Genomic DNA, 57,671 nt, shown 5'->3' with positions numbered 1-57,671 from the left:
ACCCCGAAACCAAGCGCAAGGCTATTGGCCGCGAGTTTATTCGCTCCTTTGAGATTGCCCAGCGCAAGCTCATTGAAGAGGCTGCTGACGACGGTGAGGATATCAAGTTCCTGGTGCAGGGTACTCTCTACCCCGACGTCGTCGAATCCGGTGGCGGCGAGGGAGCGGCTAATATTAAGTCCCACCACAACGTGGGTGGTCTGCCCGACGACATGACCTTTGAGCTGGTGGAGCCCCTGCGCACCCTCTTCAAGGATGAGGTGCGCGCTATTGGCCGTGAGCTGGGCGTGCCCGAGAAGATTGTGGCTCGCCAGCCCTTCCCCGGCCCCGGTCTGGGTATCCGCATTATTGGTGAGGTGACCCGGGAGCGTCTGGAGATTCTGCGGGCGGCTGATGCTATTGCCCGTGAGGAGCTGACCAAGGCTGGACTGGACGAGGAAATTTGGCAGTGCCCGGTGGTTCTGCTAGCCGATGTTCACTCGGTGGGTGTGCAGGGTGATGGCCGTACCTATGGCCACCCGATTGTGTTGCGCCCGGTTTCGTCTGAGGATGCGATGACCGCTGACTGGACTCGTATGCCCTACAATGTGCTGGCGAAGATTTCGAACCGGATTACCAATGAGGTGTCGGAAGTGAACCGAGTGGTGCTGGACGTGACCTCGAAGCCTCCGGGAACGATTGAATGGGAATAATCTGATTTTTCCGAGTGAGCGAGGAAATAAAAAATCAGATTATTAAACCTCTGCCGAGCGGTGGATTTTAAGCTTAAAATCGACAGATTTAAGCCTAAAATCCACCGCTCGCTTTTAAGAAGATGCTCGAAGATTTAGGGCTATAGGCAGAAAAGCGCGTCTTCTAAAATGCTGGGCGTTTATCGAGAATGGGCCAGTGTACTGAGTCGCCGCTTCGGTAACATATCGCCGTTTCAGCGACATTTCGCCGTTTCGTTACCGGCGATTTGTCGTTGAAGCGGCGACTCAATGAAACAGAGTCAACCGCACGGGCTGCCATGATCGCGAGTGGCCATTTTTAGACTGTTTTTGGCTGGTTTGCGGTATAAAAGTGGCCTCTCGGGAAAACTCGGTGGGGGCAAGGTACAAGTTTCTTCTTGTCTGGCTGGCGTCAGTACACCTGTATTCCCTGGGTACACATCTAGATGTGTACCCAGGGAATACAGGTGTACTTTGGCCTCTTAACGGGAACTTGCTTGTACCTGAGGTCTACCTACAGGAATCTTTGTGTACCGGGAGCTTGTTTCCGCGGATAATCCATGACTGGCCCATATCGCTGGTGCTGGAATTTTAGGCGATAAAAGGTTGAGTTTAGCTTCTGGGCCTAACCTGTGGGGCTGGTTGCTTTATTGATAAATTTTAAGGAAGCTTTCTAAAATACACCGCTCGGCTTTTTATTGCGCAGAATCCGCTCGTGCATAAGAACCATGAGTACCAGCAAGACCGCCATAAAAGCGGGGAAGATCGCCACAGTCAGGTGGTTGGCAAGGAGGCCGAAGAGTGGCGGCATGGTCAGAGGACCCAGGTAGGCGCTTGCCATTTGGACTCCGGTAACGGCCTGAGACTTCTCGGCTCCAAAGAGGGCCGGAATTGCATGAATAATGCTGGGGTAGATGGGGGCGCAGCCCAGCCCCATTAAAAGAAGCCCGCCCAGGGTAACCGCCTGACCGAAGGGGAGCACAAGCGCAAGCAGACCCAGGGCAATGAAGGCCTGTCCCAGCCGAATCATGGCGTGGTCATGAATTTTCAGAGCAAGAAACCCGGAGAGGGCTCGGCCTACCGTGATGCCGAGCAGGAAGATACTGGCAAAGGTTGCCGCTGCCTCGGTAGAGAATCCTTGCGCGAGCGAGAGGTAGGAGCTGCCCCAGAGGATAGCGGTCTGCTCAAGAGCGCAGTAGCAGAAGAAGCAGAGGCCCAGAGGTTTGGCGCCCGGCAGAGAAAGTACCTGGCGGAGCGAGAGCACCTGGGTTTCGGCGAGCCCCGCAGCGGCATCGTCCTGCATTTTCTTTCTCGACCACAGCGGCAGACTCGCGAAGAGAATAGCGGTGAGGGCCACCTGCAAGGCACCTACCAGCTGATAACCGGTGGTCCAGCTGTGGCCGTTGGCCAGGGCGGTGCCCATCAGGTAGGGGCCCAGTGCTGCGCCCACGCCCCACATGCAGTGCAGCCAGCTCATGTGCTGGCTTTTAAAGTTGACCGCCACATAGTTGTTAATAGCTGCATCGACGCTACCGGCACCCAGGCCGTAGGGGATCGCCCAGAGGCAGAGTAGCCAGAGGGAATCTGAAAATGAGAAGCCAAAGAGGGCTATAGCCGTGAGCCCTACGGAAAAAGCGGTGACTCTGCCCGTTCCCAGCGCCTTGGTCAGCCGGTCAGTGTTCAGGCTAGAGATGATAGTGCCCGCCGAAATAATAATCGCGAGAACCCCCGCGAAGGAGAAAGGAGCGTCGAGGTCGCGGTAGATAGCCGGCCAGGCGGCGCCCAGTAAGGAATCGGGCAGGCCCAGGCCGATAAAGGCCAGGTAGATGACAGCGAGAAGAAGGGTAATCATAGGAGAACCTGCACGAGAGGCCAATTTTTTACCGTTTTTGAGAGAAAAACGGTAAAAAATTGGCCTCTCGCGGGGGAGGATTTAGCCCCCGAAGTTAAACATCCATGCGATGCCGAACTTATCGGTGAGGGAGCCAAAGTGGGCACCCCAGGGAGCCTGGTTCAGCGGCATGACCTGGGTGGCGCCGTCCTGCAGCTTATCGAACCATTCGCGGGCCAGCTCAACCTCATCGGCAGCACCGATAACAGCGCATTCCATGTTGGTGGTGGCGTTGTTCTCGGGGCGGGAGATCGCCGCACCGTCTGATGCCTGAATAATGAAGTGGCTGGTGTACAGTTCGCCGTGCATCACCATCTCGGAGAATTCGGGGTCTACGGGAGCCTGGAAGTCCTTGAAAGAGGCAACCTTGAGCTCGCCGCCAAAGACTGACTCGTAGAATTCCAGCGCTTCGCGGGCCTGGCCGGTGAAGGTGAAATAGGGGTTGAGACGAATAGACATGGGTTTCCTCAAAGGTAAGGGATTTTACACGACAAGCTTAGCCTACTTTGTAGACCTTGGACTCATAGGGGCGCAGAGTCGCTCCCGCGTCGTCGGCGTAGTTAGAGATGACCAGCTGGACGGCGCTGCCCTCCGCCTGCTCAAGCAACGGGTAGGTGCGCTCCAGGGTCTCGGCGGTGAAGTTGTTGATCACCAGCAGCTTCTCTCCCTTCTCACCGTGGCGCTCGTAGGCGTAGACTTCAGCGTCTTCAGGGTCCAGAGGCACAAAGTCGGCGTAGACCATGAGGTCGGTGAGTTCTTCACGGCGGAGTTGAATGAGCTTCTGATAGTGGTAGAAGAGGGAATCCTCCCGCGCCAGGGCATCCTCAGCATTGATTTCGGTGAAGTTGGGGTTGAAGCCAATCCAAGGGGTGCCGCTGGTGAAGCCGGCACCGGTCTCAGCAGACCACTGCACGGGGGTGCGGGCGTTGTCGCGGCCCACCTTGTAGACCAGGTCCATTCCCTCCTCCTGGGTGAGAATACCGCGCTCGGTTACCATGTCCTCATAGAAGTTCAGCGAGTCCAGGTCGCGGTAGTCGTCAATCGAGCCGAACTCAACGTTGGTCATGCCGAACTCTTCACCCTGGAAGATATAGGGGGTGCCCTGCATGAAGTGCAGGGTGGTGGCCAGCATCTTGCCCGACAGCTCGCGGTACTCGGGGGAGTCGTTGCCAAAACGGGAGACCACGCGAGGCTGGTCGTGGTTGTTCCAGTAGAGGGAGCCCCAGGCCTTACCCGCCAGCTTGGTCTGCCAGTCGTTGAGAATCTGCTTGAGCTCCACCAGATCGTACTTGGTGAAAGACCACTTGCCCATGCCGGTGGCGGGGTCTGAGTCTACGCCCATGTGCTCGAAGTGGAAGAGCATGTTTAGCTCCTCAGACTCAAAGCCGGCAAATTGGATTGCTTCCTCCGGGGGAGTGGCGCTCATTTCGCCCACGGTCATGACGTCGCGGCCCGCCAGGGTGCGCTGGTTCAGCTCGTGCATCCACTCGTGCACGCGGGTGCCGTTGTGAATCACAAAGGGAATCGAAGAGCTGTGCTTATCGGGATCCACCGAGGGGTCATCGGGCAGGCCCTCCGGCTTAGAAATAATGTTGATGGCGTCCAGGCGGAAACCGTCTACCCCCTTATCCAGCCACCAGTTAATCATGGAGTAGATTTCCTCGCGAACAGCGGGGTTCTCCCAGTTAAGATCGGGCTGCTTCTTGGAGAAGATGTGCATGTACCACTGGTTGGTGGTTTCATCGTAAACCCAGGCAGGGCCACCGAACTCTGAATACCAGTTGTTGGGAGGGAGAGGATTGCCCTCTTCATCGACCCCCGAGGAGTCCCGCCAAATGTAGTAGTCGCGGAAAGGGTTCTCGCGGGACGATCGGGACTGCTTGAACCACTCGTGCTCATCAGAGGTGTGGTTGACCACGATGTCCAGCAGAATCTTAATGCCCAGCGAATGCGCGGTTTCCAGCATCTGATCGAAGTCAGCCATAGTGCCAAACTCGGTCATAATCTCCCGGTAATCACTGATGTCATAGCCCATATCATCATTGGGAGAGGCGAACATGGGAGACAGCCAAATCACGTTGACACCCAGCTTCGCCAGGTAGGGCAGGCGGGAGGTCAGCCCCGGCAGGTCGCCCACGCCGTCACCGTCAGAATCCTGGAAGGAACGCGGCCACACCTGGTAGACCACGGCCTCTTTCCACCACTGTTTTCCTGCAGTTGAAGTCATGAATGATCCTTACTTTCTAAACTTATAGACCTTGGCCTCATAGGGGCGCAGGGTTTCTTCGGTGTCGTCGGAATAGTTGGAAATAAGTAGGCTGCGCTCGCTGCCGTAGGTTTCAAAAGACCGCTGCAGGGGCTGGTCGGTAAAGTTTGCCATCACCAGCAGGGTCTGGCCCTCTTGCTCGCCCACGCCGTGGCGCAGGTAGGCGAAGACCTCGGAGTCGCTCGGCGCGGCAACGTCGTCCAGCAGCTCAAAGGTGCCGGTAATCATCACCGGCTCTTGGCGGCGCAGCTGAAGCAGACGCTGGTAGAAGTAGAAAACAGAGTTTTTATCAGCCAGGGCCTCTTCAGCGTTAATCTCGGCGTAGCGGGGGTTGAGTTCCAGCCAGGGGGAACCGGTGGTAAAGCCCGCGTTTTCCTCGGCAGACCACTGCATGGGGGTACGGGCATTATCGCGGCCGGAGGCAGAGATAAAGCTGAGCATCTGCTCGGGCTCAATGATTCCAGACTCCACATACTTGGCCCAGGTATCGTGAATTTCAAGATCCTGGTAGCGGTCTACTGAGTCGAAATAGACGTTGGTCATGCCCAGCTCTTCGCCCTGATAAACGTAAGGAGTGCCCTGCATGAAGTGCAGGGTGGTAGCTAGCATCTTGGCAGAGAGCACCCGCCATTGCGGCGAGTCGTTGCCAAAACGGGAGACCGCGCGGGGCTGGTCGTGATTGTTCCAGTAGAGGGAGTTCCAGGCCCGGCCACCGAGGTCATTTTGCCACTTAGCCAGCACGCGCTTGAGGTCTTTGAGATCAAAGCGAGTATCACTCCACTTACCGAAACCGTCGGGGCTGGCATCGACGTCCATGTGCTCAAACTGGAAGATCATCTGTAGCTCGCCCCGGTCAAAGCCAGCGTAGAGCAGGCCGTCTTCGGCGGTCACGCAGGGGGTCTCGCCCACGGTGAGCACCTCGTAGTGGGAGAGCACCTTCTGGTTCATCTCGGCGAGGAATTCGTGGACGCGCGGGCCGTTAGCGGCCATGACCAGCGAGTTCTCTTTGGAGCCAGCGGCTACCGCCGGGTCGTCGGGGAAGGTTTGGTCTTTGGAAATCAGGTTAATCACGTCCATGCGGAAGCCTGCTACGCCCTTATCGAGCCAGAAGCGCATGAGGTCGTAGACCTCCTCGCGCACGGTGGGGTTCTCCCAGTTGAGGTCGGGCTGCTTGGTGGAGAAGAGGTGCAGATAGAACTGCTCGGTGGCAGGCTCCCACTCCCAGGCAGAGGGGGAGAAAGCGGAAATCCAGTTGTTGGGTGGAATCGGGGTGCCGTCGTCCTTAAAACCGGCGGGGTCCTTCCAAACGTAGTAGTCGCGATACTGAGAATCGCGGGAGGACTTAGCCTCGATAAACCACTCGTGCTCGTCGGAGGTGTGGTTGACCACCAGGTCCATGACTATACGGATACCGCGCTTCTTTGCCTGCTCCAGGAGCTCGTCGAAGTCTTCCATGGTGCCGAACTCGGGCATAATCTTGCGGTAGTTGCTGATGTCATAGCCGTTGTCATCATTGGGCGACTCGTAGATGGGGGAGAGCCAGATAACCTCTACTCCCAGCTTGTGCAGGTAGTCCAGACGAGAGGTAATACCGGGAAGGTCACCTATGCCGTCCCCATTGGAGTCTTGAAAAGACCGGGGATAAATCTGGTATACCACCGGGGCCTGAAAGGGACGAATCGTTGAATCAGACATAGCTTGGGCTCCTCACTCAAAGTCGTACTCGGCCACAACGCCGGAATGATCGGAAATAGCGTCTTCGGTTGAATCATCAAAGACCACCCGGTGGCTGAGGCAGGGGATGGGCTGGGAGGTCAGAATATAGTCCAGGCGCATGGCTTTGGTCGCTCCCTCCCAGCCGGCGATGTTCTTGTGCACGGTGAACTCGCCCTGCCTCTGCTGAGCCTGGGCAAACGAATCGTGCCAGTTCAGACGCATCATCTGCGCATAGCCCTCATCGGGGATTGAAGCGCAATTGTTGAAGTCGCCCATGAGAAAGACCGGCTTCTCCCCGGCCAGGGAACGTAACTGCTGGTTCAGCGAGGCAAAGTCATGCTCAAAAAGGTACTCGCCCTCCATCAGCCACCAGTTCATGTGGGCCGAGGCAAACCAGGCGGAGCCGGAGGCCGTCTCTACCTCAAAGGCTAGCGCGCAGCGGCGGAAGACGTCGTCATAGGTGTAGATATTCTTGCTGGTCTCAATACACTGAACCTGCTGAACGGGCAGGCGGGAGAGCAGGCTGATTCCCTCATCGTAGATACCCCAGCCAACGTGCGAGTCAGCCCAGCTCCACTGGTAGGCAGCCCCGGCCTTCTCTAACATCGCGCTCAACAGCAGGGCGAAGTTTGATTTCTTGAGCGGCTGCGAGCGCACCGGCAGAAAAGAACTTGGGGCATCGGCCTCATCGCTCACCACATTCTGGTTGACCTCCTGCAGAGCTACCACATCAATCTCTTCGGCAAGAATAAAATCTGCCAGTCGTTTGATTTTGTGCAGCTGGTGGATTTCAAGCCAGCTGTGGGTATTGAGCGTTAGAAGTTTCAAGGGTCCAAAACTTTCTCGCAGGTAGGAATGAGTCAGCTCAATCCTATAAACGCACCTCTTCGCGGCGGGCCCATTTCTTGAGGCCTGCGGGTGGGAACTTTTGCCACAGTCTGACACTCTTATTCAGCTCGTGAAACTTCTGCCAGAGTTTGACACTTGGGCGGGTTTGGGGTGCTAAAAGTGTGGTTTGTCACCTATATTGAAAAAGATTTTTCTAAACACTCACATCCGTTTTTGATGAAAGAGGTTTTCTCATGATGGAGAAGATCCAGCGGTTCGGCTCCGCTATGCTGGCGCCGGTCCTCATCTTTGCTTTCGCGGGCCTCGCCGTAGGTATCGCAATTATCTTTAAGAACGAACAGCTCCTTGGTCCCATCGCTGCTGAGGGTACCGGCTGGTTCAACTTCTGGTCTGTTTGGGAAGCCGGTGCATGGACCGTCTTTAACCAGATGGAGCTCCTCTTCGTTCTGGGCCTGCCCATCGCCCTGGCTAAGCACGCACAGGCTCGTGCTGTGCTAGAGGCAGGCATGGTCTACCTGACCTTCAACTACTTCGTTGGTGCAATCTTGACTGCCTGGGGCCCCAGCTTCGGCGTGGACTTCAACCAGGATATTTCCGAATCTGCTGCCGGTACCGGTCTGAAAATGATCGCCGGCATCAAGACCCTGGATACCGGTATCTTCGGTGCCATCATCATCTCGGCAATCGTGGTGTGGCTGCACAACCGCTACTTCAACACCAAGCTGCCTGACTTCCTCGGTATCTTCCAGGGCACCCAGTTCGTCTACGGTCTGGGCTTCTTCGTGATGATGCCCGTGGCCCTTCTCTTCTGCCTGGTATGGCCCACCCTCCAGACCGGCATCGCCTCTATGCAGGGATTCTTCATGTCATCCGGCGTCTTCGGCGTGTGGCTCTACACCTTCCTCGAGCGCATCCTGATTCCCACCGGCCTGCACCACTTCATCTACACCCCCTTCGTCTTCGGCCCCGCCGTCACTCCCAACGGCATCACCAAAGACTGGGTGGCAGCCCTGCCCGATATGGCCCGCTCTACGGCTCCTCTCTCCGAGCTCTTCCCCGGCGGCGGCTTTGCCCTGCACGGTAACTCCAAGGTCTTCGCACCCCTGGGCATCGCAGCGGCCTTCTACACCACCGCCCGCCCTGAGAAGAAGAAAGAAACCCTCGCTCTGCTGATTCCGGTCTGCCTCACCGCAATCCTGATCGGTATTACCGAGCCCCTGGAATTCACCTTCCTCTTCCTGGCACCCCCGCTCTTCGCGGTACACGCCTTCCTGGCAGCGTCCATGGCAGCAACCATGTACTGGTTCGGAGTTCGCGGCAACATGGGTGGCGGTCTCATCGACTTCCTCTTCCAGAACTGGATTCCCCTCTGGGGCAACCACGGTGGCACCTACGTTACCCAAATCATCATCGGTCTGATCTTCACCGTGATCTACTTCGTGGTCTTCCGCTTCCTGATTCTCAAGTTCGACTTCAAGACCCCCGGTCGCGAGGCTGAAGGCGATAAGACCAAGCTCTACACCAAGGCTGAGTACAAGGAAGCCAAGAAGAACGGCACCCTCAAGGCAGGTGCGGCAGCTCCCGCCGAAGAAACCAGCGTAGCTACCGCAACCAAGACCTACGACGACCCCTACTCCCAGCGCGCAAGCGACTTCCTGGCCCTGCTGGGTGGCCCCGAGAACATCACCTCGGTGAACAACTGCGCAACCCGCCTGCGCGTCTCCGTGGACGATCCCTCCCTGGTAGCTGGCGAGGGCGACTTCAAGTCCTCCGGAGCCCTGGGCCTGGTCAACAAGGGCAAGGCACTACAGGTGATCGTGGGCATGGACGTGCCGCAGGTGCGCGACCGCTTCGAGGCGATGGTGAACGAGAAGTAGCCGTTAGGACGCCGCTCGCTCGGCGGGTACGCTCCGGTAGAAGGACGGCGTGCGTTCGGCGGGGTATCGGTCAGCCGAGTCTGCGACTGCGAGGACGCCGCCCCGTCAACCTCCCTTAAACGCACGCTTCGCGATTCCGCTCACTCTTGAGTGCTCGCTAGCTCGCACTCGTTTCGCTTCATCCCGATGCCAGTTGACGGAGGCGGCGTCCTCTCCGTCAGCGTCGCTCACGCGGAGGCGGAGTACCGTGCAGCCGACTGGCTCGGGGCTGGCGTTAAGGGATGTCGGCTGCACGGTACTCCGCCGAACGAGCAACGGCGCCTTCGCAGCTGCCTTCCAGCAAAGGCTCCTAGCCGCAAAACATGTAGTATCTATGGTGTACGTACAGACTTTGCGCTAGGAGCCTTCGTGGATTTACAGTCTCTGGTCAATGCCCATCAGCATCGATTCAGCGAAACCGAGCGTGAAATTTTGGCCTTCATGCTGGAAAACGAAGAATTCGTTGCCGAGTCCACCATTTCTTCCCTGGCGCACAAAACCTTTACCTCGACTTCCAGCATTATTCGCCTGACTAAGAAACTGGATTTCTCTGGTTTTGCCGAGCTGAAGTATTTTGTGAAGAATTCTCTGGCGAATGCGCAGCCCAAAAACCCCGACTTTGTCAGCTCGGGTAAAGACGACATTCTCAAGACCCTACAGAATCTTGAGCATACCGATCTCACTCCTATTTTGGAGAAGATTCACCAGGCTAAGACCGTCTATCTTTTTGGTACCGGCTATGCCCAGCGCAACGCCATTCAGGAGTTCGCTAAGTCGCTGCTGGCCTGCGGTAAGTTCACCCACGTGATTCCCGCCAAGTCGGAGTTTGCGGGTTCTACCTCGGTGATGACGGCCCAGGACGTCGTGGTGATAGTTTCGCTCTCGGGCAATACCGAGTCTGTGATTGAGACGGTGCGGGCCCTGTCTCTGCGGAAGATTCCCATGGTGGCGGTTACCGCCCAGTCGGTGAATTTTATGGCATCGACTGCGGATTATGCCCTGCACTATGAGTCCACGCCCACCCGGTTACCCGCCAGTAAGTCGGCCTACCACTCTTTTGTGGCGCTGAATGTGCTGCTGGATTATGTGGTGCGCCAGTATATAGATTTTGTAGAAAAAGAGGATTAGTTGTGAATGCTGTGTGGGCATTTCTGAATAACTCTGACAAGCTGCGCAAGTGGCTCTTTATTTATTGGCTGGTGAGCCCCTTTCTATTTATGGGCTATGCCCTGATGATGTCGCAGACCGCCTCGGTTGACTTGCGCGAGGTGCTGAATGAACCCACCATGGCGATTGCCTTTTTGACCTCCTGCATGACCCTGATTATGGCGGGTATGCTCAAGGGTGCCAGCAGCGAGAACGAGAAGACCGAGAAGGTTTTTGGAATCTACGCTGTGGTTCAGCAGCTGCTAGTGGGCAACCTCATCGGTGCCCTGCTCTCGTATTTCTTTGCCCGTTCCCTGTGGCTAGCTCCCACCGCCCCCTTTGCCCCGCGCCTGAAGTGGGTTCTTCTGCCCGGTATGGTTCTGATTGGCTTTCTGTCTCTGATGGTTATTCTGATTGCGGTTAACCGGGTGCTGTAATTATGACTGCGCCCGGCGTCTGCGCGGTGTCTTGCACCTGAAGTTTTCCGTATGATGTAGAAAGAACTTTTGACCGCCGGCGTATCTGAAAGAGTAGCTAGCACGTGGACATTCACCCTGACCGTACTGATTCCTTAACCTCGTCTGCTTCCGGGCAGCAGGATACTTCTGAGAATCTTCAGGCTGGTCTTGATGCCTGGAGTCAGCAGATGGATTTCTACACGGGTCCCGATGCTCTGCTGGATTTCAACCAGGTTGACTACGTTCACATCGACATCACCGAGTCGAACCCCTCGGGTTTGGCGCAGCTGATGATGGGCCGCAAGACCCGCCTGTCTACTATTCTCAACGACAGGGCGAAGTTTGACGCCGGTATGGTGGCGGCCCACGCCCTGCGCAGCAAGATTTTTGAGTTGGAGACTCACCACGGGCTCTCTGCCGGCTACTTTGCCGCAGGTACTGCCTCCTGGCTTTCCCGCGATATTCACGGCCGGGCAGGTGCGAGCGAGAAGCGTTTTATTGCCCCGATTTTGCTGGCTCCGGTGACCATCACACCCCACCCCAACAGCAAGGATTTTGAAATTCGCCTGGCGGGCGACGCTAAGCTCAACCCGGCGATGGTGCGCCAGCTGAAAAAAGAGTTTGGTGTTGACCTCTCGACTCTGGACGTCGCCCAGCTGGCGAACTCGATGTCTAAGCTAGACCCCGAGCCGGTGATTGACCGGATGCGCACCTCGGTGGGGCACCTGCCGGGCATGATGATTCAGGCGAAGTACCTGATTTCTACCTTTGCCGACCTCAAGGAAAATACCGCCGCCCTGCCCGAGGAGTCTTTTACCCCGCTCGTCCGCAATCTGGCGCGTCTGGCAGACCCCTCTTCCGAACCGGTCTTTCCCGAGGCCTACATTAAGAATTCGGCGCTCCCGCTGGATGACCGCCAGCCCGAGCACGAAACCCTGATTTTTGATGCGGATTCTTCTGCCCAGGAAATTATCGACCTGGCCACCACCGGCCACTCGCTGGTGGTCACCGCCGCTACCGGAACCGACCCGTTGCGCACGGCAACCAATATTGCCTCCTCCCTGATTTCTCGGGGAAAGTCGGTGATGGTGGTGGGGGAGAAGTCCTCCACCCTCAAGGAGTTCAGCCAGCTCTTGGAGAGCAAGAAGCTAGAGGATTTGAGCTTCAGCCTGCTGGAAGACCACACCTCTGAAGAGCTACGCCGGCTGATGATCTCGGCCATTGTTCGCAACGAGCAGGTGGCTGAGCCCAACATGCGCCCTGTCTGGGAGCAGCTGGTTGAGGTGCGTTCCAAGCTGGCTAACCACACCTCCTCCCTGATGTTTACCGAGTCCCGCTGGGGCTGTTCGGTCTATGAGTCTCTACAGACCCTAGCGGCGCTGACCGCGCAGGACGACGCTCCCAACACCTCGGTGCGGTTGAGCCGGGACGTCATGGATGCACTGGTAGAGCGCGGTGAGACTGCCGAGCAACTCAAGCGCCTGGCACATCTGGCGGGCTTTAAGTCCTCGACCAGGTTCTCTCCCTGGCGCGGTGCCAAGCTGGTCAACGATGAAGAGACAGCGGCCGCCCACGCCCTGGTGCTCTCTCTTCTTGAGAACCTTGACCGCATGGTCTCTGCCCTACAGCAGATGTGCCAGCTAACCGGCATGAGGCTGGGCCGCACCCTGGAAGACTGGGAGCAGCAGCTGGACTTGCTGACCCGCATGCATTCCACCCTCACCCGCTTCCGCCCCGATGTTTACGACCGCCCGGTCACCGATCTCATCGCCGCCACCGCCAGTGGCTCCTGGCGCCGCGAGCACGGTATCGAGATGAGTTCGATTCAGCGCTCCCGCCTGCGCAAAGCCGCCAAAGAATACATCCTGCCCGGCGTACACATTAGCGATTTGCACGAGTACCTGCTGGTGATCCAGGGCGAGCGCGAAGAGTGGATTGACTGGGCGGAATCTCCCCGGGAGCCACAGATTCCCGAGAACCTGCAAGAGCTGCGCGACCAGCTGGCCGAGCTGGTTCAGGAGTTTAGCGGTTTGCAGCTGGTGCTTGAAGACAGCCCCGAGGGCGCAGATTTTCTACAGACTGACTTCTCTGCAATTAAGCGGCGCCTTCAGGCTCTGCGCGATGACCGCTACCTGCTCACGACCCTGCCCGAGCGGGTGGAGCTAGAGCGCAGCCTGGTCACCGCCGGTCTGGGGGAGCTGATGAGCGATCTGCGGGCTCGCCAGGTGAGCGAAGAGAAGGTGGGAGCCGAGCTAGAGCTTGCCTGGTGGCAGACCGCGCTGGAGATGATGCTCTCTGCCGATGAGATTGAGATTTTGGACGGCGACACCCTGCGCGATCTCGAGTCCTCCTTCCGCAGGCTGGATACCGCCCACATGGAGTCCGCCCCCGCGCGTCTGCACGCTGCGGTGGGGCGCACCTGGCGCACCCGCATTGACCGGGATTCGGAATCGGCTAACTATTTGAAATCCCAGCTGCGCGGGCACAACTTTGACTTCACCGCCGTCCTCAACCGGGCGCCGTCCATGGCCACGGCCCTTTACCCGCTGTGGGTGGCCAGCCCCTTCTCCCTCACCCGGCACTTAGGCGCCTCAACCCTGCGCTTTGACGCCGTGATTCTGCTGGACTCTGAGACCACCCCGCTGGCTGCAAACCTGCCCGCTATCACCCGGGCAGACCAGGTAGTGGCCATGGGCGACCCCCACAGCGGCTTCCCCGCCCCCTTCGTGGTCTCGGCCCTGAAGAAGTCAGTAACCCTCGACGAGGAACCCATTGAGAGCACCTACAGCGCGCTGGCAAAGATTCTGCCCTCCCGCTCGCTCTCCCTGCTGGTTGACCACGCGGTCGACCCGGCGGTCTTCAACTACCTCAACCGCAACTTCTACGGTGGCGCCCTGCGCTCCTTCCCCTGGGCTGAGGAAATCTCAGACGACGTTTCCTCCTTCATCGCCGAGTACATCGACACCACCGGCAAGGTCAGCGACAACTCCAACCTGGATTCCCCGGGAGTGGAAGTCTCTCGGGTGGCCCAGCGGGTGCTCGAGCACGCCTACAAGAACCCCAACCAGTCTCTTGCCGTGGTCACCGCCAGCGTGCGCCATGCCCGCCGCATCGCCGAGGAAGTCCGTAATCTGCTACCCCAGTACCCGCAGATTGCCCCCTTCTTCAGCGGCTCCGCCCGCGAACCCTTCCGCGTGGTAGACCTCTCGCGCGCCTCGGGGCTGGAACGCGACGTCATTATCTTCTCGCTGGGCACCGGCAAGGGCAGGCAGGGCATGGTCAACCACTCCATGGGCCAGCTCTCCGAAGAACACGGCCGCGAATACTTTGTGCTGGGCATGACCCGCGCCCGCCACCTCACCCGCTTTATGGCCTGCGTGCAGCCCGATGACCTCGACCCCAACCTGCTGGAGAACGGCGCCCTGGACATCTACCGCCTGCTGCGCGAGCATGAATCCTATCAGCAGCGCAAGTATGCCGAACAGTCCTCGGTACTGAACGAGACCATGCCCGCCAACGAGTTCCTCGAAAACACCGAGGTGGCCGCCGTCGACATGGGAGACTGGCTCCTCAATGACATGGTGGCACGACTCAACGAGCGCGGAATCCACCTGCGCGCCCACGACAACGAGGAAATCTCTCTGATAGCCTCCTCGGAAAACCAGTCGCTCATGGCAGGCTCAACCCCCAGCCCGCGCCTGCGCAAGATGGGAACCGGTGGCAGCACGGAACTGAACTTCCCCCTGGCGGCAACCTCAGACGGCTCGCCCGCCTTCACCGGGCTCAGCGTGCGCGAGCGAACCCGCCTTATTCCCGACTATCTGGCGCGAACCGGCTGGAACTACATGACCCTGTGGACCATCGAGGTCTTCTCAAACCCCGAAGCAGTGGCAGATCGCATGGCCCTGTTCCTGGGCATGGAAAAGCAGGCAGAATCGCATGAGTAACACCGAGCGATCCAGTAGCTACTCACCCCAGCCCAAAAAAAGAAGAGGCCACCGCAGGGTGACCTCGGGCTCGGCCTTCGCCGGGGAAGAACCGCACCTTCCCGAATGGGAGAGAAGGCAGGACGCCGCTGGCGAAGAGGGCGCGGTGAGCAGGGACCAGTGGCTCAAAGAGCAGAGGCCGCCGCACCACGAGCTGAAGTAGCGGCTGAGGCATAGATCTTGCTGAGGAACTAGGCGGGGCGGAGACGGGTGCAGCCGACACCCTTAACGCCAGCCCCGAGCCAGTCGGCTGCACCCGCCTCCGCTCCTCCCCGGTCTCGCGAACCCGCTATGCAGGGCTCAGCTGGCGACTGCCTGCCTGTTGCGCGGGGATACCCACGGCATACGAAGTTCCTTAGCCCTTATCGTTGCTGTAGAAGCCCGAGCCCTTAAAGACCACGCCCACATTGCCAAACTTCTTCCGCAGCTGGTCCTGGCCACAGTTGGGGCAGGTCTTTAGCGGCTCGTCCGTGAAAGACTGGTGCTCTTCAAGAATGTGGCCGCAGTTCTTGCACTGGTAAACATAAACAGGCACAGGTGTGCTCCTTCAAGTCAACGTCGGTGTGAATCGGTCTTCTATTCTACTCGCGATTTTCGGCGGTCACTGACCGGATTCCCTTTTCGGTCAGGATGTGACCCAACCGGGCATCCCAGCCCTCAGCGGGTAGCCCATCCAGAATTTCTCTCTCGAAGACCAGGCCGACATAGGTGGCCTGGTACGGTGGAAGCTCTCTTTCTTTTTCCAGAGCCTCAGCGGGCAGCAGGCGGTCGTAGTAGCCGCCTCCCTGGCCCAAGCGGCGTCCTAAAACATCGTAGGCGAGGGCCGGCACCAGCTTGAGGTCGGCAGAAAGAAAAGCCTCCGGCCCCAGGCGCTCGCCCAGGGGTTCCTCTATGCCCAGGGCGTTGGATGCAAAATCTGTCTGTGGAGTCCATGCCACCCAGGAGAGCCGCCTTTCCGGCTCCACCACCGGAACCAGAACACGGTGGCCCAGGTTCGCAAGCTCAACCAGGGCCGGGCGAATGGGCGGCTCAGTCGGCAGGGGGAGAAAGGCGGCTATCGTGAGCTTCTTCTGCCCCCGGTCGACTAGCAGCTTCTTAATCTGACAGCTAAAAGCGGCAGCCAAATCTTGGTTTTGGTTTTGTTTGCGCTGGCGGTTTTTACGAATGGAGTAGCGAAGTAAATCTTTGGACCAAGATACGGGTAAACCGGTGTGATTGACCATTTCTAAAATCCCTATTTGTAGGCAGATATGTAGTGCGTTTTCCCCGCGGTAATTGATCTAATTTTATAAAAATTCCGGTAGCCTTAGGTCTATGACTGACCAGAATAAAAAGCCTGTAACCAAAGCCGTAATCCCGGCAGCGGGTTTGGGCACCCGTTTTCTTCCCGCTACCAAGGCTACTCCCAAAGAGATGCTACCCGTAGTTGATCGCCCCGCAATCCAGTACGTTGTTGAAGAAGCTGTTAAGGCCGGCCTCAACGATGTTCTGATGATTACCGGCCGCAACAAGCGAGCCCTCGAAGATCATTTTGACCGCGTGCCCACCCTGGAAGACTCGCTGGAGGAACAGGGCAAGAACAAGCTTCTGCAGTCTGTTCTTGACACCAACGAGATGGGTGAAATCCACTACGTTCGCCAGGGCGACCCCAAGGGCCTGGGCCACGCTGTTCTGCGCGGTAAGATTCACGTGGGTAATGAGCCTTTCGCGGTTCTGCTCGGTGACGACCTCATTGACGAGAAAGAAGACCTGCTCTCAGAGATGGTTGCCGTTCAGCAGAAGACCGGCGGTTCCGTGATTGCTCTGATGGAAGTTCCCAACGACCAGATTTCTGCCTACGGCTGTGCAGCGATTGAAACCGTTGAGGGCGAAGACTTCTTCAAGGTCTCCGAACTGGTTGAGAAGCCCGCACCCGAGGAAGCCCCCTCTAACTATGCGGTGATTGGTCGCTACGTTCTGGCTCCCAAGGTCTTTGAGGTTCTGGAAAACACCCCTCCCGGCCGCGGTGATGAAATCCAGCTCACCGACGCTCTACAGACTCTTGCTTCTGGTAACGGCGAGGGCGACGGCGTCTACGGCGTGGTCTTCAAGGGCCGCCGTTTCGACACCGGCGACAAGCTCTCTTACCTGAAGGCCAACGTTATTCTGGCCTCCGAGCGTGAGGAGCTGGGCGAAGACCTCAAGGCATGGCTCAAGGAGTTCGTAGCTAATAACTAAAACTCAGTGAAGCGGAATCGCCCCGAACCGGGCGGTTCCGCTTCATTTCTGCTTTATAAATCTCAACACTCGAAACTATGTCTGTCTTGATTTCTGTTTTCAGATAAACTAATGACCTAATTGGCATTGGTTGAAAAGATTTAATAGAGCATACCGGGGGAACAATGAACCTAACCTGGCTTGGGGCATCAAGCGTTTTGCTGCTGTTGGCTCTGACCATGTTCATAGCCGTGCCCCGGATTGTGCGCAGCCGCTCACCCCTGGCCAGTATCTGCGCTGAGAAAGAAGCCACAGACATCCTGGCAGAAGAAGCCGAAAGCACCCCCGCTCCTTTGACCTTCCCCGGTCACCAGACCGATTTCGCGGGAGAAGCCGCACAGGCGCCGTCCTCCCAGTACCAGCCGCAGGTGCTCATCAAGCGGGGCCGCGTAGCCCTCTTCGGTGGTGCGGTTATCTCGTTGGCAGCTGCGGCGGTTCTTGCCCTGCTGGCCCTGATTTCGCAACTGAGCTGGTGGCTACCGCTTGCCCTGCTTTTGGTTTCTGCTTTCTCCCTTGCCATCCTGCGCATTCTTGCGGTGCGCGATTCAAAGAAGCGCGGTAGGCGCAGGCGCAGCCGGGAGCAGGAGTCTCCTCTGGTTTTGACCAAGGCCGCCCCCGCTCCGGCAGAAGCCGAGCAAATCGAAACCGTCTCTGAGGCACCGCTTCAGCCGGTACGGTCGAAGGTCAAGCCCCTGGCGCAGCCCCCGGTAGAGTTGAGCGTTGCTCCCGCCCAGGTTCCGACCCGCCAGGCTGGGCAGGCCCCGCTGAGCTTCGCTGCCAAATCCCTGCGCTACGCCCGCACCCACCGGCTGGAGCACCGCCCCAACCTTCAAGGCACTGCCGGTAGTCGGGAGATGACCCTGCGCGAGGAAACCGGCGAGAAGTTTATTCCCGCCACCAGCGGCTGGCAGCCGACTGAGGTTCCCCAGCCCACCTACCTGGATGTTGAAGAGGTGCAGCGGGAACTTCCGGCACCGATTGATACAGACCACTACGAGAAATCCCGCTCCAAGTCCCTGGCCGAAGCCCAGCGGCTGGGCGAAGAAGAGGCAGGCTTTCAGCTCGACGACATTCTGGCCCGCCGCCGAGCCTAAGGCCTGAAACGTGAGATTTGAGGCAGCAGCGCCCGTTTTCCTGCTAGGGAAAGCGGGCGCTGTGCGCTATCTTGAGAATGACCGCAGGCGTTGGCAACTCTGAAAGGCATGGCACAGTACATGGCTACCCACCATCTTGAAGTGGAACGTAAATATGAGCTGGCAGATCTGACCAGCCCAGCCGTTGAAATCGACTGGAACCAGCTAGAGAACCTGACCGTGGTAGAGACCGTTCAGGAGCATCTCGAGGCAACCTACTTCGACACTCCCTGCAACCAGCTAGGTAAGAATATGATTGCCCTGCGACGGCGCCTGGGCGGCTACGACCAGGGCTGGCACATCAAGTTTGACGACCGCGCCGGTGCCCGACACGAGATGCACTTTGACCTTTTGGCCGATGAGTCGAAAATGCCCGCGGCGGTGAACCGTTTTCTTCAGTCGGCGGTGGGTTTTGAAGAGCTGGGGGAGAAGGTTTCGCTGATTACCGACCGCACCCGCACCGTGCTTGCTGATTCCTCGGGTGTGCGGGTGGCCGAAATCTGCCGGGACTCTGTGGCAGCTCGCGACTTTTCCACCGATATTGAGCGCACCTGGAATGAGTGGGAGGTCGAGCTGCTCGAAGCTGGAGAAGTCACCGGCGAAGAAATTTTTGAAGCCTGCGAGAAAATCTTTTCCGCCAACGGAATTGTTCCCTCTCAGTCCAGCGCTAAAATTGCCCGGGCCCTGGGCCAGGATGCCGAGTTTGAAGCCCGCCGCACCGGCGCCGACAAGAAGTACGCGGTAAGCCGTGTGAGCGCTGGCGAGAAGAAAAAGAAGAGCAAGAAGCGGGCCTCGCAGCGGCGGCAGGCCGCGGCGGCGTCGTCCATCGACCTACTGAACACCGCGCTCGATGCCCTGCTCAGCGACCTTCTCAGCTGGGAGCTCAAGTTCCGCGCGGGAGTGCCCGACTCGGTGCACGGGCTGCGGCAGACTATTCGCAAGGTAGAGTCACTGCTGCGGTTCGCAGCGCGGCCCTTTCCGCGCACCGAGCAGGCGGCCCAGCAGATGGACGCCGCCCTGGAAGGTCTGCGGGGTATCTACAGGAGTCTGGCACCGGCTCGTGACGTTGATATCGTGAGGGCTTTTCTGGCTGAAGTTGGGACGGAGCCCGGGGCGGTGACCGCTACTGCCCGGCAGGAGCTCGAAGAGATGCTGGCCGACGATGCAGAGAAAAACAGTCGGGAGGTCTTGAAGGTTCTGGACTCCGATGGCTTTGCCATGATGCGCTCTGACGTGGCAGCACTGCAGGATAACCTGGCCCACGAGGTGGAGCTACCCCTGAACTGCGAGAACTTTGTGAACAAGGTGGCCAAGCGAATTCGCAAGTCACTGGTGGCCTTTAATAAAGATGAGCTCAAGCAGCTGTGGAAGTCAGACCCCACCGAATTCGCCTACGACATGCTTAATAACGACCCGCTCTTTCGGGTGCGCCGCGCAGCCCAGATTGGTCGCTACTGCATGGAAGCGCTGACCGCCACCGGCATAGAGCTCACCGACGACCAGCAGCAGCTGGCACACCTGTGTACCGACCTACACCGGGAACTTTCGGTGCTCTCTGACGAGCAGGTGACCCTGACCTGGCTTCAGTCTGCTGCGCGCAGAGCGGTGCGACGGGGACAAGACCGCTTGGCGATTGGCTACCTGATGGGGCGGAGCAGCTACTACGCGGTGGGTCTGCGGCTGACCGATCACAGCTATGTGCCCTCGCAGCTCAAGGCGCTGAAGAAGCTGGACCTAAAGTAGTAGCCTCGAGCCACCAGGCGGTTTCTATCGGGGTTATAGGGCAAATCTGTGTCCCCAACACCCCACCCAAAATTTCAGCAACTGCGGTATAGAGCATTCCTGGATTTTGCGCTGAAATAGGCTCTCGGTACACATAGATTCCCGCTGAGAGAGCAACAGTACAAGCAGGGTCCCTGAGTACAAGTATTGTCTTGTACTCAGGGACCCTGCTTGTACTTTAGACGGCTTGGCAAAAAGAAACTTGTACCTTGTCACCACCGAGCTTCTCCGAGTGGCCATTTTTATACTGTTTTTCTCCGATTTTCGGGATAAAAATGGCCACTCGGCGATCATGGCAGCCCGTGCGGTTGACTCTGTTTCATTGAGTCGCCGCTTCAGTGACATTTTACTGGTGGCCCGACACCGTTGAAACAGAAGAAACCCCTAGTCAGAGGAGACTGACTAGGGGTTTCCGCATCACACACAGGAAGAAAAGTCTTCGATACCGCTTGATGAGGAGCTTCCCACAAGCCCCAAACCATTTGGTAATAAAAATATAACCTAATTGCGGGTTGCTTGACCAGGCCCTGCGGCAAATAATTTAGAAAAACCTAAAAAATTTTTTAGGCTCACCTAAGTTTTTAATGAAAATCCCCGAGATTTCGCGGATTTTAGCGGCTGAGGGTGGCGCGTAACTCGCCGAAAGGCGGTGGCTGGCACCGGTGGGAACCGATACACTGAGGGTGTGTTTGAATGGATAGAGAGTTTGCACTGGGCCTGGGCGATCCTGTTTTTCTGGATGGTCGGTATCGTGCGAACCTCTATCGTTTTTATGCTGGGTTGGTTGGCGGCATCGGGCTCCCGCCACGTGGCCAAGATTGAGGCGGTGATGAAGACCCCGCTCTACCTCAAGGCCCAGGCTTTTGTGAACCGTTGGGGAGCTCTGGCTGTTCCCATGTGTTTTGTGACCGTGGGCTTTCAAACCGCCGTTATTATCACCACCGGCTTTACCCACATGCCCCTGATCCGTTGGATTCCCGCCATGCTAGTGGGCACCCTGATTTGGGGAACTATCTACGGAACCATCGGTATGACCGTGCTGTGGGCCTGGTTACGCCAGCCTTGGGTGGTGGCACCGCTGCTTGTACTTGCCCTGCTGGTGGCAACCGTGTTCTATCTCCGCAAGCGGGTTCGTATCTCTAAGCCCTAGCGCGTGCTAGGTTTGAGGCTATGACTAGCCAGCACCCCGAATCCCTAGACTCCCGGGAACTCATGCTCTTCCCCGAGAAAACCGAGTTCCTCGAAAAGTATGCTGACCGTGAGAATTTACGGGTTGGCTATGTTCCCGGTGTGATGCCCGGTAAATGGTTTGGCCGCTGGCACGAACGTTACGACTCGATGTGCCCGCTGGTTGAGGTGCCCCTGGTAGAAGACGCGGGCCTTGCTTCTTTGACCTCGGAGAACCCCCTGACCCACATGGTGCTTCTGAGGCCCGAGCGCGAACCTGCCAGCCTTGACCGCGACCGTTTTCATGCCATTAGCCTCTACCGCGAAAAGCAGGTGGTGATTCTTCCCAAAGATCACCTGCTGACCCTTCACGAAGAGGCAGTGCCCCTGGCAGATTTGGCCGAAGAATTTATGCTCCAGGAGCCGCAGACTGTTCCCGCCTGGGCAGAAATTTCTGCTGATTTTCGCGCTGCCCACCCCCAGAAGCTACCCGAGATGCGCCACACCAAAGATGCCATTGAACTGGTGGCCGCTGGCCTTGGCCTGCTACTGGTGCCCATGTCGGTGGCGCGTTTCTACCACCGTAAAGACCTCACCTACCGGGTGGTGGAGGAGCTTCCCGAAACTGAGGTTGCGCTGGTGTGGGAGCGGAAGGTTCAGGACGAAGCGCGTGAGCAGGTTCTGCAGGATTTCGTGGGTATCTGCCGAGGCAGGCGCAGCGGGTCAGAGCGCGGTAGCGAGTCGAAACAGGCGGCTCGCGAACGTGCCGAGCGAGAGAAAGCCGCTGATAAGCGCAAGCGGCAAGCTGCTAACGCCCGCCGCGAGGCCCGGGATAGAAAAAGCCGGAACGCCCGCAAGAACGGGGGAGCGCGCCAACACGCTGCACAGACGAAGCGGAACGCCTCCGCCCGCAAGAAGAAGCGCTAGCCTACTGCTAATCTGACTCCTTGATAATGGGGAAAGACTGGGTCTTGGGATTGCTCCAGCCCCGGATAATCGACTGGTTGGCGAGCGGAATCCGCGCCCCGGCGTCGTCCAGCGCTTTCTTCAGCGCTACCCGCAACACGCGGGCAATACCCCACTGCTCGCTGGGAGCGGTTTTGACGGAGACGCGAATGGTCAGCGATTCGCCGGTGACCGATTCCACGCCCAGAACCTCGGGTTCACCGTAGACGTGCTTTTTCAGTTGGGGCTGGGCCAGGGTCTTCTTGGCGGCCTTGAGCAGGATAGCGCTGATGTGCTCAACGTCGGAATCATAGGGGATTGGCAGGTCAATATTGGTACGAGACCAGCCCTGCGAGAAGTTACCCACCCGCAGAATTTCGCCGTTGCGCACGTGCCAGAGGGTTCCGTTGGCATCGCGCACCTGGGTGGTACGCAGACCCACCGATTCGACCGTGCCCTGGGCTTCACCCAAGTCAACGTAGTCGCCGATGCCCAGTTGGTCTTCGGCCACAATAAAAATACCCGAGAGGTAGTCTTTGACCAGGGACTGCGCACCAAAGGAGAGCGCCACACCGGCAATACCCGCCGAGGCAATGACCGGGGCGATGTTGAAGCCCAGCTCAGAGATAATCATCAAAATGGCAACGGCCCAGACCACAATTGAGGCGACGTTGCGCAACACCGAACCGACGGTTTGTGCCCGCTGAGCTTGGCGGGAATTAGACACCGTATTGTCGGTGGTCCAAGCGGCGTCGATGGTGGCGGTGCTGGGCTCGGGCTCCATCTGCACCTCGGGTTGTGCCTGCTGGTCGGAGGAATGGTTTCTGCCCTTGGCAGGCACCACTCGCACGGAGGTGCCGCGGGCCACCGAGTTGGTAATCTTCCGAATGACGACGGAAAGCACCGCCCGCACCACACTGGCCACCAGGAGAATCAGAAGTATGCGCAGGGGCGCGCCCAGCCAGAAATCCAAGCTGGCGACCCGCTCCCAGGCAGTGAGAGAGTCCTGGAGACCAGCTGCTAGAGAGACCGTGGTGTTGGTGTTCGCTAAAAGACCCATGCAACAAGACTAGCGATAAAACCGTTGCCGATTCCACGCGGGGATTGTTGGGCTGCCTGCGGTTTCTGCCACTAAAATAAAGCCTATGCCCCTCGTGATGGAAACCCGCCCCGCCGCCTACTCGGTCATAATCGAGGACGGAAATATCTTGCTAGCCCACTACTCAACCCTGACCGTTGAAGGTCACAAGATTGAGGGCTGGACCTTGCCCGGCGGGGGCATGGATCCGGGGGAACAACCGGCTGAGACCGCCGTGCGGGAAGCCTTCGAGGAGACCGGTTTTCGGGTAGAAACCGAGAATCTGCTGGGCGTTCACGCCGGGTATTTTTCGCGGGACGACGGCTCCGTCTTTTGCGCCCACCGCACCATTTTCCGCTCCCACATAGTAGATGGAACCCTGCGATGCGAGGAAGACGGAACCACCAACGAGGTGCGCTGGGTCAATATGGCGCAGCTGGATACCCTGGTAGGCCCCACCACCCACTTTTTCGACGCGGTGGCTCGGATGATGGGTTTTGAGAACCTCTCTGGCTGGGCAGGTCACTACCGCAGCCTGGTAGAGGAAACAGCGGGGGAGATAGCATGAGAAAAACCTTTCTAGCGGGGCTTTCAGCTGGCATTTTGGCTCTGACCGGCTGCGCTGAAACCAATCAGATTACAACCGATCCAGAGGCTAAGGATTTTGAGACCATCCGTATCTCGCGAGGGGTCTCCGACGAAACCGATGTGGTAGCCAATATCTATGCCCGGGCACTCACCGAGGCCGGCTACTCGGTAGAGCTGGTGGATACCGGCGATACGCGGGGGGACTATCTCAAGGCTATGCTCAGCGACGAGCAGAAAGCCGGCACCAGCCCCAGTCCCAGCGAGCCCGCTGAGACAATTAGCAACAACCCCGCCACCGTTGATGTAACCCCCGACTACAGTGGCAACCTGATGCTCTATCTGACCCACGACGGTCAGCTCAGCCCCACCTTCATCGAGCAGCAACGCCAGCTGATAGAGCAAACAAGCTCTGAACCCGCCTATGACTTTGGGTGGGGCGACGGCGGCGAGCCTGTAGAAACCCTGACCCCTTCCGAGACACCGTCTGCCGAGCTGAGCCCCACAGACGGTGGCGCAACTGAGTCAGCCACCCCCGCGGCGTCCTCATCTCCCTCGCCCGAGTTCAACGCGCAGGCGATGAGCGACTCAGACATTATTTCCACCCTGGACAGGGTGCTGCCCGAGCCCCTCTCCTTACTCGATGCCTCCTCGGCAGAAGACCGCGACTCACTGGTGGTCACCCGGGCTACCGCCGCCAAATATGGGATCACCTCCATCAGCGATTTGGCAGAGCACTGCGAAGACCTCGCCCTGGGAGCCCCGCCCGAGTTTGACGAGCGCTCCTACGGGCTCAAGGCCCTCGAAGAGGTCTACGGTTGCAAGCCCAAGAATTTTGTTCCGGTAGAAAGCCAGGAAGAACTGGAACAAAAACTTGCTGCTGACGAGGTGCAGGTTGCCGATATTTTCTCGGCCCAGGCCAGCATCAATGATGACGCCTTGGTGCGGCTCACCGACCCCAGCTCCATCTTTATTTCCCAGCAGATCGTGCCGGTCATCGCCACTGATGAGCTGCCCGACTCTGCCCGTGCGGCTATCAACAACGTCAATTCTCGGCTGAGCACCGAAGATTTACGTAACTTTGACCGGCTGACCAGCGGAAGCGGAGCAATAAGTAAAGAAGACGTTGCGAAGTTCTGGTTAGAGCAGTCAACAGAGTAACCTTGCTCTCATGGCAGCTTTTAAACAATCCGCAAAACTCAAAAACGTACTCTACGATATTCGGGGGCCGGTACTTGACGAGGCCAAGCGCATGGAAGCGATGGGCCATCGAATTCTCAAGCTCAACATCGGTAACCCGGCGCCCTTTGGCTTTGAGGCGCCCGATGCGATCATGATGGATATCATTCAGCATCTGCCCGAAACCCAGGGCTACTCTGACTCCCGCGGCTTGTACTCTGCCCGTACCGCTATCATGCAGTACTACCAGAACAGGGGCATTCTTGACCTTGAGCCCGACGATATTTACCTGGGCAACGGGGTTTCTGAGCTGATTCCCATGACCCTGCAGGCGCTCTGCGACCCCGGGGACGAGATTCTGATTCCCTCACCCGACTACCCGCTCTGGACTGCCTCTACCGCTTTGGCCGGCGGAACCCCGGTGCACTATGTCTGCGAGGAAGAAAACGACTGGCAGCCCAACATTGAGGATATTCGCTCCAAGATTACGCCCAACACCAAGGGCATTGTGGTGATTAACCCCAATAACCCCACCGGCGCCGTCTACTCCCGCGAGGTGCTACAACAGATCGTGGATATAGCCCACGAGTTTGGCCTGATTATCTTCACCGACGAAATCTACGAGAAGATCACCTACGACGGTGTTGAGCCCATCAACATGGCAACCCTGACCAAGGACGACGTGCTGTGCCTGACTTTCTCGGGCCTGTCTAAGGCCTACCGGGTCTGCGGCTACCGCGCAGGTTGGGTGGCTATTACCGGCCCCAAGTACGCTGCCCGCGACTACATTCAGGGTATTAACCTGCTGGCTTCTATGCGCTTGTGCGCAAACGTTCCCGCCCAGCACGCTATTCAGACCGCGCTCGGTGGCTACCAGTCCATCAACGATTTGATTTTGCCTGGCGGCCGCCTCAAGGAGCAGCGCGATCTCTCCTACAAGATGCTCAACGAGATTGACGGCGTGACCTGTAAGCCGGCAGACGGCGCGCTCTATCTCTTCCCCAAGCTGGACGTGGAGAAGTTCAATATCACCAATGACGAGCAGTTTGCCTTTGACCTGCTCCAGGAATCCAAGATTCTGGTCAGCCACGGCTCCGCCTTCAACTGGAAGCAGCCCGACCACTTCCGCCTGGTCTTCCTGCCCGATACCCAGACCCTCAAGGCTGCCCTGGAGCGCCTGGGTAACTTCTTGGATGACTACCGGCAGAACTAGCTAGTTCTGGTTTTCGCTCTGGACGGCGCTGAGGCGGGTGCGCGCGCCGTCCAGCCAGGCCTCGCAGCGGGCAGCCAGCGCTTCACCGCGCTCCCAGAGGGCAATGGTTTCTTCTAGGTTGGAGGAACCCGATTCCATGCGCTGCACCACCTGCATGAGTTCCTCGCGGGCTGCCTCATAGGAAAGTTCCTCAACGGGAGCACCCTGGGTAGCTGACTTGAATTCGATGTTCTGGGTAGCTGAGTTTTCTGCCATGCTTCTCTCTTTTCGGGTGGTAGTTAGACGTTAGATTCTTTGGTGTCGGTCACTGAAGCGTCAAAGGAGCCTCGGGCAACTCTGACCTTCACCTCGGTCCCGGGGGCTAGGGCTGTGGCATCGTGAACCAGGGTTCCATCGGCGGTCTGCGCCAGAGCATAGCCGCGTTCCAGGGTTTGCTGGGGCGAGAGCGCTCGCACGCGCGCACGGAGCTGCGCGACGACGTCCGCGCCTCGTACCAGCTGGCTCCGGGCAGCGGCAAGAGCCCGGTTACGTAGACGGTCGATATCTTCTTCGCGTTGCAGGAGCGTGGACTCGGGCGCTGCCAGCGCCGGGCGGGAGCGAACCTGGGCAAGACCCTGGGCTTCGCGGTCGATCTTCATCTCCACCGCCCGTTTGAGAAAAGCCCGTGCCTGGGCAATCCGCAGTTTTTCTTCGCCGAGCTCCGGAACAATGCGCTTACCGGCATCGGTGGGCGTGGAAGCCCGCAGGTCTGCTACGTGGTCGAGCAGAGGTGAATCAGCCTCGTGGCCAATGGCGGAGACCACCGGGGTCTGCGCCGCATAGACGGCTCTCACCAGGGCCTCTTCGGAGAAGGGGAGCAGATCTTCCAGGGAACCGCCACCGCGGGCAATCACAATCACGTCAACCTGCGGGTGGGTATCGAGCTCACGCAGAGCCTCGGTTACCTGCCGCAGAGCATGAACGCCCTGCACCGCTACCTCCCGCACCTCAAACTCCACCGAGGGCCAGCGCAGCCGGGCGTTGCGAATAACATCTTTTTCGGCATCGGAATCTCGACCGGTAATGAGGCCCACCCGGTGGGGGAGCACCGGCAGGGGCTTCTTGTGGTACTCGGCGAAAAGCCCCTCGCTGGCCAGCTGCTTGCGCAATTTTTCGATTCGCTCCAGCATGGTGCCCAAGCCCACCGGGCGAATACCGTGGCCCAGCATCGAGAGCTTGCCCGCCTTAACCCAGAAATCCGGTTTGAGCTGAACCACCACCCGCTGGCCGCGCTCTAGCTCTTCGGTGAGCCGGGCGGTCTCCTGGGCAAAGAGGGTTACAGGAACCGAGACCTCTTCATTGACATCTCGCAGGGTGAGGTAGGTGACCCGGGCGCGCTTATTGAGCTCGATAATCTGCCCCTCTACCCAGGTGTGCGGGCACTTATCGATGTAGGTCTTAATGTTCTGCGAGAGGTGGTGCAGGGGCCAGGGATTTTCGGGCGTGGTCTGCGAGGCCCGCTCGGCTATAAAACGCTCTTGTTCCGGCTGCGGTTCAGCGGGAACTAGCTCCGGTTCCAAAGATTCGCTCATGTGTTTATGGTGGCATGGCACACTGACAAAATAGGGCGATTTTTGCGGCAGGCGAGAAAAATTTTTATTGCGCTTCTGAGGCTCACTTTACAGCGGGTTCCCAAAGAGAGCCTGTACGGTTAGAGCCATGGCGATTGATGACCCTGCTACCCAGAAACTTCCCGAGAACGGCTCCTGGAGGAACCCCGCTGTTCGCTATGACGCCGCCCAGAGCCCGCTTTCCCGCCCGGCGGCTGCTGGCTATCCGGAGTCAGCTTCCCCTCGGCCCTACCCCCGGCAGAGGCGTGCACCTCGTTTTGCCGGTTTCCGTGTGTTTCTCTCGCTGATACTTGCCCTGCTGAGTCTTCTATCGGGAGCAGCCGGTGGGTTTGCCTACTGGGCACAGAAGAACCTGGTGGAAGCGGAGGGGTTCTCAGCAATCAGTAATTCTATGGCCGAGGACTCTGAATTTCAGGGTGAACTTGCCACCGCCGTGACCGACGACCTCATGCAGCAGGATTCCGTTACCTCCTACCTTGGCGATGGTAACGCCGGTGGCTTCTTCGGCGGCCTACAAAACTGGGCCTATGAACAGGTCAAAACCGGAGTCGACTCTGCCGCTCACAGCGTCGTGCAGTCAGAGACCTATCCCGATACCTGGAACCAGGTTCTGGCGGATACACACGCCTATAACTTCGACTCATCGAACCAGGAACCTGCTGCTCTCAACCTCTCAGCCCTCTACTCAGAGGTTGATCGGCAGGCGGGCTCTGTGCTGGGATTCGACCCGAACATTAGCGGCAACGGCCAGCACCTCATCTCTCTGGAAAGCGAAAATTCCACCGCCATACACAGCGGACTTCTTGGCCTTGCCCAGTTCGCCGCTGGTTGGCAGACTTACCTCATCATTAGCCTGCTCGCCCTCGTGCTTGCCTTTCTTCTCTGGCCTCGAGGCCGTTTCTACTTCGCGGCCGTCACGGTAGGAATCGCTGCCCTGCTGACCCTGGCAGCACCTGCCCTTGCAGATGCACTCGCCGCGGCGGCGTCCCCGGCGAATATCTCAACCCGGGTGGGGCAGGTCTTTCTCAATGAGCTCTCAGCAAAGTTGGCGGAGTCCCTGGTCTCTTTTGCAAGCTCCCTGACCCTTCCGCTGGGCATTGCAGCCGCAGTGCTTTGTGTGATTGGTCTGGCGGTGCAGATCTCTCGACTGAGTGCGAGAGCCACCACAGCCTCTGCATAGAAAGGCCTAAAACACGTAGGATAGAGACATGCTCACAACTCAGGATTCTTCCGTATCTCTCGGACTCCCGCAGGTTCCGCGCACCCGCCGCAGCCGCGAAGAAGTCGAGTCGGCCGCCCCCGTTACCGGCGAAAAGAAAGTTTTGCTGGCAGCTCCCCGCGGCTACTGCGCCGGTGTTGATCGCGCGGTGATTGCCGTTGAAAAAGCCCTGGACCACTACGGCGCTCCCGTCTACGTGCGCAAGCAGATCGTGCATAACCGCCACGTAGTTGAAACCCTCGAAGCTCAGGGCGCAATCTTTGTTGATGAGGTAGACGAGGTGCCCGAGGGCTCCGTGGCAGTATTCTCCGCCCACGGTGTTTCCCCGGCGGTTATTCAGTCAGCTGAAGACCGCTCCCTCAATACCATTGACGCCACTTGCCCGCTGGTGAACAAGGTGCACCGCGAGGCGGTACGCTTTGCCAAGCAGGACTACGACATTCTGCTCATCGGCCACACCGGCCATGAAGAGGTAGAGGGCACCGCCGGCGAGGCTCCCGAGCATATTCAGATTGTGAACTCTCCCGAGGAAGTCGACCAGGTAACGGTTCGCGACGAGAACAAGGTGGTTTGGCTCTCGCAGACCACCCTGTCAGTGGACGAAACCCTGGAAACCGTGGCCAAGCTACGCGAGCGTTTTCCCTCTCTGCAGGATCCGCCCTCAGACGATATTTGCTACGCAACCTCCAACCGCCAGGGCGCCATCAAGGAAATTGCCCCGCAGGCAGATTTGGTGATTGTGGTGGGCTCCACCAATTCGTCGAACTCTGTGCGACTGAAAGAAGTTGCCCTGGAATACGGTGCCAAGGCTGCCCACCTGGTGGACTACGCCAACGAAGTAGATGAGGCATGGTTCGAGGGAGTTGCCACCGTAGGCGTAACCTCCGGTGCCTCGGTGCCCGAGGTACTGGTGCAGGACGTTCTGCGCCTGCTCGCCGATTACGGCTACGGCCTGGTTGAAGAGGTTGAAACCGCCAAGGAAGATATTCTTTTCTCCCTGCCCAAGGAGCTGCGTGCGGCCCTGAAGAATGACGGCGACGAGAAGCACCTGGGTGGGCGAGGCGCGAAGCCGACCCGCTGAGAAGAGCGAGCGAACGGACACCCCTTCTCAGGCTGGAGTGTCTACTAACTATTCCAAGAGTCGTAGTCGAAGGGCTGCTCACCGTTGGTTGAGCGGCCCTTCGCTGTGTGCTCGCTGGGGTAGTCGTGCTCGGTAATGATGGCGGGTCCGTCGTAGTCGTCGTCTATATCGTCTGAGAATCCTTCCGGGTATTGATCCCAGAGGGGGACGTCTTCAAAGGTGGGCTCGTAGGCTGATTTTTCAGGGTCTAGCAGGTGGTCTTCCTCATCTTCGGCCTCTGGCAGGTTCCCCTGTTCGAAAGCCTGCTGGTAGGCGGCGAAGGCTGTTTGGGCGGTGTCTGACGCGGCGTCGTCGTTCTGCTCCGGCTCCTCCGACCTCTCTAAAAATTCGGGGGAGGTGAGTGGCTTCGGTGCAGATTCGAGGGGCTGGGGTGAAAGGTCGTCTACCAGCTGGGCTGAATCGAGGTCTGCAATTTTTCGGGCGGTGACAAAGACCCTGGTTTCAAGCGAGCCCACCAGGGAGTTATAGGAGTCAACGGTGCGCCCGAGCATTCTGCCCATGCTGCTTAGATGAGCTCCGGCGGTTCCCAGGCGTTCGTAGAGCTGCTTGGAGAGCACAAAGAGTTCGCGGGCGTTATCGGTCAGGGCGTCCTGGCGCCAGGAGAAGGAAATGGCCTTCAAAGCTGAGAGCAAGGAGACCGGAGAGACCAGAGCCACGTTCTTTGACGCCGCGTAGTCCAGGAGGGTGGGGTCGGCGTCCAGCGCTGCTGACAGGGCAGATTCGACCGGAATAAAGCAGAGAACCAGCTCGGGAGATGCGTCAAAACCTGCCCAGTACTTTTTCTTGGTGAGGGTATCAACGTGGGCCTTTACCGCGCGGGCGTGCCGGGCGAGCTCTGCCTTCTGTGCGGCGTCGTCCTCAGCGTCTTGTGCCGTCAGGTAGGCGTTCAGCGGCGCCTTAGCGTCGAGCACAATCGTTTTGCGGCCCGGAAGATTAATGACCATATCGGGGCGAACCGCTCGGTCTTGATCGGCAGAGTTAGCGCTGCTGGAGCTGACCTGCTCCGAGTAGACCACGTGGTTGGTCATTCCCGCAGCCTCAACCACGCGCTTGAGCTGGGCCTCACCCCAGGTTCCGCGGGCAGAACTCGACTTCAGCGCCGTCGAGAGGGTAGAGGTTACACTGCGCAACTGCTCCTGGCTCTGCGCGTTGGCCTTTAGCGCCTCAGACACTGAGCCGAACTGCTCGGCGCGCTGGGTCTCCATAGCGCGCACCGACTTCTCCATGGTGGTCAGCTGCTCCTTGACCGGGGCGAGAACCTGCAGGACATCGGCGCTGCGCTGCTCGCGCTCCTGCAGGTCTGCCACGCGCTCGCTCAACAGCTGCCGAGCCTGCTGGGCACCGGAGAGATCGGCACGAAGTTGGGCGTTCTCCCGGTGCAGGGCAGCCGAAGACCCCTGGCCGGCCCGGCCCAAGAACCAACCGACCACAAGACCAACAACCAGTGCTAGCACAAGAGCGAGAATGACAGTCAAAGAACCCATAGATACAACTGTGCCAGAGGGGACTGACAAAATAAGGGGATTTTGTGGTGAGCGAAGAAAGAGTGGCCAAAGCGGAAGGAGCGCCCTGCCGTCGACCTCCCTTAAACGCCAGCCCCGATACCAGTCGACGGCAGGGCGTTCCTTCTGCGTTTACGCTTCTTTTGACAGCGGCCTAGAAGAGGTCAAAGAGCTTGTAGACAATCGCGCTGAAGGCGGCGATACCGGCAACGACCACAAAGACGTTCATAATCTTGCCGCGGTAGGGTGCCAGCACCGGTACCTTATGAATGGCGTACATGGGCATGAGGAAGAGTACCAGCGCCATGATGGGGCCCACCAGAGTCTCAATCAGACCCAGAATACTGGGGTTGGCGATAGCCGCCAGCCATACGCAGATAAAGAGCACCACAGAAACGCCCAGGCTGACCTTCTGCTTGGAAATACCCTTTTCTTCGGTCTTGAAGTTGGAACGAATAATTCCTACGGCGCCCTCGTGGGCACCGAGCCAGTGGCCAAAATAGGAGGAAGAAATTGCGGTGATAGCCACGATGGGGCCCAGAATCTCAATGAAAGGAGCGTGTAGCTCGTTCGCCAGGAAAGAGAGAATGGGCAGGTTAGATTCGCGAGCTTCCCGCAGGCCGTCGGTGCCGAGGGCCAGCACACAAGACCACACGAAGATCATGGTGAAAACTACCAGAATGGTGGAGGTTGCGCGCAGAATCTGAGACGCCTTAGCAGCTGACTGTAGACCGTAGCGCTCGCGCATAGATACGGAGAACTGCGAGATAGCCGGAGCGTGGTAGAAGCTGAATACCAGAACAGGCAGCATCAGCCAGAAAGTGAGGACGAAATCGCCGAAGCTGGGAACCTGGGTGAAGCTGTCAAAAGACCACTGGGGAATCAGGTAGATAGAGACCGCCAGAAGAATGAGAATCAGGGGATAGACCAGCGCGTTAGTAATCGCCAGCATAATCTTTCGGCTGGCCAGCATGACGCCGGTCAGAAGGGCCACCAGTACACCGGAAAGTAGCCAGCGGGGCCAGGGAGCCATGCCCAGCTGATTGACCATGAGCGAATCGACGGTATTGGTGATACCCACGCCGTAAATCAAAAGCACTGGAAAGATAGAGCAGAAGTAGAGGACAGTGAAGATTCTGCCTACGCCCACCCCGAAGTACTGCTCGGTGAGGTTGGTGATGTCGCTATCGGGCTTCTGCGAGGCACACACCATGCGGGAGAGTGCACGGTGGGAGAAATAAATCATCGGCCAGATAACCAGGGCCGCAAGAAGCAGGGGCCATACGCCACCGGAACCAGCATTGATAGGAAGAAAGAGAATACCCGCGCCAATAGCTGTGCCGAAAAGGCTGATAGTCCAGGTGGTATCTCCGGCGTTCCATTTGGGTGGTTTGGGGGAATTAGGGTCCATCTCAATGGCGGCGGTGGAAGTATCAGTGAACTCTTTGGCGGTGCTGGCCATGAGTACTCCTTTGTACCTTGTTGTCTATACATGGATGCCCCATCAAGGCTACCGGAGAATTGTTCAACAGGTGAGATTGCCACCACAGGTTGAGGATACTTTTTCGGGTTTTCTGCCCTTATTTTCTTCGGGTTTTTGAAAATCTACACAAGTGTTGATTGTGTCTCTAAACGAGCTGCTACTCTCCAGGATTTGGTAGGCGGTTGATAGAATATGTGCGCTCTATTTCTTCTTGCTCATTTTTCTCAGGTGTTCCAGAAAGAACCACATGCCCTACCTATTTTTAACCCTGGCTATCGGTGCCGAACTGGTGGCAACCTCGCTGTTGAAATCTACCGAGGGCTTCACCAGGTTGTTCCCTACCCTGTTCTGCCTAGCTCTTTACGCTGTCTCTTTCTTCGGCCTCTCTCAGGCGGTCAAAACCATTCCGGTGGGTATTGCCTACGCCCTGTGGAGCGGCCTGGGCACCGTAGCCATTGTGGCAATCGGCGCTATGTTCCTGGGGGAAAGCCTATCCCTGCTCAAGCTGGTGGGGGTTGGCCTTATTGTTGCCGGAGTAGTGATTCTCAACCTGGGTGGTGGCGCCCAGCATGCTGTTGGCCCCATGACCGGGATTATCCAGGTGGTTGAGGCGCCCGATCATAAGATTTAGGCGGGTTTGGGCTTTGCTGCCAGGCCGGTTTTGGGTGGGTTCCGGTGATGAGAGCGTGGGTTTGTACAGGCTTGCCTCGGGTGTACAGAGATACCGCTGTACATGCGAGACAAACCTGTACAAAACCCGGGCCGTCACGTTGAAGAGCCAAGATAACCCTGTACCAACCGGGGAGTTGACAGGGGAAGATCCCAGACATCCTGTATTCGGCCTGCTTCACCCGAGCCAACAGCCCCGCACCCCGGCCGAAAGTACAAGCAAACTCACCCGCGGTGTCGTCCTGCAAAACCTGCGCTCGCCACAAGCGGCGAGTAAACTAGGCTCCAGATCAAATCCCTAAGGTAAAAGGTGAAAACTCAGTGGCTCTAACAATCGGTATTGTGGGTCTACCCAACGTGGGCAAGTCCACCCTCTTCAATGCACTGACCAAGAACAACATCCTGGCAGCGAACTACCCCTTCGCCACCATTGAACCGAATGTGGGTGTGGTGAACCTGCCGGATTCCCGCCTGGATCGCCTGGCTGAGATTTTTGGGTCGCAGAGGATTCTGCCCGCGACCGTCTCTTTCGTAGATATTGCCGGTATTGTGCGTGGTGCCTCCGAGGGCGAGGGGCTGGGTAACCAGTTCCTGGCAAACATTCGTGAGGCTCACGCGATTGCCCAGGTGGTGCGCGCCTTTGACGATCCCGATGTGGTGCATGTGGACGGCAAGGTTGACCCGGCCTCGGACATGGAGACCATCAACACCGAGCTGGTACTGGCAGATTTGCAGACCCTGGAAAATGCTATTCCCCGCCTGGAAAAGGCTGTGAAGATCAAGAAGGGCGACGCCGCTCAGCTCGAGGAATACAAGAAGGCCCAGAAGGTGCTGGAAGAGGGCGATACCCTGATTTCCAAGAAGGACTCTGCTGGTCTTGATTTTGCTCTTCTGCGCGAGCTGAACCTGCTGACCACCAAGCCCTTCATCTACGTTTTCAACTCTGACGAGGGCGTGCTGGCTTCGGAAGAGAAGCAGCAGGAACTGCGCGATCTGGTGGCTCCCGCCGAGGCTGTTTTCCTGGATGCCAAGCTCGAGGCCGACATGGTGGAGCTCTCTGACGAAGAGGCTCGCGAGATGCTGGAGATGTCTGGCCAGGACGAGTCCGGCCTGGATAAGCTCGCCCGCGTGGGCTTCTCCACCCTGGGTTTGCAGACCTACCTGACCGCAGGCCCCAAGGAATCCCGCGCCTGGACCATCTCCAAGGGCGATACCGCGCCCCAGGCAGCCGGCGTGATTCACACCGACTTTGAGCGCGGCTTCATCAAGGCCGAGGTTGTTTCTTTCGCTGACCTGGACGAGGCTGGCTCCATGAACGAGGCCAAGGCCCGCGGCAAGGTGCGCATGGAGGGCAAGGACTACATCATGCAGGACGGCGACGTGGTGGAGTTCCGCTTCAACGTCTAGTTTTCTTTGCGGGCGGCTGGGTTTTCCCGGCCGTAGCGGAACCAGGGGCTGCTTCTCGGTAGGGGAGCGGCCCCTTGCTTATAGGTTCAACCTCGCAGAGTCCCCGTATCACTGGCAAAACCCCGGCATTTCCGCGTGTTGAATCATTCGTAGGCTTATTTTCTTGGCATAATAAAGCGAGAGGTAATCATCATCAACCTTATTAAGAGGAGAAAATAATGAAGGCCAAACTCGCATTTATCGTTGGTGCCGCAGCAGGTTTCGTGGCAGGTTCGGCAGCTGGTCGTGACAGCTACGAGAAGCTCAAGACCCAGGCTGTAAGCACCTGGAACGACCCCAAGGTTCAGGAAGGTCTTTCCAACGCTCAGCAGACCATCCGTGAGCAGGCTCCCGTTGTAGCAGACAAGGCCAAGGCAACCGCCGCATCCGGTGTTGACCAGGCTAAGGCTAAGGCTGAGGAGGTCAAGGCTAACCACGAAGAGAAGAAGGCTGTGAAGCAGGTGGAGAAAGACATCGCCAAGGCTGAAAAGGAAGCCGAGAAGGAAATCAAGCAGGCTGAAAAGGAAGCCGCTAAGGCCGACAAGAAGGCTCAGAAGATTGCTGACAAGGCTCCCGCTGATGTTGTTTCTGACCCCGCTGCTTCCATCGAAGACGAAGGTCCTGTAAACAACCGCTAAATCAGGGTTGTTCACATGCAAGAAGGGTGCCAGCTATCGAAAGGTAGCTGGCACCCTTTTGCGTGTGTAGAGTAGGCAGAGTCAAGAGGCACCAGCGATAAGACAGAGATGACGTCGCCAGATAATATCCTGCTCCACCTAGAACCCAGCCACGAGCGCCAGATTAGAAGAATATTTGCCGAGCTGGAAACCCGCGGGTTTCCACGCCAGAATCAAACCCCGCACATCACCCTGACTTTCGCCGCGCAGATGAGCAGCGCCGTCCAGCAGGAAGCACAAAAAATCCTGCCGCCGCTGATTCCCGCAACTCTCCGGCGGGCGGGAGTCGTCGTTTTCGGCACTAAACGCAAGCAGACCGTTGCCTGGTTGCTCGAGGCTGACGAAGAACTTGAGCGCGCTGCCCGGCGGCTCTCTGCGCTGAATCCTGACGGGCGCGGGGAGCGGTGGACCCCGCACCTGACCATGGGCCTGTGCCTACCGCGCGAGACGGTGCCCGACTACATCCGTGCACTTGATGAGGTGACGTCGCCGCATTTTCGGCAGCTCACTGCCCATCGGGCGGCCCTGTGGCAACCTCGGCTTGAGAAGCTGACCGTCTTTGCCGAAAGAGTCTCCCCGGAAGCAGAGTAAAGTTGAACGGGGCCGGCGTTGAACCTGCCTGCCCGGAATGAGAACTAAGAGGGGTTTTGTGCACTCTGTTGTAGAACTGATGCGCCAGCGCAAGCTCAGCGAATCACAGCCGTTGGCCAGGCAGGACGACGCGCGGTTGGCGCTGGTGCTCGAAGGCGGCTCCTCGCGGGCGGCCTTTGGTGGGGGAATGGTGGGAGCTCTCGAAGAAGCGGGGCTGCTTTCTGTCTTTGACGCCGTCTACGGCGCTTCGGCGGGTGCTCTCAACGGCGCCTGGTTGCTGTGCGAGCGGGCCAATGCCAATATTCACGGCTGGTGGTCGCCGGAATCGATGAAGAGCACCATTAGGCTCACCAATATCTTCAAGAAACTGCCGGTGGTCAACGGCGATTATCTGGTGGATGAGGTCTACGAGAATTTCACCCCCATGGGTTTTGACGAGATTCTTGCCAGCGACATTGAGTATCACCCGGTGGCTACGGATGCTGACTCCGGGGCCTCTACCGATTTGGCTCCGCTGATTAAAGACCGCGCCACCCTTAAGCAGGCAATGAAGGCAACCACCCGGGTGCCCCTGCTCTCGGGAGCGCCGGTGAGCTTGGGTGGGCGCCGCTTTATTGACGGCGGCATGGCCGAGAATGTGCCGGTGGAAACCGCCCTGGCCCAGGGAGCAACCTATCTTCTGGTCTTGCGCACCAAGGCTCCGAGTCTGGATCTGCCCACCACTGCCGGGCTCAAGCAGAGGGCTGTTGCCCGCTGGATGCACCGCAATGCCCGCGGCGCTGCCCATACCTGGGATAACCGCAACGTTAAAAAGCAGCAGCTGGAGGTGCTCATGGCTAGAGATTCTAGGGTTCTTCAGGTGGCACCGCCGGCGAACGTTGCCAAGATTTCTATGGTGGGTTCAGATCTGAAAGTGCTGCGGGAGGCGGTGGAGGTAGGACGCCGCTGCATGACCGAGACCCTGCGGCCAGTTCTGGGCGATTAAGGGGAGACGCTTGACGCAAAGGCTAAGACACAAATCAAAGTCGCAGAGGGAAATTTAGCCTGGCCATGGCAGGGGTCACATACTATTAAAGTGTTAATCCCCCATGATTCGAGCGGAGTAGTTCTCGTGAAGAAGTCCCTCTTGACCACCCTTGTTGCCAGTGCGGCTCTGGTTTTAGCCGGTTGCTCAGGCTCCAATACCGCAGCTGAGAACCCGCAGGCCCCCGAGTCGAGTAGCTCTTCAAGCTCAGCCAGCACCTCAAGCACACCTTCCCCCGCGGCTGAAAGTCCGAGCGCAACCGGTTCGCCCTCTGCCAGCAGCCCCACCCCCGTGCCCACCGGCTCGGTTGAAACCGCAGAGGCGTCTAAGGCGGCGCCGTCCAGCTCCTCAGAAAACACCTGCGCCGGCCTCACCGAAGATGAGGCGGTGGGCCAGAATATTGCCACCGTGCCCGAGACCTTCCCCGAATCCGGCGAGGCAACCAGCTGGGTTAAGGCCAGCGATGGCACCTATGACCCCTGCGCTGAGCTTTCCTATGTGGTGCTGGGTATCAAGGGCGCAACGGCGTCCTCGCCCTTCCAGATTATGCTCTTCCATCACGGTGAGTACCTGGGCACCCCGGCAAAAACCGCTTTCGGCTTCTACCCGGAGATTGAGCAGTCCCAGAAGAACCAAATCACCGTGGGCTACCGCTGGCCCGAAGGCACTGAGTCCAACGCTGAGGCAAAGGTTCGGGCAATCAGCACCTTTACCTACAATGCGAAGACCGGGGGAGTAGATCACGCCGGCGACTTCCCCACCTACAAGGGTATGTCTGCGGACGGCGCTCTGCCGGCTGACGTGGCGGTAGAAGCGGGTGCTCCCGCAGCGATCGGTGGCGATACCCCGGCCAATGCGGTGCAGGGAACCGCTCCTGTGGGTGATATTGCCACCTTCAAAACCGAAGACGGCAACATTCGCTGCGACATGCGAAGCGGCGACCGCGGTGCCAGCTGCGTTGCTGAGAGCCTGCTTAACAACGCCTCCAAGGGCGGCAGCGTAGAGACGGGTACCGCTGGCATGGTGGAGTTCCTCTCCAAGTATCCTACGGCCCACAGCTACGCACCACAGGCGCCTCTGCTGGCCCAGGACGAGGGAATTACCGTTCTTCCCGCCGGTGAATCTGTCTACTTCGGCGATAGCATCTGCCTGGCAGAGTCCAACGCGGTGGCTTGCTGGTCGATGACCGGCACCCAGGGCTTCTATGTTACTGCTGACCGCTATATCACCTTCTAAGAAGGCAGTTGACAGAGAAACCAAATGGGGTAGAACTAAAAGGAGCAGGTAAAACGTGGAAAGGATCTCATGAGTAAGTCAACAACCCGTACCGTGGTCTGGCTACTCAGTGTCTTTGCCTATGTTTTCGCAGTCATTAACCGCTCAAGTTTTACCGCGCTGGGCGAGACCGCCCAGCACCATTTTCAGGCTGAGGCAACTATCGTCTCCACCTTCGTGACCGTGCAGCTGCTGGTCTATGCCCTGGCGCAGGTGCCGGTGGGTATCTTCCTTGACCGCATGGGTGCCACGGTGGTGATGATGACCGGTCTACTTCTGATGGGAGCGGGTCAGCTGGTGATGGGCCTGAGCGACTCGTCTGCGGTGGCAATCTGCGCCCGCATCTTGGTGGGCGCAGGCGATGCCTGCATGTTCGTCTCTCTGGTGCGCGTGATTGGCGACTGGTTCATTCCGCGCTACATTCCCACCATGAACCAGATTAGCGGTCTGATGGGCCAGGGCGGCCAGCTTCTGGCGGTCGCCCCGCTCACCGCCGCGGTGGTTGCGCTGGGCTGGGCGGGCGCCTTCTCCGCCCTGGCGGCGCTGGCCGCCGTCTTTCTGTTGCTCATGCTGTTTTTGATGCGCGATACCCCGGGTGGGGCGACCGTTTTTCAGCGGCTTTTGGGCAAGAAAAATGAGGACGACGCCGCCGCGGCGTCCACGCCCGTTGAGACGGTGGCTGCCACCCCCATTACCGAAGCGCTTCCCGTACTGGGGCCCAACTCATCGGGTATCGGCCCCGCCCTCGTCTCGATTCTCAAGCGCCCTGGCATTCGCATGGCCTTCTGGGTGCACATGGCCACCGCTTTTTCCACCAACACTTTTGTGTTGCTCTGGGGCGTGCCCTTCATGACCGGCGGGCTGGGCTATTCCACGGAAAAAGCCCAGTCGATGGTCTCTCTGGTGATCGTTTCGATTATGATAGCGGGTCTGCTGGCCGGCCCGGTTTTCTCCCGGTTTAGCCGTCGGAGAATTCCCATTATCGTGGGCGTGGTTTCCAGCAACATTGTGCTCTGGCTGTTGATTTTGCTCTGGCCGCAGGTGGCGCCCACCTGGCTGGTTGCCCTCTCGATGGTGGTGCTGGGCATTGGCGGGCCCACCTCTATGATTGCCTTTGACATTGTGCGCACCTACGCGCCCTACACCCAGCGGGGCATAGCCACCGGCTTGACCAATATGGGCGGCTTTATCGGTGCCCTGCTGGCGGTGCTGGGCATCGGAATTGTGCTTGACCTGCAGGGGGCCGGTACTCCTGACCTCTACAATCTTCAGGCCTTCAAATGGGCTATGGCGGTGCTGCTTCCGATTCTGATAGTGGCGCTGACCATGATTCTGATTGAGTACCCCAGGGCCAAGCGCTACCTGGATTCTAAGCGGAATGACCAGCCGTAAACATTACATGCTTAGGTGTTTCACTCTTACAAGTTAGGGTAAGCTAATACGGCAATGTCAGATTGCCCTAGTAGCCCTTTCAGTAGCACACGCTGAAACTCTAAGCGGAGGTTTTCCCTTGACCATTCTCAGCACCCAGCGATTCCGTGCTGGCAGCGCAACGCTGGCAGTTGTAGCCCTTCTGCTCACCGGCTGTGGAGCCTCAGAAGAAGTACCCGAATCTGAGGCCGCCAACTCGCCGGCGGCGTCGTCCTCAGGTGAAGGCAAAACCCAGTACCCGCTGACCTTACAGAACTGCGGCGTAGAGACCACCATTGAAAAAGCACCCGAACGCGTGGTTTCGCTGGACCAGGACTCCACCGAGATTCTGCTTTCCCTGGGTCTGCAAGACCGCATGGTGGGCACCGCCTCGTGGACTGACCCCGTGCTTGACGACCTCGCCGATGAGAATGAGTCGGTTCCCCGTCTCTCAGATAACGCCCCCACCTACGAGGTGCTGATGGATACCGACCCCGACTTCGTGACCGCCTCCTTCGGCCGCCATTTCAATGAGGAAGGCGGAGTGGTCACCCGCGACCGCCTGGCAGAGACCGACATTCCCTCCTACCTCTCACCCACCGACTGCGATAACGGCCAGAGTATCAACGGCGGCGGCAAGCGAACCACCCCGGTTACCACCGACGCCCTCTTCCAGGAGATTAGGGAGCTGGCCGAGGTCTTTGACGTTCAAGACCGCGGTGAAGAACTGATCAGCAGCCTGCAGGAGCGCGAAAAGGCAGCAACCGAGGGCGTAGATTTTGACAGCGCCGACGTCGCCTTCTGGTTTGCCGACACCAAGACCCCCTACATCGCTGGAGGCAAGGGCGCTCCGCACGTGCTCACCGACAAGACCGGCATGACCAACGCCTTTGAGTCTGGCGACGACGACTGGGAGGCGCTGAGTTGGGAAGCCATTGTCGATGAGAACCCCAAGGTACTGATTCTGGGCGACCTTCAGCGAGATCGCTTCCCCGGTGACAAGCTCCAAGACAAGATTGACTTCTTAGAAAATGATCCGCTGGCAAGCCAGATTGAAGCGGTGAAAGAGGGCAACTACATCGCCCTGCACGGAGCCGAAATGAACCCCTCCATCCGCTACGTAGATGGCCTTGAAAAAATCAAGGCATGGTACAGCGAAAACCAAGACAAGCTGGAGAACTAATCAACCGTGCTGGAAGCATCTCCCAAGAAACCCGTGAAACGCTGGTTGCTCATCGCGGCCGGGCTGGTGGCGTTAGTGGTCTCTATCCTGGTGGCAATCACCCTGGGTAGCGCGGATATCTCCCTGGTGAATATCCGAGACATCGTCACCAACCACGCGGGTCTCACCGATATACCGGTGCGCCGCAGCGAAGACGCAATTGTCTGGGAAGACCGCCTACCGCGCTCGCTGGTGGGAGCCGCCTGCGGTACCGGGCTTTCCCTCTGCGGGCTGCTCCTTCAGTCCCTGCTCCGCAACCCGCTGGCCGACCCCTATATTCTGGGCGTTTCTTCGGGTGCTTCCACCGGCGCGGTGGCCATCGGAATGCTGGGCCTGGGCGGGGGAGTGCTGGGCCTTTCCGGCGGTGCCTTTATCGGCTCCATTATCGCCTTTATCGCGGTTCTCGTGATTGCCCACTTTGCCCGGGGAAACACCGCCGCCTTTATTCTGGCCGGCGTTGCCTCCACCCAGCTTTTCTCCGCGCTGACCTCGCTGATGATCTTTGCTTTTGCCGACTCCGACGAAGCCCGCGGCGTGATGTTTTGGATGCTGGGCTCCCTCGAAGGGGTGCGCTGGCAGCAGGTCTACCTCGCCCTCGCCGTAGCCCTCATCGCGGTGGTTATCTGCTGGGCAGCAGCCCGCGCGCTGGACGTGCTGACCTTCGGAGAAGACATGGCAGGCGCCCTGGGTGTGAACGTCACCGCCGTGAGGATTTCGCTACTGACCTTGACGGCGCTGGTGACGGCGGGGCTGGTCTCGGTGGCGGGTGCCATTGGCTTTGTGGGCCTGGTGATTCCCCATATCGCCCGGCTCATCTGCGGCCACCGCCACGCCCTGCTGGTACCCTTCAGCGCGGTGTTTGGCGCTATCTTCATGGTCTGGGTAGATGCCCTCTCCCGCATCTTCTTCTCACCCACGGCCCTGCCCATTGGCGTGGGCACCGCCGTGGTGGGTGTACCGGTCTTTATCGCGATTCTGCTGAAGAAAAAGGCGAGGGGCTAGCAGGCTCAGCCCAGGATGGTGCGCGACGGCGGGTGGGGTGGAGCCGACTGGCATCGGGATGAAGCGATGCGGGTGCGAGCTTGCGAGCGCTCAGGAGCGAGCGGAATCGCGAAGCGTGCGTTTAAGGGAGGTCGGCCCCACCCCACCCGCCAGAGCAAACGGATCGCAGGCCTACCCTCCTACGTACTCCGCCAGGTAGCGGCCCGTCAGCGTCGTCCTCGAGTCCACCAGCTCCGCCGGGCTGCCCTCAAAGACCACCCTGCCGCCCTCGCTACCGGCGCCGGGCCCCAGGTCAATAATGTGGTCGGCATGGGCCATAACCGCCTGGTGGTGCTCAATCACCACCACGGTCTTACCCGAACCCACCAGGCGATCCAGCAGAGCAAGGAGCTGCTCCACATCCGCCAGGTGCAGGCCCACGGTCGGCTCATCCAGCACAAAGACCCCGCCCTTCTCACCCATGTGGGTTACCAGTTTGAGCCGCTGGCGCTCGCCGCCGGAGAGCGTAGAGAGCTGCTGGCCCAGGGTGATGTAGCCCAGGCCCACCTCCACCATGCGGTCAAGAATCTTAACCGCCGCTGCTACCTTGGTTTCCGCAGCCTTGAAGAAGTCCAGTGCCTTCTCCGCCGAGAGCTCCAGCACCTCGCTGATGTTGAGCGCTCCCAGCCGGTATTCCAGCACCTCATCGTTGAAGCGCCTGCCCTGGCAGGTCTCGCAGGGCAGGGAGACCTTGGCCATGACGCCCGCCTCGACATCTACGGTGCCGGTGCCCTTACAGTCGGGGCAGGCGCCCTCGGAGTTCGAAGAAAAGAGACCGGGCTTGACCCCATTGGCCTTGGCAAAGGCCTTGCGAATGGCATCCATTAGACCGGTATAGGTGGCGGGGTTTGACCGGCGGGAGCCACGAATCGGCGCCTGGTCGATCGCAACCACCGCGGCGCCGTCCACGCTCTGACCCACCAGATTTCCGTGCACCAGCGACGACTTACCCGAGCCCGCCACACCGGTTACCACGGTCAGCACGCCCAGCGGAATATCTACGCTGACCTTCTGCAGGTTGTTCTGCTGGGCCTGGCTAATGGAGAAGGTTCCGGTGGGTTTGCGGACGGCGCTCTTGAGCTGGGCGCGGTAGGCAAGGTGCTGGCCGGTGAGGGTTTCTGATTGTTTGAGATCCTCGAAAGAGCCCTCAAAGGTGATTTCACCACCCGCGCTCCCTGCACGGGGGCCGAGGTCGATTACGTGGTCGGCAATGGCTATGGTCTCTGGCTTGTGCTCGACCACTAACACGGTATTGCCCTTATCGCGCAGAGACAGCAGTAGCTCGTTCATGCTGGCGAGGTCGTGGGGATGCAGGCCGATGCTGGGTTCGTCGAAGATATAGGTGACGTCGGTCAGCGCCGAACCCAGGTGGCGGATCATCTTGGCCCGCTGAGCTTCACCGCCCGAGAGGGTGGCCGCCGGACGATCCAGAGAAATATAGCCCAGGCCAATCAGCACGAAAGAATCCAGGGTCTTCTGTAGCGATTCCAAAAGCGGAGCAACCTGGGGTGCCTCGAGCTCCCGCAGCCACTGGGCCAGGTCAGAGACCTGCAGGGCGGTTAGCTCGGCAATATTTTTGCCCTTAATCTTTGCGCTGAGAGCGGTCTTGTTCAGGCGGGTGCCTCCGCAGTCTGGGCAGGTTACAAAAGTCACCGCGCGGTCGGCAAACTCGCGGTTTGCCTTCTGCATATCTTCTTTATCTTTGGAGAGAATTGACTTCTCGATGCGGGGAATCAGGCCTTCGTAGGTCATATTGATTCCGGCAATCTTCATGCGGGTGGGCTCCTTGTAGAGGAAGTCCCGCAGCTGCTCTTCGGTGAAATCTTTAATGGGAACATCGGCGGGGTAGAGGCCCGATTCCCGGTAGAGGCGGGCGTTCCAGCTACCGTGGTTGAAGCCGGGAATGGTGAAAAGGTCGTCCTGCAGGGTCAGATTTTCATCGTAGAGCTGGCTCAGGTCTATTTCGTTTGCCCTGCCCAAACCCTCACAGCGGGGGCACATACCACCGGCACGGTTGAATCTCACCACCTCTTTCTTTGCCCCTGCCTTATCGACGGTACGGGAGCCCTGGGCGCTCACGCTGGCAACGTTGAAAGAGAAAGCGTTGGGGCCGCCGATGGCTGGTTCTGCCAGACGAGAGAAGAGGATGCGCAACAGGGCGGTGGCATCGGTGGCGGTACCCACGGTGGAACGGGGGTTGCCACCGATTCGTTCCTGGTCTACCACAATGGCGGTGGTCAGGCCCTCAATCAGATCTACCTCGGGGCGGGGCAGGTTGGGCATAAAGCCTTGCACAAAAGCCGGGTAGATTTCGTTAATGAGCCGTTGCGACTCTGCGGCCACCGTGCCAAAAACCAGAGAGGACTTGCCGGAACCTGAGACTCCGGTGAAGACGGTGAGCCTGTGTTTGGGAATTTCAACGGTAATGCCCTTGAGGTTATTACTGCGGGCTCCGGTAATTCGGATGCTCCGGTGGGAATCTGCCGGGGTCGAAAGAGAAGAGGTCACTCAAAGTCCTAACTGGTGAGAAAGAAATAGATGAGAAATATTGGTTTACAAATCAACTAATAGGAGTAATGTAAAAAGTGCAATACAGCAATACAAGAGCTCATAAGTTCAATCCAGAAAGAAGTGATTCATTATGTTTGCCCTCGGGCTCATGATTTTGGGCGGCGCACTCCTACCGGTGCAAACCACCATTAACTCCCGTCTACGTCTAGCCGTTATTTCTCCCTACCTATCATCCCTTATATCTTTCATCGTCGGTACTGTCTTTCTGGCGGTTCTCGCTCTGCTGGTGGACGGCGCCTTTTGGTTTTCGCCCTCAGAGGTAGCCGGTGAACCCGCCTGGATCTGGGCCGGTGGTTTACTCGGAGCCATTGTGCTCACCACCAACATTCTGATTTTCCCCCGCCTGGGCGGAGTACAGTCGGTTATTCTGCCCATTACCGGCCAGGTACTGATGAGCCTGATTATCGACCAGTTCGGTATCTTTAGGGCTACCCAGGTAGACCTCACCGTGGCCCGTGTTATCGGTGCTGTGCTGGTGATTGCAGGTGTGATTGCCGCGGTGGCACTCGGCCGCAAGAAGGCGGCTCCGGTTCCGGGAGCAAGTAAGGAAGTCAGCGCTCCGGCAAGCAACCTCGGCTGGCAGCTTCTAGCAATTTTCGTGGGCTTCTTGATGGCCAGCCAGGCAGCTATTAACGGTCACCTGGGTATCGTGATCGGTTCGGGAATTAAGGCAGCCTTTATCTCCTTCATCATCGGAACCATCGTTCTCTTCCTTCTTGTTCTCGGTCTGCGCCTGAAGCTCAAGGTCACCGTTCCCGCTGAAAAGAAAGGCAACCCCTGGTGGATGTGGATTGGCGGCCTGCTCGGTGCCGGCTACGTCACGCTCAACGCTGTGCTCGTTCCCATTCTCGGTGTGGGTACAACCACCGTTGCCTCGCTAACCGGTATGATTATTGCCTCTCTCATTATTGATAAGTTTGGCATCTTCGAAGCCGCCCGGCGCCCCGTGCGTCTAATTCAGGTGGCGGGAATCGTCGTCATGATTATTGGCGTTGCCCTGATTCGCCTGACCTAAGAGGTTTCCCTGGCTAGTCTTTCAGCGTAAATGACCGTCTACACCTTGCGCCCGGTCGGTAGTGCGCGCCACAATGGGCATATGGCTGAAACTAAATTTCAAGGTGAAACCGTAACTACCAGTGGCGAGCTGCCCGCAGTGGGCACCAAGGCCCCCACCTTCTCAGTGGTTGGCGCTGACCTCTCCGAGGTCAAGACCTCTGACTTTGAAGGTAAGAACATTGTTCTGAACATTTTCCCCTCTGTAGACACCGGTGTGTGTGCACAGTCTGTACGCACCTTCAACGAGCAGGCAGCTGCTCTGGAGAACACCGTGGTGGTCTGCGTATCGAAGGATCTTCCCTTTGCGTTGGATCGCTTCTGCGCAGCCGAAGGCATTGAAAACGTTGTAACCGCATCTGATTTCCGCACCTCTTTCGGTGAGGATTTCGGTGTCAAGCAGACCTCCGGCCCCCTGGCCGGCCTGCTGGCTCGCGCGGTGGTTGTTCTCAACCCTCAGGGCGAAGTCATCTACAACCAGCTGGTTCCCGAAATTACCGAAGAGCCCGACTATGAGGCAGCGCTGAAGGCTCTCAAGTAGTCCAACTCAGGCTTATATCCTTTCTCGAACGACCACCCGGCAAGAGTTCCGGGTGGTCGTTTTGTGTTTTAAGGCGGGGTGCCTAGGGCTTTTAGTTCACTTTGGTTGATTATGTGCAAACTAGTCTGTACACCATCAACCAAAGTGAACTATGGCGTATGCCAAACAGCAAAACGACTCAAGCAAACACCCAGTTGGCCAGCACAACACAGATTCCGGTGCCCACCACCATAGAGAGCACCATGTTTTTGCGCCACAGTTGCATCACGATGGTGCCTGCCGCTCCTGCCAGATAGGGAGTTGCTGTCTCCACCGAAGAATAGTCAATCTCGAAGAAAACGTAGGCGGCAAGCAAAAGCATGGCGCCCAGGGGAATCCAGGCGGCTAGATGGTGCATCACCGCTGAATTTCTTAGCAGGCTTTTGAGCCCGAAAGGAAGCAGGCGCAGGGCAAAGGTAATGCCAGCAGCAATGAGTACCGCAGCGAAAATATAGCTGAGACTAGGCACGCGGAGCCTCCCCGGCGTCGTCCTGAAGATTCCCGGCGGTGGGCTGAACAGGCTCACCTAAGGCGAGTGTTTCAGTGGAAACAGTGCGGGGGCGCTTGTTTGAGAAGAAGTGGCGCACCAGTAGCAGCAGTACGTAGAGCAGTAGGGCCACCGTGAGCATGGAGCCCGGAAAGAAAATCATGGCAACAGCCGCAGAAATAACCGCCAGCAGGGCGGAGACATTGTCTTTCTGCGCCCGATAGGCTTCGATGGCGAGAATGATGAAGAGCGCCGTCATCACAAAGTCCATCCCTTTAATTCCGGCGAGAAAGCTGGCGCCGACCACCGCACCCAGGGTCGAACCGGAAATCCAGGAGAGATGAAGCAGTAGGCCAATCCAGAGCAGACGCCCCTGGCTGTGGGTAGATGAATCCGGGCCCGCGTTGAGGGCAAACTGCTCGTCGGTGAGCGAATAGATGCCGTAGAACTTGGGCAGGAAACCACGGATATTTTCCAGTGGAAAGGAGAGTCCGTAGACCAGGTGGCGGGCATTGACCAGAAAGGTCGTGGCGGCAATAGAGGCCAGGGGAGCGGAAGCGGCAATCATGCCGGCCAGCAGGAACTCCACTGACCCGGCATAGACCAGGCTAGAGAGCAGGGGAGCCAGCCACCAGGGCAGACCCAAAGACGAAATTAAAATACCCAGGCCAAGGCCCAGCACCAGGTAGCCGCCAAAGACCACTCCGCCCACCCGCAGGGCATCTTTGAAGCCAAAGCGAGCCCCGGGTGTCTCTTCCACTGTGTCTGCCATACAACCCCTCTATAATCTCTAGCAATTTTAGAGAAGAACCCGCGCAATATGTTTGTTGTTACTTGCAGTTTTTTGCGCAGTGGGGCAATAATTTTCATATGGATGCACTAGACCACGCAATTATTGAAGAGCTAACGAAGAATGCTCGCCTGACTAACCAGGAACTCGCCGAAAAAGTGGGGCTCACCGCCGCGCCCTGCCTGCGCAGGGTTCGCCGCCTTGAAGAAGAGGGCGTGATTGAAGGCTACACCACCCGTCTCAACCACAATGTGCTGGGCAACGGCTTTGAGGTGGTGGTCAACATGGAGCTGGTGGGCAACGAGATTCGCCGTGTAGAGTCCCTGGAAAAGGAGCTCACCGCTATGCCCGAGGTTGTAGAGCTGCGTCGCATGTTTGGCCAGCCCGACTACACCATGCGGGTGCGCGTCAAAGACTCCGCCGCCTACGAAGAGTGGGTGAGTAAGTATCTGGTGCCCCACCCTGATATTGCCCGAATTGATTCCCGTATCACTATGAAGGTTATTAAGTAAATGACTCAAGAAAACCGTGAAAACGACCCCAACTTCCGCTCTGTCACCGTTGAGCGGGTGGGTGAAACCCACTACCGCGCGACCAACCCCTCTGGCGCCGTCGTCGAATTCGGCCAGGGCGAGGGACTGCTGACCCCTGTGGAGATGCTGCTGGCGGCTCTCGCCGGTTGCTCCTCGGTAGACGTTGACGTGGTGACCTCCCGCCGCTCGGAGCCGGAGAACTTCACCGTCACCTCCTCGGCCGTCAAGCTCCATGAGGACGACGGCGCTGTGCGGCTGGACGACGTGCAGCTCAGCTTCAACGTGACCTTCCCCTCTGACAAGGCAGGGCAGCAGGCCCAGAAGATGGTGGATCGGCTGATGAAGCTCTCCCACGAGAAAGATTGCACCGTATCTCGCACCATCGAGCACCCAACACACGTGGAGTTCATCAACGAAAACGGGTAACCTAAAGTCTGGCTTAACTATCATTAGATTTTCTAAAGACCGAAAGGTCACACTATGTCAGAAATTTCTCGCGAAGAGACTCCCCAATCGGAGAAGGATCTCAACCGCGGTCTTAAAACCCGCCACATGCAGATGATTGCAATCGGCGGTGCGATTGGAACCGGTCTCTTTGTGGCATCCGGTGCCACCGTTGCATCTGCCGGCCCCGGCGGTGCCCTGCTGGCCTACGCCCTGATCGGCTTTATGGTGCTGCTACTCATGCAGTCCCTGGGTGAGATGTCCTCCCACCTGCCCGTGCCCGGTTCTTTCCAAACCTTTGCCTCCCGCTATGTCTCGCCGTCCTTCGGCTTCGCCATTGGCTGGAACTACTGGTTTAACTGGGCTATCACCGTGGCTGCCGAGCTGGTGGCTGCCGGAATTGTGATGAATTTCTGGCTTCCTGATGTGCCCGGTTGGGTCTGGGCGGGCGTTTTCCTGGTGCTACTTTTGGCCCTTAACGCCCTGTCAGCTCGCGCCTACGGTGAGGGCGAATTCTGGCTTGCCACCATCAAGGTGGTTACCGTAATCGTCTTCCTGATTGCCGGTCTTGCCATGATTCTGGGCATTATGGGCGGCAACTCTCCCGGCTTTGATAACTGGACCACCGGCGATGCCCCCTTCGTGGGCGGGCCGATTTCTGTCATCGCTATCTTTATGATTGCCGGTTTCTCTTTCCAGGGAACCGAGATGGTGGGCGTGGCTGCCGGTGAATCCGAGAACCCCCGCCGCGATGTTCCCAAGGCGATCAACTCGGTATTCTGGCGCATTCTGCTCTTCTACATCGGTGCCTTTATCATCATCGGTTTCCTGATTCCCTACACCGATCCCAATCTGCTGCGTGCTGATGACACTGACATTTCCTTCTCACCCTTCACCCTGGTGTTCGAGCGTGCCGGTGTTGCTTTCGCGGCTTCGGTGATGAACGCGGTGATTCTTACCGCGATTCTTTCCGCCGGTAACTCGGGCCTCTACGTGTCTTCGCGTATGCTCTACTCGCTGGCGATTGAGGGTAAGGCACCGAAGATTTTTGCCCGCGTGAACAAGCGCGGTATTCCCATGCCTGCTCTGCTGATGACCACAGCGGTGGGTCTCTTTGGCTTCTTGACCGCCGTCATGGGCGAGGGCGGTGCCTACACCTGGCTGGTGAATATCTCGGGACTCTCGGGCTTTATCGCCTGGGTGGGCATTGCGGTCTGCCACTATCGATTCCGCCGGGCCTTTATCAAGCAGGGTCACTCCCTGAAGGAGCTACCCTATGTGGCGCCACTCTTCCCGCTGGGCCCGATTATCGCCATGATCATGTGCATTCTGGTGATTCTGGGCCAGAACTACGAGGCAGTCTTTAAGGGCATGTTCCTTGAGGTAGCTACCGCCTACATTGGTCTGCCGGTATTCCTGGCGGTCTGGCTGATCTACAAGGTCGTGACCAAGGATAAGCTGATTCCTCTGGAGCAGGTTGACGTTTCCGGCCTCGACGTTCCTCAGAAGCCCGCTGCCAAGTAGGTAGGCCGCTGGCTTCGGTCATAGTCCACTTTGGTTGATTTTGTGCAGATAAGTCTGCACAAAATCAACCAAAGTGGACTATTTCTTTAAAGCGCCCAGTCGTGCTTGCTGGCATAGGCCTCGTAGCCGCGCTCCGCCAGGGTCTCACCGGCACCGTGGTAGAGGTTCACCACGCAGTCGGCGCCCAGCTCATCGAGTTCTTTGAGCTCGTCAACGTACTGGGCCACCGCCACGAAGGAGCTTTCTGAGTGGGCCTCCACCGCGTTGCGCATGGCCTCCACGTTAGTGCCGTGAACCGGCATAGCGAGAACCACCAGCTCAACGGCGTCATTGTCTTTAACGCGCTTCCAAAAGTTGGCGTCGGTGGCGTCTGCCTCAAGCACGTTGTAGCCTTGCGCCTCAAGCTTCTCAATGCGTTGCTCGGAGTTGTCGATGCCGATTACGCGCAGGTTGTACTTTTGGGTGAGTTCGTCGTAGGTGCTGCGCCCGATGCGACCCATGCCGAAGATCACCGCCTGGACGTCGCCGAGCACCAGCGGGCGCTCTTCGGGGTGCATCCTATCTTCTGGCACCGTCGGTACCAGTCGGGCCAGCTTGGCCGGTAGCTTGGAACCGCGGATATTGAGCAGGGTTGAAATCACGAAGCTCACCGAGACCGCCAGGGAGAGAGTCACCAGCCAGTCGCCGGAGATGAGGCCGGACGCCGCGCTCATTGAGACAACAATCAGGGTGAACTCAGAGAAGTTGGTCAGGGTCAGGGAGGAAAGAATTGAGGTTCGCGGGGTCAAACCGGTCAGCCTGAGAATCGCCGTGTAGGCGACGGTATTGACCGGCAGGAGAAGCAGGAGCAGGCAGGCAAAGAGAATCTGGCTGGGGGAGGGAACGCCGGCAACCAAACCGATCGAGACGAAGAAGCCGATGAGCATAAATTCTTTCAGGGAGAAAAGAATCTTTGAGAGCTCATTCGACTTGGGGTGGGGAGCAAGCAGCATGCCGATAATTAGGGCGCCGAGATCGCCCTTGATACCCACGGCGTCAAAGAGCCAATAGCCCGGCACGTAGGCCATCACGATACCGAAGAGTACCAGTAGCTCGCCGTGACCCACGCGGGTGAGTAGCTTGCGGAAGAGCCAGGAGGCAGGGAGCAAAAGTACCAGAGACAGCGCCCAGAGGGAGGGAACATGGCCACCAGCAAACACCATGAAAATTACGGCAAAAAGATCCTGAACAATCAGAATACCCAGGGCAGTTCGGCCGTAGAGCGAGCGGGAGTCTGACCTTTCTTCCAGAGTTTTTGCCACCAGAACGGTGGAGGAAAATGAAAGGGCAAAGCCCAGCACCGCAGCCTGGAGCCAGCTGATGGTGCCCATAGCACCCAGCCCCAGGGCAGCCAAGAAGAAGGTGAGCCCTGCACCGGCGAGAGAGGTGATGAGCATGTGAACGCCCGAGGTCATCCAGACCTCGGTGCGGAGGAGCAGGCGGGCATCGAGCTTGAGACCGATGGTAAACAGCAGCAGGGTCACGCCCAAATCACCGAGCTCGGTAATGATAGGCAGCGACTCATAGTGCATGAGGTTCAGCACGATTCCGCTCACCAGAAAACCAATCAGTGGCGGTAGCTTCACCATCTTCGCCGCCACGCCGCACAGAATGGGAATTACCAGATAGGGTATAAATTCTGTCATGTGCATCTGGCTGAACCCTCCTTTGGGCTGGCGTGCGGCGTCGTCCTTATAAAACTACAGAGCGTACTGAACGGGCAGACGGCCCTTATCAATCGCTTCCTTCATGGCGTGGAAATCCCGGGTGCAGATCTGCGCGTAGTCGTGGGCCCACTTGCCCAGGTGCTGGTCGAAGATCTTGTCTGCCTCGCAGTAGACAGCGATGTCGTCAATGTGGCGGGACTGCGCGTGGGCGCGGGCCAGCAGAGAGGCGCAGACCTTGGCGGTTTGCTTGAGGCCGTCGCGGTCAAGCGCTGAGAGGTTGATAGAGCCCTTCATATCGCGGAACTGGCGCACGTAGTAGTCGGTGGTGCCACCGGCGCGGGTAGGAACACCCTCAATCCAGCCCAAAAAGGGATCAGACTGCGACTGCATCACCCGCTGGCCCGCAACCACACGGAAACCGTTGCCCATTGGACGGTCGGGAAAACCCAACGATTCCGAGGTCTGCTCAATCTTGCCGTAGCTGTGGAGCACGGTGTCTTGGGCCTCTTTAATCTGAATAAAAAGCGGGTTCTTCAGACGGTCTTGGAGCAGGGCGATAAAGCAACGGGTACCCACAGACCCCACCCCCACCACGCGCAAAACATGATCGCGCAGGCGGAAGTTGCGCAGCAGGTAGCGGATATCCGGCCGCGCCGAGTAGAGGTAGTGCTTCCAGAGCTCCTGCAGGGCGTCGTCCCCGATTTCGTCGTGGTGCATGGTCAGCGGCGGCTGGTCGACCAGGCGGGGCTGGCCCGACTCGTCGGTAACGGTGAACTTGTGTAGCGCCTGCTCGGAGTTGCGGGTGCGGGCTTTCTTCTCGAACTTGTCGAAGAGGGGCTTGTACTCCTCTTTGATGAGCTCTTCAAAGGTATCGGTATTGACCTTGGTGTAGTAGCGTTCCAGCGCTGATTCCTCGTTCATGCGCAGAATCGTGCGGCGGTAGTACTTGGAGGTTTTCTCGGCCAGGGTGGTGGCGGTATCTTCTGACTCACCGTTGTCGGTGGCGGCCAGGTAAACAGAGGCAGCCAGGCGCTTGAGGTCCCACTCGAAAGGGCCGCGGCCTGCCTCGTCAAAGTCGTTGAGGTCAAAGAGCAGGTTGCGCTCGGGGGAGGCGAAGTAGCCGAAGTTGCCGATGTGCGCGTCGCCGCAGATCAGGGGCATGACGCCGGAGTTCGGCCTGGTGGCCAGATCTGCGGCCATGGGGCCGGCGGTTCCGCGGTAGTAGGTGAAAGGCGACTCCGACATGCGGCCGTGGCGCACCGGCACCAGCTCGGTCAGGCGGGATTTATTCTGCTCGATAATAATATCCAGCGGGTCGATCTCTCGTTCAGGGGGCGCCATGAGAGCTTCAATGTCTGACCGGGGAATCATGCTGTGTTTTTGCCTCTATCTTGTGCGGTGCTGGCCGTGTACCAGTATATTCTCTTTGCCGCATGGCTGTCGCATAGCTCATGAATGATTACGGGCTGGGAGTAAAAGGCTTATTCAAATAGGGAATTAGCCAGCCCGAGCGCGCTGGCCAACCTCCCTTAAACGCCAGCCCCGATGCCAGTTGGCCAGCGCGCTCGAGCTGCCGTGCGAGCCCTTTGAATAAGCCTTTGGTTACAATGGCAGGAGTTTTGTTTTCTAACGGGGGTCTTCTGTGGCTAAGCTTTATTTCCGGTACGGCGCCATGAATTCGGGCAAGTCAACCGCGCTCTTGCAGGCTGCCTTCAACTATGAGGAGCGCGGGCAGCGGGTTCTGCTGGCTAAGCCGAAGGTGGATACGAAGGGGGACGCCGATGTCGTCTCTCGGCTGGGCGTGACCCGGCACGCGGACTTTCTGATTCCCCTGGATGCTGATTTGCGTTCTCTCTTCCACGAGGCCGCTGAGAACGCCCACCCCTCATCTGCGCATCGGCACCTGCCGGTTTCCTGCCTGCTGGTGGATGAGGCTCAGTTCCTTTCACCTGCCCAAATTGATGATTTGATGCGCATCGCCGTGCTCGATGATATTCCGGTGATGTGCTACGGAATCCGTACTGATTTTCAGACTAAGGTCTTTCCCGGTGCTGCCCGCCTGCTCGAAATCGCCCACACCCTGGAGGAGCTAAAGACTATCTGCCGCTGTGGCAAGAAGGCTCTCTTCAACCCCCGTAAGGTTGATGGAGAATTTGTGTTTGAGGGCGACCAGGTGGCCATTGACGGCGTGCACGTAACCTATGAGTCGCTGTGCGCCAACTGCTATCTGGAGGAATCCGGGGGAGTACTGTTGCCCGATGCTCAGTAGTGTGAACCGTTACTGGGGGGCTAAACCTGAAACCCGGCTGAAAAATAACTGGTTAACTCCGCAAAGAATTTTTTAAAAGTACTAGTCAAACCCTAAGTTAAGGCTCTATATTAATTTTGGATGCGCATCCCACTGGTTATTAAATTTCTCTCTTATTTTCCAGATGGGGGAACCAAATGAAGAGCGTTATTTCTATCCTAGGTCGGGTGGCAGCAGCCGCAGCGGCTTTAGTTACCGTGGCTTCCATGCTGGGCTCTGCCCCGGCTCAAGCCCAAAGTTCCTACGATACCTTTGATTCAACAGTTGGCATTTTCAACTGTTCGGCTTCGGTGGTTCAGCTACCGGAGTCTCGCGACAGCGATCGGGCCCTGGTGCTGACCAATGGCCATTGCATTCAGCCGGTTTTGGATCGCTATCTGAACCGCGGTGAAGTGGTGACAAACCGTAGTCTGGGATTTCTAGACAAGGGCTACTTCAAGAACGTCACTTTCTACGGCGGCTCATCGCCTACCCAGCTGACCACCGGCACCCTGACCGATCTGGTCTATGCCACCATGGACAACACCGACATCGCGATTTTGCGGGTCGATAAAACCTATGGGCAGCTCAAGACAAGTGGAGTAAAGGTTCGTCCTCTCTCCTCTTCACACCCTGTTGATGGAACCTCCATCGAGATTCCCAGCACCTACTGGCAGCGTGCTTATTCTTGCAACATCGATGGTTTTGCCCACGAGCTGCAAGAGGGCCCCTGGCTGTGGCGCGATGCTATTCGCTACTCATACGGTGGATGTGAGGTTCAGGCCGGTTCCAGCGGCTCACCCATTGTTGATGTCAATACCGGAGCTGTCATCGGTATCAACAACACCGCTGTTGAAGGGGGCGCTGAGTGCGCTATGGGTAATCCCTGCGAGGTGGATCCTAATGGTAATAAAGCCACCAACCCGGGCCGTAGCTACGGTACTCAGACCTATTACATTCCAACCTGCTTCAACAATTCAACGCTGGCCATGAACAAGGCCGGTTGCGAACTTCCGCGGGGATAGGGCAAGTCTCTAGATAACTGCGGGAAGGGCGGCTGACTCCTGAGGGGGTTGGCCGCCCTTTCTTTTTGGGCGGAATAAACTTTCGGTGTAAAGTGTTTTCCTGTTATGAAGGTTTCAATTATCGGTGCTGGAAAACTCGGAACTGCTCTTGCCCGGCTGGCTGTTGCTGCCGGTCACGAGACACTTATTCACGCTCGCCCCAAGCCCATGCTAGACATTATTTTGGGCTCCCTGGTGCCCGAGGCGAAGCTGGTGTCTTTCGAAGAAGCTGCTTTAGCGGACGTTATGATTCTCGCGGTGCCCCGCACCGCCCTGGACTCTTTCGATTTCTCGCTGGTGCGGGGAATTATTATTGATGCCACTAATCCCTGGGAGGCTACCGGCACCGTGGTGGAGTCCTCTGCCCTGGCCGGACTGAGCGTGCCGGTGGTGCGCACCCTGAACCATATTGCCTACGAGGAGCTAACCTCCGACTCCCGAGTGCTCAATCCGCACGCCCTGCCCCGCGCCGTCGCTGTGGTCGAGGCGGGGGAGGGCACTGCCGCTGCCGCCGACTTTGTGGAGTCGCTGGGCTTTGATGCGGTGGTGGTGCAGGACGACGCCGCCCACCTCTTCGAGCCGGACGGCCGGTACTTCGGTGCCCCGCTCACGGCGGAAGAGTTGGCGAGCTTGTAAATTTTGCCGGCTAGGGTGCTGACTGACCGGCAACTGGCCCTTTGTAGCGCCCTCTGACCCCATTTTGGGCCACTTGCTGGTCATTACCAGCGTTGTTTCACCTGGTCCAGCGTAGTTCTAAAAAGTTCTAAGGGGTTCTAAAAATATTTTTAGAACCCCTTAGAACTTTTTAGAAGTGAGTGTGTGGCTGACCAGCAAGTGGCCCTGGGCGGTACCAGTTGGTACAACCCAGGGCCACTTGCCGGTCAATTCCTGTATTCATGAGGCAGAAGTAAAACCCTACTTCAGCCCGCCCACAATCTCATTCAGAGTTGCCGAGGGACGCATCGCTGCCGATGCCTTCTCATCGGAGGGCTTGTAGTAGCCGCCCAAATCAACCGCAGAGCCCTGGACTCCCAGTAGCTCCTGGTTAATCTTGTCCTCATTCTCAGCAAGAGCCGAAGCAATGGGGGCAAACTTAGCAGCCAGATCAGCGTTATCGGTCTGCTTGGCCAGCTCCTCAGCCCAGAACTTAGCCAGGTAGAAGTGCGAACCGCGGTTATCAATCTCGCCCACCTTACGCGAGGGAGACTTGTTCTCGTTCAGGAAGGTGCCGGTAGCGGCGTCCAGCGTATCAGCCAGAACCTGAGCCTCAGCATTGCCGTTCTTCTTAGCCAGGTGTTCAAAAGAAGCCGCCAGAGCCAGGAACTCACCCAGGGAATCCCAGCGCAGGTGGTTCTCCTCCACCAGCTGCTGAACGTGCTTGGGGGCAGAACCACCGGCACCGGTCTCAAAGAGGCCACCGCCGTTAATCAGCGGAACAATCGAGAGCATCTTTGCCGAGGTGCCCAGTTCCAGAATCGGGAACAGGTCGGTGTTGTAGTCACGCAGAACGTTACCGGTCACCGAAATGGTGTCCTCACCCTTGCGGATGCGGTCGATGGAAACCTGGGTAGCTTCCTCGGGGGAGAGGATGCGGATATCCAGACCCTCAGTATCGTGCTGGGGCAGGTACTCGTTGACCTTCTTAATCAGCGAAGCATCGTGGGCGCGGGTCTCATCCAGCCAGAAGATAGCGGGAGTCTTGGAGTCGCGGGCACGGGTAACGGCCAGCTTCACCCAGTCCTGAACCGGAATGTCCTTGGTCTGGCAGGCACGCCAGATGTCACCGGCGGAAACCTCGTGCTCAATCAGCACGGTGCCGTCAGAAGCGACAACCTGTACCTTACCGTCAGCGGCAATCTCAAAGGTCTTATCGTGGGAGCCGTACTCCTCAGCCTTCTGCGCCATCAGGCCAACGTTGGGAACGGTACCCATGGTGGTGGGGTCGAAAGCGCCGTTCTTCTTGCAGTCCTCAATCACGGTCTGGTAGACGCCAGCGTAAGAGGAATCGGGGATAACCGCCAGGGTGTCCTGCTCGGCGTCGTCCTT

51 protein-coding genes (2 of these 51 cut by a window edge) are annotated in these 57,671 nt (G+C 58.2%); 33 read left to right on the top strand and 18 right to left on the bottom strand.

The genetic code is table 11. The features are described from left to right. A protein-coding gene (gene guaA, locus IEV00_RS04160) for a glutamine-hydrolyzing GMP synthase (RefSeq protein WP_188359030.1) crosses the window boundary here: on the top strand, positions 1-692 show its end. The gene continues 895 nt to the left of window position 1, outside the view; only the last 692 of its 1,587 coding nucleotides appear in the window; its start codon lies off the left edge, out of view; it ends in the stop codon at positions 690-692. A 691-nt stretch (positions 693-1,383) separates the two neighbouring features. On the opposite strand, the gene IEV00_RS04155 is transcribed toward guaA, so the two are convergent. From IEV00_RS04155 to IEV00_RS04135, 5 genes are all read right to left on the bottom strand, one after another. Then, a complete protein-coding gene (locus IEV00_RS04155) occupies positions 1,384-2,562 on the bottom strand; it encodes an MFS transporter (RefSeq protein ID WP_188359029.1) in 1,179 nt (392 codons plus the stop codon). Between the two features lie 81 nt (positions 2,563-2,643). After that, positions 2,644-3,060, bottom strand: a complete 417-nt coding sequence (locus IEV00_RS04150) for a VOC family protein (protein ID WP_188359028.1) — start codon at positions 3,058-3,060, stop codon at positions 2,644-2,646. A 37-nt stretch (positions 3,061-3,097) separates the two neighbouring features. After that, complete coding sequence (locus tag IEV00_RS04145; protein WP_188359027.1) at positions 3,098-4,828, bottom strand: glycoside hydrolase family 13 protein; 1,731 nt, start codon at positions 4,826-4,828, stop codon at positions 3,098-3,100. Between the two features lie 9 nt (positions 4,829-4,837). After that, complete coding sequence (locus IEV00_RS04140; RefSeq protein WP_188359026.1) at positions 4,838-6,562, bottom strand: glycoside hydrolase family 13 protein; 1,725 nt, start codon at positions 6,560-6,562, stop codon at positions 4,838-4,840. A gap of 12 nt (positions 6,563-6,574) precedes the next feature. Continuing rightward, entirely contained in the window at positions 6,575-7,411 is an 837-nt protein-coding gene (locus tag IEV00_RS04135) for an endonuclease/exonuclease/phosphatase family protein (protein ID WP_188359025.1), read from the bottom strand. Positions 7,412-7,665: 254 nt separating this feature from the next. On the opposite strand from IEV00_RS04135, the gene IEV00_RS04130 reads away from it, so the two are divergent. The 5 genes from IEV00_RS04130 (at position 7,666) to IEV00_RS04110 (ending at position 15,101) form a co-directional block, all read left to right on the top strand. Further along, positions 7,666-9,309: an alpha-glucoside-specific PTS transporter subunit IIBC gene (locus IEV00_RS04130; protein WP_188359024.1), complete on the top strand. Its 1,644-nt coding sequence runs from the start codon at positions 7,666-7,668 to the stop codon at positions 9,307-9,309. A 408-nt stretch (positions 9,310-9,717) separates the two neighbouring features. Then, positions 9,718-10,476, top strand: a complete 759-nt coding sequence (locus IEV00_RS04125) for a MurR/RpiR family transcriptional regulator (RefSeq protein WP_188359023.1) — start codon at positions 9,718-9,720, stop codon at positions 10,474-10,476. 11 nt (positions 10,477-10,487) lie between these two features. Further along, positions 10,488-10,931, top strand: coding sequence for a cell shape determination protein CcmA (locus IEV00_RS04120; RefSeq protein ID WP_188359022.1), 444 nt, complete (start codon positions 10,488-10,490; stop codon positions 10,929-10,931). A gap of 104 nt (positions 10,932-11,035) precedes the next feature. Next, complete coding sequence (locus IEV00_RS04115; protein WP_188359021.1) at positions 11,036-14,899, top strand: DEAD/DEAH box helicase; 3,864 nt, start codon at positions 11,036-11,038, stop codon at positions 14,897-14,899. Then, a complete protein-coding gene (locus tag IEV00_RS04110; protein ID WP_188359020.1) occupies positions 14,892-15,101 on the top strand; it encodes a hypothetical protein in 210 nt (69 codons plus the stop codon). The genes IEV00_RS04115 and IEV00_RS04110 overlap by 8 nt, the downstream gene beginning before the upstream one ends. A 192-nt stretch (positions 15,102-15,293) precedes the next feature. On the opposite strand, the gene IEV00_RS04105 is transcribed toward IEV00_RS04110, so the two are convergent. Beyond that, positions 15,294-15,473, bottom strand: a complete 180-nt coding sequence (locus tag IEV00_RS04105) for an FmdB family zinc ribbon protein (protein ID WP_188359019.1) — start codon at positions 15,471-15,473, stop codon at positions 15,294-15,296. Between the two features lie 46 nt (positions 15,474-15,519). Then, positions 15,520-16,161, bottom strand: a complete 642-nt coding sequence (locus IEV00_RS04100) for a 5-formyltetrahydrofolate cyclo-ligase (protein ID WP_188359018.1) — start codon at positions 16,159-16,161, stop codon at positions 15,520-15,522. Positions 16,162-16,252: 91 nt separating this feature from the next. Between IEV00_RS04100 and galU the strand changes: the two genes are divergently transcribed. From galU to IEV00_RS04075, 5 genes are all read left to right on the top strand, one after another. Then, entirely contained in the window at positions 16,253-17,155 is a 903-nt protein-coding gene (galU, locus tag IEV00_RS04095) for a UTP--glucose-1-phosphate uridylyltransferase GalU (RefSeq protein ID WP_188359017.1), read from the top strand. Between the two features lie 164 nt (positions 17,156-17,319). After that, entirely contained in the window at positions 17,320-18,288 is a 969-nt protein-coding gene (locus IEV00_RS04090) for a hypothetical protein (RefSeq protein WP_188359016.1), read from the top strand. A gap of 90 nt (positions 18,289-18,378) precedes the next feature. Next, positions 18,379-20,070: a CYTH and CHAD domain-containing protein gene (locus tag IEV00_RS04085; RefSeq protein WP_188359015.1), complete on the top strand. Its 1,692-nt coding sequence runs from the start codon at positions 18,379-18,381 to the stop codon at positions 20,068-20,070. A gap of 790 nt (positions 20,071-20,860) precedes the next feature. After that, positions 20,861-21,259, top strand: coding sequence for an SNARE-associated domain-containing protein (locus IEV00_RS04080; protein WP_229723054.1), 399 nt, complete (start codon positions 20,861-20,863; stop codon positions 21,257-21,259). A 20-nt stretch (positions 21,260-21,279) separates the two neighbouring features. Then, positions 21,280-22,203, top strand: coding sequence for a LysR substrate-binding domain-containing protein (locus IEV00_RS04075; protein WP_188359014.1), 924 nt, complete (start codon positions 21,280-21,282; stop codon positions 22,201-22,203). 7 nt (positions 22,204-22,210) lie between these two features. On the opposite strand, the gene IEV00_RS04070 is transcribed toward IEV00_RS04075, so the two are convergent. Further along, positions 22,211-23,281: a mechanosensitive ion channel family protein gene (locus tag IEV00_RS04070; RefSeq protein ID WP_188359013.1), complete on the bottom strand. Its 1,071-nt coding sequence runs from the start codon at positions 23,279-23,281 to the stop codon at positions 22,211-22,213. A gap of 85 nt (positions 23,282-23,366) precedes the next feature. On the opposite strand from IEV00_RS04070, the gene IEV00_RS04065 reads away from it, so the two are divergent. From IEV00_RS04065 to IEV00_RS04055, 3 genes are read left to right on the top strand one after another with little or no spacing between them, the layout of a single operon-like run. After that, positions 23,367-23,867 carry an NUDIX hydrolase gene (locus IEV00_RS04065; protein WP_188359012.1) on the top strand — a complete coding sequence of 167 codons (501 nt, stop codon included), beginning with the start codon at positions 23,367-23,369 and terminating at the stop codon, positions 23,865-23,867. Beyond that, positions 23,864-25,045, top strand: a complete 1,182-nt coding sequence (locus IEV00_RS04060; protein ID WP_188359011.1) for an ABC transporter substrate-binding protein — start codon at positions 23,864-23,866, stop codon at positions 25,043-25,045. Before IEV00_RS04065 ends, IEV00_RS04060 begins: the two co-directional genes overlap by 4 nt. Positions 25,046-25,055: 10 nt before the next feature. Further along, positions 25,056-26,276, top strand: a complete 1,221-nt coding sequence (locus IEV00_RS04055) for a pyridoxal phosphate-dependent aminotransferase (RefSeq protein ID WP_188359010.1) — start codon at positions 25,056-25,058, stop codon at positions 26,274-26,276. On the opposite strand, the gene IEV00_RS04050 is transcribed toward IEV00_RS04055, so the two are convergent. Beyond that, positions 26,277-26,531, bottom strand: coding sequence for an exodeoxyribonuclease VII small subunit (locus tag IEV00_RS04050; RefSeq protein ID WP_188359009.1), 255 nt, complete (start codon positions 26,529-26,531; stop codon positions 26,277-26,279). A 23-nt stretch (positions 26,532-26,554) separates the two neighbouring features. Continuing rightward, positions 26,555-27,847 carry an exodeoxyribonuclease VII large subunit gene (gene xseA, locus IEV00_RS04045; RefSeq protein ID WP_188359008.1) on the bottom strand — a complete coding sequence of 431 codons (1,293 nt, stop codon included), beginning with the start codon at positions 27,845-27,847 and terminating at the stop codon, positions 26,555-26,557. A 127-nt stretch (positions 27,848-27,974) separates the two neighbouring features. Between xseA and IEV00_RS04040 the strand changes: the two genes are divergently transcribed. Then, on the top strand, positions 27,975-29,066 hold the full coding sequence (locus IEV00_RS04040; protein WP_188359007.1) for a hypothetical protein: 1,092 nt from the start codon (positions 27,975-27,977) through the stop codon (positions 29,064-29,066). A gap of 28 nt (positions 29,067-29,094) precedes the next feature. Then, positions 29,095-30,186 carry a 4-hydroxy-3-methylbut-2-enyl diphosphate reductase gene (locus IEV00_RS04035; RefSeq protein ID WP_188359006.1) on the top strand — a complete coding sequence of 364 codons (1,092 nt, stop codon included), beginning with the start codon at positions 29,095-29,097 and terminating at the stop codon, positions 30,184-30,186. A 44-nt stretch (positions 30,187-30,230) separates the two neighbouring features. On the opposite strand, the gene IEV00_RS04030 is transcribed toward IEV00_RS04035, so the two are convergent. Both IEV00_RS04030 and IEV00_RS04025 read right to left on the bottom strand, forming a co-directional pair. Further along, the gene (locus IEV00_RS04030) at positions 30,231-31,730 is read right to left on the bottom strand and encodes a DNA recombination protein RmuC (RefSeq protein WP_188359005.1); all 1,500 of its coding nucleotides are present in this window, start codon (positions 31,728-31,730) and stop codon (positions 30,231-30,233) included. Positions 31,731-31,902: 172 nt separating this feature from the next. Beyond that, positions 31,903-33,210: an amino acid permease gene (locus IEV00_RS04025; protein ID WP_188359004.1), complete on the bottom strand. Its 1,308-nt coding sequence runs from the start codon at positions 33,208-33,210 to the stop codon at positions 31,903-31,905. A gap of 268 nt (positions 33,211-33,478) precedes the next feature. Between IEV00_RS04025 and IEV00_RS04020 the strand changes: the two genes are divergently transcribed. The 9 genes from IEV00_RS04020 to IEV00_RS03980 all read left to right on the top strand — a co-directional run bounded on the left by IEV00_RS04020 (position 33,479) and on the right by IEV00_RS03980 (position 42,547). Further along, complete coding sequence (locus tag IEV00_RS04020; protein ID WP_188359003.1) at positions 33,479-33,862, top strand: DMT family transporter; 384 nt, start codon at positions 33,479-33,481, stop codon at positions 33,860-33,862. A 359-nt stretch (positions 33,863-34,221) separates the two neighbouring features. Beyond that, the gene (gene ychF / locus IEV00_RS04015; RefSeq protein WP_188359002.1) at positions 34,222-35,307 is read left to right on the top strand and encodes a redox-regulated ATPase YchF; all 1,086 of its coding nucleotides are present in this window, start codon (positions 34,222-34,224) and stop codon (positions 35,305-35,307) included. Between the two features lie 218 nt (positions 35,308-35,525). Next, on the top strand, positions 35,526-35,984 hold the full coding sequence (locus tag IEV00_RS04010) for a hypothetical protein (protein WP_188359001.1): 459 nt from the start codon (positions 35,526-35,528) through the stop codon (positions 35,982-35,984). Between the two features lie 108 nt (positions 35,985-36,092). Continuing rightward, entirely contained in the window at positions 36,093-36,614 is a 522-nt protein-coding gene (locus tag IEV00_RS04005) for a 2'-5' RNA ligase family protein (protein WP_188359000.1), read from the top strand. A 58-nt stretch (positions 36,615-36,672) separates the two neighbouring features. Beyond that, positions 36,673-37,599: a patatin-like phospholipase family protein gene (locus IEV00_RS04000; protein WP_188358999.1), complete on the top strand. Its 927-nt coding sequence runs from the start codon at positions 36,673-36,675 to the stop codon at positions 37,597-37,599. A gap of 141 nt (positions 37,600-37,740) precedes the next feature. Next, positions 37,741-38,874 carry an LppP/LprE family lipoprotein gene (locus IEV00_RS03995; RefSeq protein ID WP_188358998.1) on the top strand — a complete coding sequence of 378 codons (1,134 nt, stop codon included), beginning with the start codon at positions 37,741-37,743 and terminating at the stop codon, positions 38,872-38,874. A 69-nt stretch (positions 38,875-38,943) separates the two neighbouring features. Further along, positions 38,944-40,305 (top strand): MFS transporter, encoded by a 1,362-nt coding sequence (locus IEV00_RS03990; protein WP_188358997.1) that lies wholly within the window; start codon positions 38,944-38,946, stop codon positions 40,303-40,305. 118 nt (positions 40,306-40,423) lie between these two features. Beyond that, positions 40,424-41,506 (top strand): ABC transporter substrate-binding protein, encoded by a 1,083-nt coding sequence (locus tag IEV00_RS03985; RefSeq protein ID WP_229723053.1) that lies wholly within the window; start codon positions 40,424-40,426, stop codon positions 41,504-41,506. Between the two features lie 33 nt (positions 41,507-41,539). Then, entirely contained in the window at positions 41,540-42,547 is a 1,008-nt protein-coding gene (locus IEV00_RS03980; protein WP_229723052.1) for a FecCD family ABC transporter permease, read from the top strand. 171 nt (positions 42,548-42,718) lie between these two features. Here the strand turns inward: IEV00_RS03980 and IEV00_RS03975 are convergent, their stop codons facing one another. Continuing rightward, entirely contained in the window at positions 42,719-45,094 is a 2,376-nt protein-coding gene (locus IEV00_RS03975; protein ID WP_188358996.1) for an ATP-binding cassette domain-containing protein, read from the bottom strand. A gap of 133 nt (positions 45,095-45,227) precedes the next feature. On the opposite strand from IEV00_RS03975, the gene IEV00_RS03970 reads away from it, so the two are divergent. Both IEV00_RS03970 and tpx read left to right on the top strand, forming a co-directional pair. Beyond that, positions 45,228-46,172 carry a DMT family transporter gene (locus IEV00_RS03970; RefSeq protein WP_188358995.1) on the top strand — a complete coding sequence of 315 codons (945 nt, stop codon included), beginning with the start codon at positions 45,228-45,230 and terminating at the stop codon, positions 46,170-46,172. A gap of 81 nt (positions 46,173-46,253) precedes the next feature. After that, entirely contained in the window at positions 46,254-46,751 is a 498-nt protein-coding gene (gene tpx, locus IEV00_RS03965) for a thiol peroxidase (protein WP_188358994.1), read from the top strand. A gap of 178 nt (positions 46,752-46,929) precedes the next feature. On the opposite strand, the gene IEV00_RS03960 is transcribed toward tpx, so the two are convergent. Together IEV00_RS03960 and IEV00_RS03955 are read right to left on the bottom strand one after the other, a co-directional pair. Next, positions 46,930-47,259 (bottom strand): branched-chain amino acid transporter permease, encoded by a 330-nt coding sequence (locus tag IEV00_RS03960; protein WP_188358993.1) that lies wholly within the window; start codon positions 47,257-47,259, stop codon positions 46,930-46,932. Beyond that, entirely contained in the window at positions 47,252-48,049 is a 798-nt protein-coding gene (locus IEV00_RS03955; RefSeq protein WP_188358992.1) for an AzlC family ABC transporter permease, read from the bottom strand. The genes IEV00_RS03960 and IEV00_RS03955 overlap by 8 nt, the downstream gene beginning before the upstream one ends. 98 nt (positions 48,050-48,147) lie before the next feature. Between IEV00_RS03955 and IEV00_RS03950 the strand changes: the two genes are divergently transcribed. Genes IEV00_RS03950 through IEV00_RS03940 form a run of 3 tightly spaced genes read left to right on the top strand, consistent with a single transcriptional unit; the run spans position 48,148 to position 50,568 of the window. Further along, complete coding sequence (locus IEV00_RS03950; RefSeq protein ID WP_188358991.1) at positions 48,148-48,579, top strand: Lrp/AsnC family transcriptional regulator; 432 nt, start codon at positions 48,148-48,150, stop codon at positions 48,577-48,579. After that, on the top strand, positions 48,580-49,026 hold the full coding sequence (locus tag IEV00_RS03945) for an OsmC family protein (protein ID WP_188358990.1): 447 nt from the start codon (positions 48,580-48,582) through the stop codon (positions 49,024-49,026). Between the two features lie 54 nt (positions 49,027-49,080). After that, a complete protein-coding gene (locus tag IEV00_RS03940; protein WP_188358989.1) occupies positions 49,081-50,568 on the top strand; it encodes an amino acid permease in 1,488 nt (495 codons plus the stop codon). A gap of 86 nt (positions 50,569-50,654) precedes the next feature. Here the strand turns inward: IEV00_RS03940 and IEV00_RS03935 are convergent, their stop codons facing one another. Both IEV00_RS03935 and IEV00_RS03930 read right to left on the bottom strand, forming a co-directional pair. Continuing rightward, positions 50,655-52,253, bottom strand: coding sequence for a cation:proton antiporter domain-containing protein (locus IEV00_RS03935; RefSeq protein ID WP_188358988.1), 1,599 nt, complete (start codon positions 52,251-52,253; stop codon positions 50,655-50,657). 54 nt (positions 52,254-52,307) lie between these two features. Continuing rightward, on the bottom strand, positions 52,308-53,645 hold the full coding sequence (locus IEV00_RS03930) for a DUF2252 domain-containing protein (protein ID WP_188358987.1): 1,338 nt from the start codon (positions 53,643-53,645) through the stop codon (positions 52,308-52,310). A 271-nt stretch (positions 53,646-53,916) separates the two neighbouring features. On the opposite strand from IEV00_RS03930, the gene IEV00_RS03925 reads away from it, so the two are divergent. The 3 genes from IEV00_RS03925 to IEV00_RS03915 all read left to right on the top strand — a co-directional run bounded on the left by IEV00_RS03925 (position 53,917) and on the right by IEV00_RS03915 (position 56,261). Continuing rightward, positions 53,917-54,543, top strand: coding sequence for a thymidine kinase (locus IEV00_RS03925; RefSeq protein ID WP_188358986.1), 627 nt, complete (start codon positions 53,917-53,919; stop codon positions 54,541-54,543). A gap of 176 nt (positions 54,544-54,719) precedes the next feature. Beyond that, a complete protein-coding gene (locus IEV00_RS03920; RefSeq protein ID WP_188358985.1) occupies positions 54,720-55,586 on the top strand; it encodes a S1 family peptidase in 867 nt (288 codons plus the stop codon). Positions 55,587-55,691: 105 nt separating this feature from the next. Then, entirely contained in the window at positions 55,692-56,261 is a 570-nt protein-coding gene (locus IEV00_RS03915) for an NADPH-dependent F420 reductase (protein ID WP_188358984.1), read from the top strand. A gap of 279 nt (positions 56,262-56,540) precedes the next feature. On the opposite strand, the gene IEV00_RS03910 is transcribed toward IEV00_RS03915, so the two are convergent. Further along, positions 56,541-57,671 carry the 3' portion of an NADP-dependent isocitrate dehydrogenase gene (locus IEV00_RS03910; RefSeq protein WP_188358983.1) on the bottom strand. The gene runs 1,089 nt beyond the window's last position, so the window shows 1,131 of its 2,220 coding nt (coding positions 1,090-2,220); its start codon lies beyond the right edge, outside the window — the gene reads right to left on this strand; the stop codon is at positions 56,541-56,543.

Source organism: Rothia aerolata, assembly GCF_014635585.1.
Taxonomy (GTDB): Bacteria; Actinomycetota; Actinomycetes; order Actinomycetales; family Micrococcaceae; genus Rothia; species Rothia aerolata.
This window is presented reverse-complemented; position numbering and strand designations above follow the sequence as displayed.

Excerpts from the sequence above, each read along its gene's own strand:
- IEV00_RS04155 (WP_188359029.1), bottom strand. The coding sequence starts at position 2,562 with ATGATTACCCTTCTTCTCGCTGTCATCTACCTGGCCTTTATCGGCCTG.
- IEV00_RS04150 (WP_188359028.1), bottom strand. The coding sequence starts at position 3,060 with ATGTCTATTCGTCTCAACCCCTATTTCACCTTCACCGGCCAGGCCCGC.
- IEV00_RS04145 (WP_188359027.1), bottom strand. The coding sequence starts at position 4,828 with ATGACTTCAACTGCAGGAAAACAGTGGTGGAAAGAGGCCGTGGTCTAC.
- IEV00_RS04140 (WP_188359026.1), bottom strand. The coding sequence starts at position 6,562 with ATGTCTGATTCAACGATTCGTCCCTTTCAGGCCCCGGTGGTATACCAG.
- IEV00_RS04130 (WP_188359024.1), top strand. The coding sequence starts at position 7,666 with ATGATGGAGAAGATCCAGCGGTTCGGCTCCGCTATGCTGGCGCCGGTC.
- IEV00_RS04110 (WP_188359020.1), top strand. The coding sequence starts at position 14,892 with ATGAGTAACACCGAGCGATCCAGTAGCTACTCACCCCAGCCCAAAAAA.
- IEV00_RS04100 (WP_188359018.1), bottom strand. The coding sequence starts at position 16,161 with ATGGTCAATCACACCGGTTTACCCGTATCTTGGTCCAAAGATTTACTT.
- galU (WP_188359017.1), top strand. The coding sequence starts at position 16,253 with ATGACTGACCAGAATAAAAAGCCTGTAACCAAAGCCGTAATCCCGGCA.
- IEV00_RS04090 (WP_188359016.1), top strand. The coding sequence starts at position 17,320 with ATGAACCTAACCTGGCTTGGGGCATCAAGCGTTTTGCTGCTGTTGGCT.
- IEV00_RS04075 (WP_188359014.1), top strand. The coding sequence starts at position 21,280 with ATGACTAGCCAGCACCCCGAATCCCTAGACTCCCGGGAACTCATGCTC.
- IEV00_RS04070 (WP_188359013.1), bottom strand. The coding sequence starts at position 23,281 with ATGGGTCTTTTAGCGAACACCAACACCACGGTCTCTCTAGCAGCTGGT.
- IEV00_RS04065 (WP_188359012.1), top strand. The coding sequence starts at position 23,367 with ATGCCCCTCGTGATGGAAACCCGCCCCGCCGCCTACTCGGTCATAATC.
- IEV00_RS04060 (WP_188359011.1), top strand. The coding sequence starts at position 23,864 with ATGAGAAAAACCTTTCTAGCGGGGCTTTCAGCTGGCATTTTGGCTCTG.
- IEV00_RS04055 (WP_188359010.1), top strand. The coding sequence starts at position 25,056 with ATGGCAGCTTTTAAACAATCCGCAAAACTCAAAAACGTACTCTACGAT.
- IEV00_RS04050 (WP_188359009.1), bottom strand. The coding sequence starts at position 26,531 with ATGGCAGAAAACTCAGCTACCCAGAACATCGAATTCAAGTCAGCTACC.
- xseA (WP_188359008.1), bottom strand. The coding sequence starts at position 27,847 with ATGAGCGAATCTTTGGAACCGGAGCTAGTTCCCGCTGAACCGCAGCCG.
- IEV00_RS04040 (WP_188359007.1), top strand. The coding sequence starts at position 27,975 with ATGGCGATTGATGACCCTGCTACCCAGAAACTTCCCGAGAACGGCTCC.
- IEV00_RS04035 (WP_188359006.1), top strand. The coding sequence starts at position 29,095 with ATGCTCACAACTCAGGATTCTTCCGTATCTCTCGGACTCCCGCAGGTT.
- IEV00_RS04030 (WP_188359005.1), bottom strand. The coding sequence starts at position 31,730 with ATGGGTTCTTTGACTGTCATTCTCGCTCTTGTGCTAGCACTGGTTGTT.
- IEV00_RS04025 (WP_188359004.1), bottom strand. The coding sequence starts at position 33,210 with ATGGCCAGCACCGCCAAAGAGTTCACTGATACTTCCACCGCCGCCATT.
- IEV00_RS04020 (WP_188359003.1), top strand. The coding sequence starts at position 33,479 with ATGCCCTACCTATTTTTAACCCTGGCTATCGGTGCCGAACTGGTGGCA.
- IEV00_RS04010 (WP_188359001.1), top strand. The coding sequence starts at position 35,526 with ATGAAGGCCAAACTCGCATTTATCGTTGGTGCCGCAGCAGGTTTCGTG.
- IEV00_RS04005 (WP_188359000.1), top strand. The coding sequence starts at position 36,093 with ATGACGTCGCCAGATAATATCCTGCTCCACCTAGAACCCAGCCACGAG.
- IEV00_RS03990 (WP_188358997.1), top strand. The coding sequence starts at position 38,944 with ATGAGTAAGTCAACAACCCGTACCGTGGTCTGGCTACTCAGTGTCTTT.
- IEV00_RS03970 (WP_188358995.1), top strand. The coding sequence starts at position 45,228 with ATGTTTGCCCTCGGGCTCATGATTTTGGGCGGCGCACTCCTACCGGTG.
- tpx (WP_188358994.1), top strand. The coding sequence starts at position 46,254 with ATGGCTGAAACTAAATTTCAAGGTGAAACCGTAACTACCAGTGGCGAG.
- IEV00_RS03955 (WP_188358992.1), bottom strand. The coding sequence starts at position 48,049 with ATGGCAGACACAGTGGAAGAGACACCCGGGGCTCGCTTTGGCTTCAAA.
- IEV00_RS03950 (WP_188358991.1), top strand. The coding sequence starts at position 48,148 with ATGGATGCACTAGACCACGCAATTATTGAAGAGCTAACGAAGAATGCT.
- IEV00_RS03945 (WP_188358990.1), top strand. The coding sequence starts at position 48,580 with ATGACTCAAGAAAACCGTGAAAACGACCCCAACTTCCGCTCTGTCACC.
- IEV00_RS03940 (WP_188358989.1), top strand. The coding sequence starts at position 49,081 with ATGTCAGAAATTTCTCGCGAAGAGACTCCCCAATCGGAGAAGGATCTC.
- IEV00_RS03935 (WP_188358988.1), bottom strand. The coding sequence starts at position 52,253 with ATGACAGAATTTATACCCTATCTGGTAATTCCCATTCTGTGCGGCGTG.
- IEV00_RS03930 (WP_188358987.1), bottom strand. The coding sequence starts at position 53,645 with ATGATTCCCCGGTCAGACATTGAAGCTCTCATGGCGCCCCCTGAACGA.
- IEV00_RS03920 (WP_188358985.1), top strand. The coding sequence starts at position 54,720 with ATGAAGAGCGTTATTTCTATCCTAGGTCGGGTGGCAGCAGCCGCAGCG.
- IEV00_RS03915 (WP_188358984.1), top strand. The coding sequence starts at position 55,692 with ATGAAGGTTTCAATTATCGGTGCTGGAAAACTCGGAACTGCTCTTGCC.